At 70.4% G+C, this 54036-nt stretch carries 61 protein-coding genes, 1 tRNA gene and 4 pseudogenes (1 of these 66 only partly in view); 32 read left to right on the top strand and 34 right to left on the bottom strand.

Going from position 1 to position 54036, the window contains the following annotated elements; translation table 11 throughout:
* A protein-coding gene (locus NIE79_RS17845) for an alkaline phosphatase PhoX (protein WP_238679642.1) crosses the window boundary here: on the top strand, positions 1-466 show its end. It extends 989 nt beyond the left edge of the window; the window shows 466 of its 1455 coding nt (coding positions 990-1455); the start codon falls outside the window, past its left edge; the stop codon is at positions 464-466.
* A 61-nt stretch (positions 467-527) separates the two neighbouring features.
* Here the strand turns inward: NIE79_RS17845 and NIE79_RS17840 are convergent, their stop codons facing one another.
* From NIE79_RS17840 to NIE79_RS17830, 3 genes are all read right to left on the bottom strand, one after another.
* The gene (locus NIE79_RS17840; RefSeq protein ID WP_238679641.1) at positions 528-1025 is read right to left on the bottom strand and encodes a GNAT family N-acetyltransferase; all 498 of its coding nucleotides are present in this window, start codon (positions 1023-1025) and stop codon (positions 528-530) included.
* A 40-nt stretch (positions 1026-1065) separates the two neighbouring features.
* On the bottom strand, positions 1066-1482 hold the full coding sequence (locus NIE79_RS17835; RefSeq protein ID WP_238679640.1) for a VOC family protein: 417 nt from the start codon (positions 1480-1482) through the stop codon (positions 1066-1068).
* A gap of 77 nt (positions 1483-1559) precedes the next feature.
* Positions 1560-2081: a CGNR zinc finger domain-containing protein gene (locus tag NIE79_RS17830; RefSeq protein ID WP_238679639.1), complete on the bottom strand. Its 522-nt coding sequence runs from the start codon at positions 2079-2081 to the stop codon at positions 1560-1562.
* A gap of 155 nt (positions 2082-2236) precedes the next feature.
* On the opposite strand from NIE79_RS17830, the gene NIE79_RS17825 reads away from it, so the two are divergent.
* Positions 2237-2893, top strand: a complete 657-nt coding sequence (locus NIE79_RS17825; protein ID WP_238679638.1) for a pyridoxamine 5'-phosphate oxidase family protein — start codon at positions 2237-2239, stop codon at positions 2891-2893.
* Entirely contained in the window at positions 2890-3645 is a 756-nt protein-coding gene (locus tag NIE79_RS17820; protein ID WP_238679637.1) for an MBL fold metallo-hydrolase, read from the top strand. The genes NIE79_RS17825 and NIE79_RS17820 overlap by 4 nt, the downstream gene beginning before the upstream one ends.
* A 90-nt stretch (positions 3646-3735) precedes the next feature.
* On the opposite strand, the gene NIE79_RS17815 is transcribed toward NIE79_RS17820, so the two are convergent.
* From NIE79_RS17815 to NIE79_RS17805, 3 genes are all read right to left on the bottom strand, one after another.
* The gene (locus NIE79_RS17815; RefSeq protein ID WP_238679636.1) at positions 3736-3948 is read right to left on the bottom strand and encodes a DUF308 domain-containing protein; all 213 of its coding nucleotides are present in this window, start codon (positions 3946-3948) and stop codon (positions 3736-3738) included.
* Positions 3949-4029: 81 nt separating this feature from the next.
* Positions 4030-4404: a cupin domain-containing protein gene (locus NIE79_RS17810; RefSeq protein WP_238679635.1), complete on the bottom strand. Its 375-nt coding sequence runs from the start codon at positions 4402-4404 to the stop codon at positions 4030-4032.
* A gap of 180 nt (positions 4405-4584) precedes the next feature.
* The gene (locus tag NIE79_RS17805; protein WP_238679634.1) at positions 4585-5082 is read right to left on the bottom strand and encodes a YcxB family protein; all 498 of its coding nucleotides are present in this window, start codon (positions 5080-5082) and stop codon (positions 4585-4587) included.
* Between the two features lie 94 nt (positions 5083-5176).
* Here NIE79_RS17805 and NIE79_RS17800 point away from each other — a divergent pair, with 94 nt between their 5' ends.
* The 4 genes from NIE79_RS17800 (at position 5177) to NIE79_RS34040 (ending at position 9172) form a co-directional block, all read left to right on the top strand.
* Complete coding sequence (locus tag NIE79_RS17800) at positions 5177-6136, top strand: PaaX family transcriptional regulator (protein ID WP_238679633.1); 960 nt, start codon at positions 5177-5179, stop codon at positions 6134-6136.
* A 283-nt stretch (positions 6137-6419) separates the two neighbouring features.
* A complete protein-coding gene (locus NIE79_RS17795; protein ID WP_238679632.1) occupies positions 6420-7613 on the top strand; it encodes a cellulose binding domain-containing protein in 1194 nt (397 codons plus the stop codon).
* Between the two features lie 96 nt (positions 7614-7709).
* Entirely contained in the window at positions 7710-8300 is a 591-nt protein-coding gene (locus tag NIE79_RS17790) for a DinB family protein (RefSeq protein WP_238679631.1), read from the top strand.
* Positions 8301-8317: 17 nt separating this feature from the next.
* The gene (locus NIE79_RS34040) at positions 8318-9172 is read left to right on the top strand and encodes a DUF4253 domain-containing protein (RefSeq protein WP_238679630.1); all 855 of its coding nucleotides are present in this window, start codon (positions 8318-8320) and stop codon (positions 9170-9172) included.
* A 9-nt stretch (positions 9173-9181) separates the two neighbouring features.
* On the opposite strand, the gene NIE79_RS17780 is transcribed toward NIE79_RS34040, so the two are convergent.
* Positions 9182-10543 (bottom strand): serine hydrolase domain-containing protein, encoded by a 1362-nt coding sequence (locus NIE79_RS17780; protein ID WP_238679629.1) that lies wholly within the window; start codon positions 10541-10543, stop codon positions 9182-9184.
* A gap of 42 nt (positions 10544-10585) precedes the next feature.
* Positions 10586-11623, bottom strand: coding sequence for a serine hydrolase domain-containing protein (locus NIE79_RS17775; protein WP_238679628.1), 1038 nt, complete (start codon positions 11621-11623; stop codon positions 10586-10588).
* A gap of 100 nt (positions 11624-11723) precedes the next feature.
* On the opposite strand from NIE79_RS17775, the gene NIE79_RS17770 reads away from it, so the two are divergent.
* Together NIE79_RS17770 and NIE79_RS17765 are read left to right on the top strand one after the other, a co-directional pair.
* Positions 11724-12593 carry a fructosamine kinase family protein gene (locus NIE79_RS17770; protein ID WP_238679627.1) on the top strand — a complete coding sequence of 290 codons (870 nt, stop codon included), beginning with the start codon at positions 11724-11726 and terminating at the stop codon, positions 12591-12593.
* Positions 12594-12657: 64 nt separating this feature from the next.
* The gene (locus NIE79_RS17765) at positions 12658-13878 is read left to right on the top strand and encodes an MFS transporter (protein WP_238679626.1); all 1221 of its coding nucleotides are present in this window, start codon (positions 12658-12660) and stop codon (positions 13876-13878) included.
* On the opposite strand, the gene NIE79_RS17760 is transcribed toward NIE79_RS17765, so the two are convergent.
* Positions 13875-15098 (bottom strand): MFS transporter, encoded by a 1224-nt coding sequence (locus NIE79_RS17760; protein WP_238679625.1) that lies wholly within the window; start codon positions 15096-15098, stop codon positions 13875-13877. The genes NIE79_RS17765 and NIE79_RS17760 overlap by 4 nt on opposite strands.
* 72 nt (positions 15099-15170) lie before the next feature.
* Between NIE79_RS17760 and NIE79_RS17755 the strand changes: the two genes are divergently transcribed.
* Positions 15171-16013, top strand: coding sequence for a LysR family transcriptional regulator (locus NIE79_RS17755; RefSeq protein ID WP_238679624.1), 843 nt, complete (start codon positions 15171-15173; stop codon positions 16011-16013).
* 28 nt (positions 16014-16041) lie between these two features.
* On the opposite strand, the gene NIE79_RS17750 is transcribed toward NIE79_RS17755, so the two are convergent.
* Both NIE79_RS17750 and NIE79_RS17745 read right to left on the bottom strand, forming a co-directional pair.
* Positions 16042-16497 carry a hypothetical protein gene (locus NIE79_RS17750; RefSeq protein WP_238679623.1) on the bottom strand — a complete coding sequence of 152 codons (456 nt, stop codon included), beginning with the start codon at positions 16495-16497 and terminating at the stop codon, positions 16042-16044.
* Complete coding sequence (locus NIE79_RS17745; protein WP_238679622.1) at positions 16494-16895, bottom strand: DUF6069 family protein; 402 nt, start codon at positions 16893-16895, stop codon at positions 16494-16496. The genes NIE79_RS17750 and NIE79_RS17745 overlap by 4 nt, the downstream gene beginning before the upstream one ends.
* Positions 16896-17026: 131 nt before the next feature.
* On the opposite strand from NIE79_RS17745, the gene NIE79_RS17740 reads away from it, so the two are divergent.
* Positions 17027-18184 (top strand): sensor histidine kinase, encoded by a 1158-nt coding sequence (locus tag NIE79_RS17740; protein ID WP_238679621.1) that lies wholly within the window; start codon positions 17027-17029, stop codon positions 18182-18184.
* On the top strand, positions 18172-18834 hold the full coding sequence (locus NIE79_RS17735; RefSeq protein WP_308193189.1) for a response regulator: 663 nt from the start codon (positions 18172-18174) through the stop codon (positions 18832-18834). The genes NIE79_RS17740 and NIE79_RS17735 overlap by 13 nt, the downstream gene beginning before the upstream one ends.
* Before the next feature lie 13 nt (positions 18835-18847).
* Here the strand turns inward: NIE79_RS17735 and NIE79_RS17730 are convergent, their stop codons facing one another.
* Entirely contained in the window at positions 18848-19321 is a 474-nt protein-coding gene (locus tag NIE79_RS17730) for a VTT domain-containing protein (protein WP_238679620.1), read from the bottom strand.
* A complete protein-coding gene (locus NIE79_RS17725; protein ID WP_238679619.1) occupies positions 19318-19911 on the bottom strand; it encodes a CDP-alcohol phosphatidyltransferase family protein in 594 nt (197 codons plus the stop codon). The genes NIE79_RS17730 and NIE79_RS17725 overlap by 4 nt, the downstream gene beginning before the upstream one ends.
* A gap of 141 nt (positions 19912-20052) precedes the next feature.
* Between NIE79_RS17725 and NIE79_RS34035 the strand changes: the two genes are divergently transcribed.
* From NIE79_RS34035 to NIE79_RS17705, 4 genes are all read left to right on the top strand, one after another.
* Positions 20053-21156, top strand: a complete 1104-nt coding sequence (locus NIE79_RS34035; RefSeq protein WP_238679618.1) for a sensor histidine kinase — start codon at positions 20053-20055, stop codon at positions 21154-21156.
* Entirely contained in the window at positions 21153-21800 is a 648-nt protein-coding gene (locus tag NIE79_RS17715; RefSeq protein ID WP_238679617.1) for a response regulator transcription factor, read from the top strand. The genes NIE79_RS34035 and NIE79_RS17715 overlap by 4 nt, the downstream gene beginning before the upstream one ends.
* Before the next feature lie 105 nt (positions 21801-21905).
* A complete protein-coding gene (locus tag NIE79_RS17710; protein ID WP_238679616.1) occupies positions 21906-22304 on the top strand; it encodes a DUF2568 domain-containing protein in 399 nt (132 codons plus the stop codon).
* A 24-nt stretch (positions 22305-22328) separates the two neighbouring features.
* Positions 22329-23192, top strand: a complete 864-nt coding sequence (locus NIE79_RS17705; protein ID WP_238679615.1) for a TIGR03620 family F420-dependent LLM class oxidoreductase — start codon at positions 22329-22331, stop codon at positions 23190-23192.
* Between the two features lie 184 nt (positions 23193-23376).
* Here NIE79_RS17705 and NIE79_RS17700 read toward each other — a convergent pair whose 3' ends face one another.
* Positions 23377-24186, bottom strand: coding sequence for a DUF4352 domain-containing protein (locus NIE79_RS17700; RefSeq protein ID WP_238679614.1), 810 nt, complete (start codon positions 24184-24186; stop codon positions 23377-23379).
* Positions 24187-24730: 544 nt separating this feature from the next.
* Between NIE79_RS17700 and NIE79_RS17695 the strand changes: the two genes are divergently transcribed.
* The gene (locus tag NIE79_RS17695) at positions 24731-26026 is read left to right on the top strand and encodes a GAF domain-containing protein (protein ID WP_238679613.1); all 1296 of its coding nucleotides are present in this window, start codon (positions 24731-24733) and stop codon (positions 26024-26026) included.
* Between the two features lie 121 nt (positions 26027-26147).
* On the opposite strand, the gene NIE79_RS17690 is transcribed toward NIE79_RS17695, so the two are convergent.
* Together NIE79_RS17690 and NIE79_RS17685 are read right to left on the bottom strand one after the other, a co-directional pair.
* A complete protein-coding gene (locus NIE79_RS17690; protein WP_238679612.1) occupies positions 26148-27290 on the bottom strand; it encodes a glycoside hydrolase family 53 protein in 1143 nt (380 codons plus the stop codon).
* A 9-nt stretch (positions 27291-27299) separates the two neighbouring features.
* On the bottom strand, positions 27300-28493 hold the full coding sequence (locus tag NIE79_RS17685) for a cellulose binding domain-containing protein (RefSeq protein ID WP_238679611.1): 1194 nt from the start codon (positions 28491-28493) through the stop codon (positions 27300-27302).
* Positions 28494-28687: 194 nt separating this feature from the next.
* Here NIE79_RS17685 and NIE79_RS17680 point away from each other — a divergent pair, with 194 nt between their 5' ends.
* A complete protein-coding gene (locus NIE79_RS17680; RefSeq protein WP_238679610.1) occupies positions 28688-30448 on the top strand; it encodes a DUF1996 domain-containing protein in 1761 nt (586 codons plus the stop codon).
* Positions 30449-30650: 202 nt separating this feature from the next.
* Positions 30651-31478 (top strand): SAM-dependent methyltransferase, encoded by an 828-nt coding sequence (locus NIE79_RS17675; protein ID WP_238679609.1) that lies wholly within the window; start codon positions 30651-30653, stop codon positions 31476-31478.
* Positions 31479-31570: 92 nt separating this feature from the next.
* On the opposite strand, the gene NIE79_RS17670 is transcribed toward NIE79_RS17675, so the two are convergent.
* The 4 genes from NIE79_RS17670 to NIE79_RS17655 form a co-directional block, all read right to left on the bottom strand.
* Positions 31571-31978, bottom strand: coding sequence for a nitroreductase family deazaflavin-dependent oxidoreductase (locus NIE79_RS17670; RefSeq protein ID WP_238679608.1), 408 nt, complete (start codon positions 31976-31978; stop codon positions 31571-31573).
* A gap of 183 nt (positions 31979-32161) precedes the next feature.
* On the bottom strand, positions 32162-32890 hold the full coding sequence (locus tag NIE79_RS17665; protein WP_238679607.1) for a hypothetical protein: 729 nt from the start codon (positions 32888-32890) through the stop codon (positions 32162-32164).
* Between the two features lie 63 nt (positions 32891-32953).
* Positions 32954-33505, bottom strand: coding sequence for an RNA polymerase sigma factor (locus NIE79_RS17660; protein WP_238679606.1), 552 nt, complete (start codon positions 33503-33505; stop codon positions 32954-32956).
* Positions 33506-33675: 170 nt separating this feature from the next.
* Positions 33676-35622: an AfsR/SARP family transcriptional regulator gene (locus NIE79_RS17655; RefSeq protein ID WP_238679605.1), complete on the bottom strand. Its 1947-nt coding sequence runs from the start codon at positions 35620-35622 to the stop codon at positions 33676-33678.
* Positions 35623-35876: 254 nt separating this feature from the next.
* Here NIE79_RS17655 and NIE79_RS34030 point away from each other — a divergent pair, with 254 nt between their 5' ends.
* The 6 genes from NIE79_RS34030 (at position 35877) to NIE79_RS17625 (ending at position 39830) form a co-directional block, all read left to right on the top strand.
* Complete coding sequence (locus NIE79_RS34030) at positions 35877-36839, top strand: zinc-dependent metalloprotease family protein (protein WP_238679604.1); 963 nt, start codon at positions 35877-35879, stop codon at positions 36837-36839.
* Positions 36840-37449: 610 nt separating this feature from the next.
* Positions 37450-37842, top strand: coding sequence for a YbaB/EbfC family nucleoid-associated protein (locus tag NIE79_RS17645; RefSeq protein WP_238679603.1), 393 nt, complete (start codon positions 37450-37452; stop codon positions 37840-37842).
* Positions 37842-38156: a type VII secretion target gene (locus NIE79_RS17640; protein WP_238679602.1), complete on the top strand. Its 315-nt coding sequence runs from the start codon at positions 37842-37844 to the stop codon at positions 38154-38156. Before NIE79_RS17645 ends, NIE79_RS17640 begins: the two co-directional genes overlap by 1 nt.
* Before the next feature lie 19 nt (positions 38157-38175).
* A complete protein-coding gene (locus NIE79_RS17635) occupies positions 38176-38901 on the top strand; it encodes a WXG100 family type VII secretion target (protein ID WP_030488528.1) in 726 nt (241 codons plus the stop codon).
* Between the two features lie 10 nt (positions 38902-38911).
* Positions 38912-39550, top strand: a complete 639-nt coding sequence (locus NIE79_RS17630) for an EndoU domain-containing protein (protein ID WP_238679601.1) — start codon at positions 38912-38914, stop codon at positions 39548-39550.
* Between the two features lie 139 nt (positions 39551-39689).
* Positions 39690-39830 (top strand): hypothetical protein, encoded by a 141-nt coding sequence (locus NIE79_RS17625; RefSeq protein WP_238679661.1) that lies wholly within the window; start codon positions 39690-39692, stop codon positions 39828-39830.
* A gap of 48 nt (positions 39831-39878) precedes the next feature.
* Here the strand turns inward: NIE79_RS17625 and NIE79_RS17620 are convergent.
* Positions 39879-39992: pseudogene (locus tag NIE79_RS17620) on the bottom strand (IS3-like element IS1141 family transposase); the annotation flags it as partial.
* A gap of 70 nt (positions 39993-40062) precedes the next feature.
* Between NIE79_RS17620 and NIE79_RS17615 the strand changes: the two are divergent.
* Positions 40063-40213 (top strand): annotated as a pseudogene (locus NIE79_RS17615) (site-specific integrase); the annotation flags it as partial.
* An 88-nt stretch (positions 40214-40301) separates the two neighbouring features.
* Here the strand turns inward: NIE79_RS17615 and NIE79_RS17610 are convergent.
* Both NIE79_RS17610 and NIE79_RS17605 read right to left on the bottom strand, forming a co-directional pair.
* Positions 40302-40373: transfer RNA gene (locus NIE79_RS17610), tRNA-Val, on the bottom strand.
* A 50-nt stretch (positions 40374-40423) separates the two neighbouring features.
* Complete coding sequence (locus NIE79_RS17605) at positions 40424-41035, bottom strand: PGPGW domain-containing protein (RefSeq protein WP_372471630.1); 612 nt, start codon at positions 41033-41035, stop codon at positions 40424-40426.
* 294 nt (positions 41036-41329) lie between these two features.
* On the opposite strand from NIE79_RS17605, the gene NIE79_RS17600 reads away from it, so the two are divergent.
* Positions 41330-41761, top strand: coding sequence for an SsgA family sporulation/cell division regulator (locus tag NIE79_RS17600; protein ID WP_007457244.1), 432 nt, complete (start codon positions 41330-41332; stop codon positions 41759-41761).
* A gap of 114 nt (positions 41762-41875) precedes the next feature.
* Here NIE79_RS17600 and NIE79_RS17595 read toward each other — a convergent pair whose 3' ends face one another.
* Entirely contained in the window at positions 41876-42652 is a 777-nt protein-coding gene (locus tag NIE79_RS17595; RefSeq protein WP_238679599.1) for a glucose 1-dehydrogenase, read from the bottom strand.
* Between the two features lie 202 nt (positions 42653-42854).
* Between NIE79_RS17595 and NIE79_RS17590 the strand changes: the two genes are divergently transcribed.
* Together NIE79_RS17590 and NIE79_RS17585 are read left to right on the top strand one after the other, a co-directional pair.
* Positions 42855-43847: a helix-turn-helix transcriptional regulator gene (locus NIE79_RS17590; RefSeq protein WP_238679598.1), complete on the top strand. Its 993-nt coding sequence runs from the start codon at positions 42855-42857 to the stop codon at positions 43845-43847.
* 7 nt (positions 43848-43854) lie between these two features.
* Complete coding sequence (locus NIE79_RS17585) at positions 43855-44310, top strand: RrF2 family transcriptional regulator (RefSeq protein ID WP_030333674.1); 456 nt, start codon at positions 43855-43857, stop codon at positions 44308-44310.
* Between the two features lie 13 nt (positions 44311-44323).
* Here NIE79_RS17585 and NIE79_RS17580 read toward each other — a convergent pair whose 3' ends face one another.
* From NIE79_RS17580 to NIE79_RS34215, 7 genes are all read right to left on the bottom strand, one after another.
* Positions 44324-44938: a malonic semialdehyde reductase gene (locus NIE79_RS17580; RefSeq protein WP_238679597.1), complete on the bottom strand. Its 615-nt coding sequence runs from the start codon at positions 44936-44938 to the stop codon at positions 44324-44326.
* A 70-nt stretch (positions 44939-45008) separates the two neighbouring features.
* Complete coding sequence (locus NIE79_RS17575; RefSeq protein WP_238679596.1) at positions 45009-45569, bottom strand: flavin reductase family protein; 561 nt, start codon at positions 45567-45569, stop codon at positions 45009-45011.
* Positions 45566-46900 (bottom strand): LLM class flavin-dependent oxidoreductase, encoded by a 1335-nt coding sequence (locus tag NIE79_RS17570; protein WP_238679595.1) that lies wholly within the window; start codon positions 46898-46900, stop codon positions 45566-45568. The genes NIE79_RS17575 and NIE79_RS17570 overlap by 4 nt, the downstream gene beginning before the upstream one ends.
* A gap of 11 nt (positions 46901-46911) precedes the next feature.
* Positions 46912-47778, bottom strand: a complete 867-nt coding sequence (locus NIE79_RS17565) for an ABC transporter permease (protein ID WP_238679594.1) — start codon at positions 47776-47778, stop codon at positions 46912-46914.
* The gene (locus NIE79_RS17560) at positions 47771-48616 is read right to left on the bottom strand and encodes an ABC transporter ATP-binding protein (protein ID WP_238679593.1); all 846 of its coding nucleotides are present in this window, start codon (positions 48614-48616) and stop codon (positions 47771-47773) included. The genes NIE79_RS17565 and NIE79_RS17560 overlap by 8 nt, the downstream gene beginning before the upstream one ends.
* Positions 48613-49644, bottom strand: coding sequence for an ABC transporter substrate-binding protein (locus NIE79_RS17555; protein WP_238679592.1), 1032 nt, complete (start codon positions 49642-49644; stop codon positions 48613-48615). The genes NIE79_RS17560 and NIE79_RS17555 overlap by 4 nt, the downstream gene beginning before the upstream one ends.
* Positions 49645-49748: 104 nt before the next feature.
* Positions 49749-49826, bottom strand: coding sequence for a putative leader peptide (locus NIE79_RS34215; RefSeq protein WP_349881247.1), 78 nt, complete (start codon positions 49824-49826; stop codon positions 49749-49751).
* A gap of 248 nt (positions 49827-50074) precedes the next feature.
* Here NIE79_RS34215 and NIE79_RS17550 point away from each other — a divergent pair, with 248 nt between their 5' ends.
* Positions 50075-50254 (top strand): DUF4236 domain-containing protein, encoded by a 180-nt coding sequence (locus tag NIE79_RS17550; protein ID WP_030333600.1) that lies wholly within the window; start codon positions 50075-50077, stop codon positions 50252-50254.
* A gap of 217 nt (positions 50255-50471) precedes the next feature.
* On the opposite strand, the gene NIE79_RS17545 is transcribed toward NIE79_RS17550, so the two are convergent.
* Together NIE79_RS17545 and NIE79_RS17540 are read right to left on the bottom strand one after the other, a co-directional pair.
* Positions 50472-51356, bottom strand: a complete 885-nt coding sequence (locus NIE79_RS17545; protein WP_238679591.1) for a hypothetical protein — start codon at positions 51354-51356, stop codon at positions 50472-50474.
* Positions 51357-51380: 24 nt separating this feature from the next.
* Positions 51381-51902, bottom strand: coding sequence for a VOC family protein (locus tag NIE79_RS17540; RefSeq protein WP_238679590.1), 522 nt, complete (start codon positions 51900-51902; stop codon positions 51381-51383).
* Positions 51903-51951: 49 nt separating this feature from the next.
* Between NIE79_RS17540 and NIE79_RS17535 the strand changes: the two genes are divergently transcribed.
* The gene (locus NIE79_RS17535) at positions 51952-52413 is read left to right on the top strand and encodes a MarR family winged helix-turn-helix transcriptional regulator (RefSeq protein ID WP_238679589.1); all 462 of its coding nucleotides are present in this window, start codon (positions 51952-51954) and stop codon (positions 52411-52413) included.
* A 57-nt stretch (positions 52414-52470) separates the two neighbouring features.
* Positions 52471-53796: pseudogene (locus NIE79_RS17530) on the top strand (tetratricopeptide repeat protein); the annotation flags it as partial.
* A gap of 20 nt (positions 53797-53816) precedes the next feature.
* Here the strand turns inward: NIE79_RS17530 and NIE79_RS34210 are convergent.
* Positions 53817-53981 (bottom strand): annotated as a pseudogene (locus NIE79_RS34210) (hypothetical protein); the annotation flags it as partial.
* Positions 53982-54036: the final 55 nt, after the last annotated feature.

Genomic DNA, 54036 nt, shown 5'->3' with positions numbered 1-54036 from the left:
ACGCAAGTTCGAGGGCGTGTGGGCCACCGACGAGGGCGTGTACGTGGTCAACTCCTACGCCTGGGACGAGGGTGACCTGCCGGCGGACGCGGCGCCGCACGACGGAATGGTCTGGTTCTACAACTACAGGAACCAGACCATCCAGCTGGTGACGTACTTCCCGCACCAGACCGCCTCCGAGGAGGGTGGGCCGGTCAAGTACACCGACCTCACCTTCGACGGCCCGGACAACGTGACAGTCACCCCGTGGGGAAGCCTCGTGCTCGCCGAGGACGGCACTGGCGCCTCGCACGTGCTCAGCACGATTCCGGGCGGGCCCACCTACGCGATCGCCCGCAACCAGCTCAACGACTCGGAGTTCTGCGGGCCGACCTTCAGCGCTGACGGCAAGGTGCTCTTCGTCAACATGCAGGACCCGGGCCTCACCCTGGCCATCACCGGTCCGTGGGAGAAGTACCTGGGCTGAGCAAGCCCACACGTCGGGGGCCAGGCCGAACTCGCCTGGCCCCCGTCAGGTTCGGCCGCGCTCAGGAGACGCGCGGCAACGACAGCCAGTCCTGCCAGGCGATGTCGCGGCCCAGATAGCGGGGCTGGCGGAACGGCCAGTCCGCGGCGATCCACTGCGGCACCAGCGCGTCGACCGCAGCCTCCGCCTCGCTGCCCACCAGGCCGTCCACCACCCACCAGGAGACCTCGCCGTCGGAGCCGGTGCGCTCCGGCGGGTCGATGTAGACGCAGCCGAGGATCGCCGTCTCCCCCTCGTCCAGCAACGCGTAGTTGAACGACTGGTGCGCGGCTATCTCCTTCTCGTGCCGCAGCAGGTCGACGCGATCCTCTTCGTAGGTCATCGTCTCGCTGGGCCACGCCCAGGCCGGGCCAAAGATCTCCCACAGGCGCTCGCGGGAGCCCATCACGGCGGGGTAGTCGAGCGGGGTGTCCGCCTCGCGAATCGGCCGCAGATGCAGCGCGGTATCGGGCACCGGCACGTGGACGGGGTGGACGAACTCATCGGGCAGCCAGGTCATGAGGGCCGAGGCTAGCGCCATCCGGCCGGCGCCCGGCCACCTAGTCGAGACAGAACTCGTTGCCCTCGACGTCCTGCATGTTGAGGCACGACTCGTTCTCGCCGTCGGCGAGCAACAACTGCCCGCGTATCGCGCCGAGCGGGATCAGCCGCGCGCATTCGGCCTCAAGGGCGGCCAGGCGCTCCTCGCCCACGAGCCCGGTGCCGACCCGCACGTCGAGGTGCACCCGGTTCTTGACGACCTTGCCCTCGGGCACCCGCTGGAAGTACAGCCGCGGGCCCACCCCCGACGGGTCACTGCACGCGAACCACGAACCCTGCTCGGAACTGACATCGTCCCAGGAGGCGACCCCCTCCGGGGCCGGTGGCGGGACGTACCCCAACACCTCACACCAGAAACGACCGACGCGCACAGGCTCGGCGCAGTCGAATGTCACTTGGACCTGCTTGACCGACATCCGCTCACCTTATGAGTCGCGCTGCCGCCGCTGTCCTCGTACCCCGGGCGCTAGGGCCAGTTCTTATGAGACAGGCCCTAGGGGGTGACGCGCTGGCGGTGGTAGTGGCGGGCGGCCTTGGCGCGAGCGCCGCAGCCGTCCATCGAGCACCAGCGCCGGGTGCCGTTGCGCGACGTGTCGTAGAAGTACAGGACGCAGGCGGGGTTACCGCAGCGTCGGATGCGGTGGGGTTGCTGGCCCAGCAGGTCCAGGTAGTTGATGGCCGCTCGCCAGGAGGGGAGCCAGCCCGCGTCGACGTCGGGCTGCTCATGCGCGGCTCCCGCACGAAGCGTGTAGCGCGAGGCACCACGGGCGAGGATCGCGTTGACCCCCAGTTCGGCGGCCTCGTCGGGCTGTTCGAGGACGCGGCGCAGCGCCGAACGCGTCTCCCGCAGCGGGGTCTCCACCGCTGCGGGGTCACCCTCCAGGTGGTGTTCGGTGAGCCATCCCCGCAGCCCGTCCGGCTCGTCGAACAGGTCGACCAGGCGACCCCGCTCGACCCACTGGGTGTTGACCAGGTCCAGCGCGAGGGGTTCGCCCACCAGTGGCCGACGTGTCATGCCGCCAACCTTACCACCGTCTGTCGTTTGACAGGTTAGTCATTACGACGTATCTTCTTACCGGTAAAAGTCGTAACGATGGTTAGGTGGGACCCGTCCGCCTGCCGGAGCGCCGGCCCTCACCACCCGGCCCACCCCTGAAAGGGGCGCTCGTCATGCCACACCGCTACCTGCAGGAACTGACCACCGCGTCGGTGGTCGCCGCCCAACAGCGCTACGGCAGCCGGCCCGCCATGCAGCGCATGACCGCCGGGTGGGACACGGATGCGACATTCAGTGACGACGAGGCCGCTTTCATCACCGAACGCGACAGCTTCTACCTCGGCACCGTCGGCGAGAACGGCTGGCCGTACCTGCAACACCGCGGCGGCCCACCCGGCTTCCTGCACGTCCTCGACCCCACCGACGGGCACAGCGTCCTCGGCTGGGCCGACCTGCGCGGCAACCGGCAGTACCTGTCGGTCGGCAACCTCGCCACGTCACCCCGGGTCTCGCTGCTGCTCATGGACTACGCCCACCAACGCCGCCTCAAGATCATCGGCACGGCGCACGTCACCGACGTGCGAGACCCCGGGTTCGAGGAGCTGCTGGGAAGGCTGAGCGTGCCAGGGCCGTCGGGCCGGGTGGAACGGTTGATCACCGTCACGGTGCAGGGCTACGACTGGAACTGCCCCCAACACATCACGCCCCGCTTCACCGAGGCGGAACTCTCCGACGCGCTCGCGCCGGTGCGCGACGAACTCGCCCGCCTGCGCGCCGAAAACCAGGCCCTCCGCGAGCAGGCGAATCAACAACCAGGGAGAACACCATGAACAAGCTGACCGTACGCACCGTCGGCGGCCCCACTGCCGTCCTCGACTACGCGGGCCAACGCGTCGTGCTGGACCCGACCTTCGACGATCCGCGGACGTACCAGAACGGGCCGGTCACCGCCACCAAGTTCACCGGCCCGAGCGCGGCGCCCACGGACCTCGGCCCGGTCGACGTCGTGCTCGTGTCGCACGAACACCACATCGACAATCTCGACATCTCCGGGCGGGAGTACGCGCGCCGGGCCCGACGGGTGCTCACCACCGCGGCGGGGGCGCCGAATCTCGGGCCACTGGCGACCGGCCTGCGGCCCTTCGAGTACGCCGAGGTCGGCGACGTGCGCGTCACCGCGGTTCCGGCGCTGCACGGTTCGCCGGAGATCGGCGTGGTCAACGGCCCGGTGATCGGGTTCGTGCTGGAGGCGACCGGTTGGCCGACCGTCTACGTCAGCGGCGACAACGCCTCGCTGGATGTGGTGGCGGTCGTCGCGGAGCAGTTTCCGGCGATAGAGATCGCGATCCTCAACCTCGGCGCGGCCCAGATCGCGGCGCGCGGCGAGGCGTTCCTCACCCTGACCGCGGAACTGGCGGCGCGGGCGGCAACACTGCTCGGCGTTCGGGCGGTGATCCCGGTCCATCAGGACGGCTGGGCGCACTACACCCAGGGTGCCGACGACGTCGTGCGGGCCTTCGAGACCGCGGGCCTGACGGACGTGCTCGTCGACCTGCGGCCCGGCGACTCGGCGACCGTCTGACCAGAATGCGGACGGCCCGGTGCTGCCCTGGGGTCCGGTCGCCGTGGTCGAGCGCCGCGACGACCACGGCGACCATGAGCCCCGCAGACGTCAGTGCGTGCTGCGCGGCCTCGGTGTCGCCGCCGCGCCCGAGCGCTTGAGCAGGAACGCCCCGCCGACGATGAAGACGACGCCGAGGATGATCCCGACGAGGTTGCCCTGAGCAAGGCTGGAGACGATCCCCAGCACGCCCACGACGATCGCCAGCACACCGAGGATCCGCATCGTGTAGCCACCGACAGCCCTGACCCGTTCGTTCGTCATGGTGTGCCTTCTGCCCGAGGCGCCAATCGCGTAAACGGTGCGGCGTGGATCAGGCCGCTGCCGTCAGCGGCGGCGGTGGTCTCACTCCACCTTGGTGAGAAGTGGTTTCCCCTTCTCGACCACATACGTGGCCAGTTCGACAGCGATACCGTCGCCAACGTTGCGGGCCTGGTGGTGCACACCGTACGGGACCGTGAGCGCGTCGCCGGGATTGCACACCATTGGTGGCTGCCCCTCCAGCCGATATTCGAGTGTCCCCTGAAGGACGCAGATGATTTCCTCGCCGGGGTGGAAATGCTTGAACGGTGGCGAATCCGGCGTGAACTCCACCCGAGTCTGAATGACCTCTCGACCGGGGATGCTGAGGTCGTGCCGTTGCAGGTCGATCCGCCACAGGCCTGGCGCTGACTCCACCGCTGTGGGGCTGATCCCCTCGGGTCGATCCGTGCTGCTCATGACGGCCTCCTGTAAGCCGTCGGGCCGACGGCCACTACTCGGATTGGTGCATCCCCGTCGAGGATAGGTAGCCGCAGACGGTCAGGGGCGGGGATGCCGACACGGAGGGCTCGTCGGTGTTCCGTCGCGACCGACCCGCACGCGGTGGTCCGGTCCCCCGGCGGCCAGCGGCGGCCGACTTCAGTGACGGGGCAGCAGCCCTCGTTCGGTCATGTAGGCGCGCAACGTCTCGGCATCCTCGGCGGACATCAGCCAGCGCGGGATCACTGTCGCCGGCATTCGGCCGACGTACACGACCCAGAAATCTCCGGCATCCCGCACCTGGGCGACCCCGTCCCAGGCGATGCCGCCGGACTCCGAGCCGCTGCGCATCATGATGTTGTCATCGGTGATGTCGTAGGCGCCCTCGACGGCGTAGCTACCGGAGCGACGTCGGGCGCGCGCCAGGACCCACGGCCGGTACAGCATCGACAGCACGCCGGCCACGACCAGTGCGGTCCACAGCGGCGAACTCCGCTCGCCCCACCCGAACCCCCGCGAGACGACGAGACCGATGATCCCGACCGCCGCCAGGACCGCCCCGATGTAGCCGAATCTGCGGAGCCGGGCGTTGCCGAGCGCGGCGGCCACCCGGCCCGGGTAGGCGGGATCGGCGGGGACGTCAAAACGGATGTGCACGCCAGAACGATAGTGCCTCCACCCGCCCCTGACGGCGCCTTGCCCCCGCCCCACCTGACGAGCCGTGAACATCCTGGTGCGGCAGTCTGACGGGGTGAACGCCGACGACGTCCGAGTGCCCCGGGCCCAGGCGGGGTCCAGCCCGCAGCATCTGCTGACGACAGTCCTCGGCGAGTACCTCGACTCCTCGGACGCCGACCTGCCGTCGACGGCGGTCATCGCGATTCTGCGGGAGTTCGGGGTCAGCGAGTCCAGTGCCCGCGCGGCGCTGTCCCGGCTGGTCCGGCGGGGTCTCATCGCCATGCGGAGGAGGGGCCGATCGCCGGTCTACCACCTCACGCCGCAGGCGATCGCCAAGCATCGCTCCCGGATGCGGCACTTCCTGAACTTCGGCTCCCGCCCGGCGCCCTGGACCGGCGAATGGGTGCTGGCGTCCTTCTCCGTTCCGAACGCCGGCCAGGCCTCCCGTCATGCGCTCCGCAGGTCGTTGAGCGCGCTGGGGTTCGTGGGCCTGTACGACAGCGTGTGGATCCGGCCGGGATCCGACGCCGCGCCGGCGCGGGAGGCGCTGCGCGAGCTGCTGCACCACGTCGAGGGTGCCCGATGGTCGGTTCTGCATGCCCGGTTCGACGAGGAGACCGGGCCGCACGGTCCGGCCTCCGCGTACGACCTGACCGGGCTCGCCTCCGCGTACTCCAGCTTCGTCGAGCAGTACGCGGAGCTGCGGGCAGCCGCGCGCGACGGGGAGGTGGACGCGGCCCGGGCGCTGGTGGCTCGGACCTCCGCCATGGATTCCTGGCGGAAGTTCGCCGACCTCGACCCGGACCTCCCCCCGCACCTGCTACCGGAGACCTGGCCTCGCCAGGAGGCCAGGGAGACCTTCCTGGACATCCACACCCTGCTCGGTTCGCTCGCTAAGGCGCGTCTGGTCGAGGTGGCGACTCCGCACTGGCCGGATGCCGCCTCGTGGATCACCCACTTTCAGGCGTCGCGGGATCCCTCTCGGCCGGAGCCGACCGGCGGAAAGCACGGCGGCGGCCCACTCGCCGGCTGACGACGTCGCGGCCGGTCAGAGCCACCAAGACATTGACACTTTTCGTTGCCGCAGTGATAGTAACTGCATACAGCTTCCCATCGGAGCGCCTGTAGGGACCGCGGCCGGGCGGTCGCCGGCGCCGAATGAGCGGGCAGTGGCGACCGAGGGCACGGCCGCCACCCAGACCGCGGCGCGCCCACGTCGACCAGACCCGTGGCCAGCGCTGACCACTCTCGTCGGGGCGCGAGTGACACCACCGCCACCGCAGGGAGCGCCACCGCGACAGTTCCTGGAGGATCCAATGAGAAGGCGAGCAAAGATCTACGCGGGGCTGGTGGCCGCCATCGTCCCGGTCACCTCCGTGATCATGGCGCTCGGCGGGACACCGGCGTCCGCCGCCATCGGCGGTTCCGGCCCCTACCCCGCCGACTACGAAACCTCGGCCACCCTGGCCAACCACACCATCTTCCGGCCGCAGACCCTCCCGTCCGAACGCCTGCCCATCGTCGTGTGGGGCAACGGCGGCTGCTCGGCCAACGGCCTCTCCCAGGGCAACTTCCTCCGCGAGATCGCCTCCCACGGCTTCCTCGCCATCGCCAACGGCGCCCCGAACGGCTCCGGCTCCACCACCTCCCAGATGCTCACCCAGTCCATCGACTGGGCGATCGCCGAGAACTCCCGGCAGGGCAGCAAGTACTTCAACAAGATCGACACGAGCAAGGTCGCCGTCGCGGGCTTCTCCTGCGGAGGTCTGGAGGCGTACGCCGTCTCGAACGACCCGCGCGTCACCACGACCGGCATCTTCAGCAGCGGTCTGCTCAACGACGCTGACGACTACCAGCTCAGGAGGCTGACCAAGCCGATCGCCTACTTCGTCGGCGGGCCCAGCGACATCGCCTACCCGAACGCCATGGACGACTGGGGCAAGCTTCCCGCCGGCCTGCCCGCCTTCATGGGCAACCTGAACGTCGGGCATGGCGGCACCTACGACCAGGCCAACGGCGGCGAGTTCGGCAGGGTGGCGACTCTCTACTTCACGTGGCGCCTGAAGGGCGACACCACCGCCGGTCGCAATTTCGTCGGCGCGGACTGCGGTCTGTGCCGCAGCCAGTGGAGCGTCCAGCAGAAGAACCTGACGCTCGACGACGGCACACCACCTCCCACCACCCCGCCGCCGACGACGCCGCCGCCGACCGGGACCACCGGCTGCACCGCTGTCTACTCCGTCCAGGACCAGTGGAGCGGCGGATTCGTCGCCAACGTCAGCGTCACCGCGGGGACCACGGCGCTGACCGGCTGGCGGGTCACCCTCACCCTGCCGAGCGGCGCGTCGGTCAGCTCGCTCTGGAACGGGGTCAGCAGCGGCAGCAGCGGGACCATCACCGTCGCGAACCAGAGCTACAACGGGCGACTGGCAGCAGGTCAGGCCACCAGTTTCGGCTTCCAGGGCGCCGGTAGCGGCACCGGCGCCACAGCGAGTTGCACCGGAAGCTGACACCCCGGGCAGATCGAGTCGTTCGGCGGGCCGGTGCCCCGGCACCGGCCCGCCGAGGGTGCGCGTGGGCCCGGCGGATAGGGAAGACTGGCGGGCATGGCTGATCCGAGCGATGCGAAGGCCGCGCTGCACGACTACCTCCGGGAGAACCGCGAAGACCTCATCTGGAAGCTCGACGGGCTCAGCGAACGGGAGGTCCGGCTGCCCCGCACGGCGACCGGCAACAACCTGCTGGGTGCGCTCAAGCATTGCCTCAATGTCGAAGCCGGCTACTTCGGGCCCACCTTCGGCCGCGAGTTCCCGACGCCTGACGAGCTGGTCCCCATGGCGGCGTTCGACGAGGACCCGCAGGCAGACTGGTACGCCAGCGAGGACGAGACAAAGGACGGGCTGATCGACCTGTATCGCCGGGTCGGCGCGTTCGCCGACCAGACGATCGACCAGCTACCGCTCGACGCGCCGGGGCAGGTGCCGTGGTGGCGGCCAGGTCGGCAGGACGTGACGCTACAGCGGATCATCATCCACGTGACCTGCGATCTCGCCCGGCACGCCGGGCACGCCGACATCATGCGTGAACAGCACGACACGGCGGTCGGCCTCCGGCGGACCAACAGCAACATCCCCGACGACTACGACTGGCCTGCCTACGTCAGCAAGCTGACGAAGCTGGCCGACCACTTCGGGTGAACGGCAAAGCTGTCGGCGTGCGAGACGACCTCAACCAGATCGAAGCGGCTCTCCTGGGCACGCCACTGGCTGGCCTGCCGATCGGGCACGGCCCATCGGGCACCATCCTCGTCGCCGACGTCGACCCCGACCGTCTGCATGAGGTCTGGCAGGCCGCCGAGGCGCTGGTGCCGGTCATCGGGCGCCGGCCCGTCATGGTCACCGACGACTTCGACGACGCACTGACGATCCGGTCCGAGCCCGAGCAGGGTCCGTCGGAGTCGGAGCTGCGCGCGTTCGTCGAGGCCGCGGCGTCGTCCGACCCCTGGCTGACCTACCGGGACTACAGCGAGGACCAACAGGTCGACGAGGACGAAATCGAGTTCTACGCGCGTGGCACGACCGGCGTCGACCTGACCGCCCTGGTGCCGGACGTGGCGCTGCCGACGCCACTCCCGGTGCTGGAGCGGGCGCTGTACGACAGGCTGCTCGCCGACACCGACCTGCACGCCCAGGTGCTTGGCAACGTGCGGCTCGTGACGCAGACCGACTACTGGTATGCGCCGGACAGCGTCCTGCTCATGTTGCTGCCCACCGGCGACGTCCGCAGCTCGGCATACTGGGTGGACTTCTACGGTGCGCTCACCGAGGAGGATCGGCAGCGGCTCGCCGAGGTGCTGGCGCAGTGGCGGCACCGGTGGGACGCCTGCCTGGTCGCGTCCTGGGGCACCATGCTCCAGTTCCAGGTGGGTCGTCGTCCGACGCCGGGTGACGAGGCGTGGGCCGTTGCCGGCCAGCTCAAGGCGCTCGCCCCGGACCTCGAACTGAGCCAGTGGGAGGTCGCCGTCGCCCTACCGGCGGGTGACGCGTGGTTCGTCCACAACCGACCCTGACGGACCTGACTACTCCGGTTGCCCGGTTGCTGGCCTCGCGGTCTGCGTGACCCCTTCCTGACGCAGTTCGAGGACGTGGGGCTGATCATCGGTCCGGACGAACCGGACCTCCAGATCGAGGTCCGGGTGTCGGTAGCTACCGTCCGGGTCCGCCAGGAGGACGACCGGTTGCTGGGTCGCCGCGGTGAAGGTCAGCTGGCCGTCGGTGACCGCGATGTCGATCGGGTAGTCGTCGCGCAGCACGTAGCGGCCCCTGACGTCGGCAATCGGCACGGCGGTGACTCTGGTGCTGGCGTACCGACGGTCCGCGGCGGCACGGATGCTGACCAGCAGCTCCCAGCCATCCTCGGAGTTGGTCATCGCCGCTACGGCTACGCCGCTGTCGGGCCACACGTAGGAGAAGCAGGTGTAGCCGACGTTCAACCCGGTGTGTCCGAAACGCCGACCTCCGGGACGGTCGTCGAGTTCGGTGCCGAGCCCGTAGCCGCCGCCAGGAATCTGCGGTGTGCGCATCTGGGTGGCCAGGTCGCCGTCGAGCAGCTTCGAACGTCCCGAGACGGCTCGGGCGATGTCGAGGTCGAGCCGGAGCAGGTCGCTCGGGGTGCTCCACAGTCCAGCCGCAGCCAGCTCCGGTTGCGTCCGCCAGCCGCCGGGAATCCGGGTGCCGCCGCCGTGGTGGCCATGTGCCACCCGATCCGGCCGCTGATGCGGAAACCGCTGGTCGAAGCTGCTGTCGGCCATGGCCAGCGGTTCCAGCACCAGAGTTCGCAGGAGGTCCTCGAACGGCGTTCCGGTCGCGTCCACCATCAGCTGCTGGAGCACCGAGTAGTGGCTGCCCGAATACCGGAAGCGGCTACCCGGCAACACTGTCGGCCGGACCGGTGGCGTGGTCGTCGCGCCGCTGCCTTCCAGGACCTGCACCAGCGACGGGGCGCGATCCGCGGCGTAGCCGCGGTACCAGGTGTCGGAGAGCCCGGCAGTGTGCGCCAGCAGCTGTCGTACCGTGATGTCCTGGTGGTCTTCGCGGCCGGGTAGGTGCCATGTGGTGAGGTACTCGCCGATGTCGGCGTCGAGGTCCAGGACACCGGCCTGGACCAGCAGCAGGGCTCCGAACGCCGCGACATGCTTACTGATCGAACAGGCCGCGAAGGCGGTGCTCGCGGTCACCGGAGTCGACGTCCCGCCCGCCGTTACGCCGAACCCCGTCGCCCACACCTGCCCGCTCACGTCGCCGACGGCGAGGCTGACCCCCGGCACGTCGTAGCTGCTCATCAGCTCGGGCAACGCCGCGGTGTCCGGTGATAGCCGCCCGGACGACACCTGCCGGTCAAGCTCGCCCAACAGCGAGACCCAGTCCTGAGACAAATCCACGACGTCGATTCTCGACAGCGCCTACCGGTGGATCAACTCTGGTCAACCGGTGAGGCTCGTGACGGTACGAGAAACCTCCCGGATCAGGTCGAGCGGTTCCTCGGTCCAGTGGGAGGCGAGGACGAGCTCCCGGGCCGGGTCGACCCACAGCAGGTGTCGTCCGCCGTTGCCCCGGGCGCTGCGGCCGGTCACCGGGGCTCCGGGCCACGGCACCTGCTCATCGTTGAGCCACCACAGATAGCCGTACTCCCGTTTGACCGGGCACGGGGCCCAGGACTGGTCGACCCATTCGGCGCTGAGCAGCCGCGTCCCCGCATGGATCCCCCGGTCCAGGAAGAGCTGCCCGATCAGGGCCAGGTCCCGGGCCGGGACGATCAGTCCCCCGCCCCAGTGCGCGCCGCCGGAGACCACCTCGACCCGGCGGCCGTCGAGGTCGACGACGCTCGTCCGGTACCCGTGCCACGACCACCGGTCGGAGGCACCCAGCGGGTCCATGACCCGCTCCCGCAGCAGCTCCGGCAGCGACCGGCGAAACAGCAGCGTCAGCGCGTACGCGAGCAGGTTCATCCGCACGTCGTTGTACGCCCACCCCTGGCCCGGGGGCGTGCCGTGCACCTCGGTCCGTTCCCGGAAGCTCTGCGCGTCGACGCTCGTCGGCTTGCCCCACAGCTCGCCCTCCCACTGGCTCGACTGCTGCAACAGATGACGCCAGGTGATCTGCTCGTTGTGCGGCCCCCGGAACTCGGGGACGTCGACGGCCTGGTGCACCGGTTGGTCCGGCACCAACAACCCGTCGTCGAAGGCCAGGCCGGCCACCACCGCCACGACCGACTTGGTGACGCTGAACGCCATCTCCGGGACGTCCGGGTCGCCCCAGGCCGCTACCTCCCGACCTCCGACCCGGACAACACCACTGGCCCCACTGGCGGCGAGCAGCGGGCCGACCACCTCACGGTGGCTCACGTCGGAGACCTGGGCGGCCAGGTAGGTCTCGATGTCGGCGGCGTCTCTGGTCCACCGGGCACCGAACTCCCGGACGGTCCGCTCCAGCCGCTGCTGATCCACCGACACGTGACCCATGCCCAGCAGTGTCCAACACCCCGCCACCGGCAGGGCAGGAAGTGATCGGCCACATAGGATCTCCGCGGCCCTCGTACGCCGGACCTGAGGAGCGTCCCGGATGACCCTGCTGGAGCGTCTGCACCTGGCCGGCATGCGTGAGGTCGTCGCGGTGCAGCCGGTGACCGGCGGGCTCGCGGCGCTGGCGGGCATCGCCACCCGCCGGGATGCCCCAGCGCTGTTCGTCAAGGGCTTCGCCGACCCGCCGGCCGACGACGTCTTCGTCGCCGAGGCCGCAGGGCTGGCCGCCCTGCGCGAGCTCGGCGGTGTGGCGACACCCGAGGTGATCCTGGCGGATCGGGACGTCCTGGTGCTGTCGGTGTTGCGGGAGAGGCCGCGCAGCGAGGCCTTCTGGGAGCAGTTCGCACACCTGCTGGCCCGCCTGCACCTGGGCACCACCCATCCCCGCTTCGGCTGGCACCACGACAACTGGCTGGGCCGCCGCCGCCAGGTCAACACGTGGAACGACGACGGCTTCGCCTTCTTCGCGGAGCACCGGCTGCTGCGTTGGCTGCACGAACCCCGCGTCGAGGCGGCGCTCGACGCGGACGACCGTTCGGCGTTGGAACGGCTCTGCGACCGGCTGCCCGAGCTGCTGCCGGAGCGTCCGGCGTGTCTGACGCACGGCGACCTGTGGGCACAGAACATCCTGGCCACCGCGGACGGAGCGCCGGCGCTGATCGACCCGGCCGTGTCGTACGTGTGGGCCGAGGTCGACCTCGCGCACGTCTGGTCCACCTCGCCCCCACCCGAGGCACGACGGATGTTCGAGGTCTATGCGGAGCTGACCTCGCTCGACGCCGGCTGGGAGGCCCGGATGCCGGTCATCCAGCTGCGACAACACCTCGCCGTGCTGGCCCAGTTCGACGACGACTGGGGCGCAGCCGATCAGATTCGCGCCGTCCTGGCCCCGTTCCGGACGCGATCCTGACCACAAGCGTGGAGTGGGGGTCGGGCCCTCCATTACGGTGACCCCCTGGAATGGGGGGTGGGCCATGGCACCGGAGGTGTCGCCGCGAAGGGCCAGGGCCGTGCTCGTCACGCTCTCCCTCGCCGCTTTCGCGTTCATCACGACCGAGTTGCTGCCAGTCGGTCTGCTGACCCGCATCGCACCGGATCTGGACCGGTCCCGCTCACAGGTGGGCCTCCTGGTCAGTGGGTACGCCGTGGTGGTGGTGGTGGCGTCCGTGCCGCTGACCCGACTGACCCAGCGGGTCCCCCGGCGGCACCTGCTCGGCGTCACGATGCTCCTGTTCGCCGCAGCGAACGCCGCCGCCGCGCTCGCGCAGACGTACGCCGTGCTGGCCGGCACCCGCCTGGTGACCGCCCTCGCCCAGGCGCTGTTCTGGTCCGTCGCCACGGCGACGGTGATCGGGCCGTTCCCGGTCGCCGTGCGCGGCCGGGCGGTGGCGCTGTTCGGGACCGGGGCGACGCTCGCCCCGGTGCTCGGCGTACCCCTCGGCACCTGGCTCGGGCAGCAGGCCGGCTGGCGCGCGGCGTTCGCGGTGCTGGCCGGAATCGGTGTGGCGATCGCCGCCGCGGTGCTCCTCCTCCTCCCCTCCTATCCCCCGGCCGCCGGCGGCGCCGCCCGGGGCAGCGCACCGGACGGGCGGCGCTTCGCCGTCCTGCTGATCGCCACCGCCCTCGGCATCGGCGGCTTCATGACCCTGCAGACCTACGTGACACCGTTCCTGCTCGACGTCAGCGGCTTCGCCGACGCGGTGCTGGCGCCGCTGCTGTTCGTCTCCGGCGCGGCGGGCGTCGTCGGGACCCTGGTCGCGGCCCGGACTCTGGACACCCGACCGATCGCCTCGCTGCTGACGCCGCTGGCCATCGGCACAGGCTCGCTGCTCGGGCTGTACGCGCTCGGCGCGCTCAAACCGGGTGTGGTCGCGCTTCTCGCCGGGATCGGCCTCGCGTACGCGGCGTTCGGCTCCGCCGTGCAGAACCGGATGCTGCACCTCGCCCCGGGCAGCACCGACATCGCGTCGGCCGGGGTCAGCACCGCCTTCAACGCCGGCATCGCCGGCGGATCACTGCTCGGCGGCGCCCTCCTGCCCTCCTCGGGGGCGCGCCCGCTGGCGCTCGCGGGCGGGCTGCTGATGCTGGCCGCGCTCACGCTGCTCGCGGTTGACGCGCGTCGCGGCCGCGCCGTCGGGCCGGAGCCGACCGCCGCTCGTCCCTCCACCAGTTCGGCAGCCACCCCGGCCGCCTAGGGCCGTTTCGAAAGTGTTGGCCGGCCTGCGCCGGGCTCAGGCATCGTCCGGCGGCGCTGTCGCGCGGGCGAGCGGCGGGACAGCAGGTATCCGGTCCCCGCGGCGGTGAGGCCGGCAAGGCCCGCCGCCACGAAACCGCCCGCCGGTACGGAGAGGTCGATCGCCACACCGACGAGCGGGGATCCGAGCGCGAAACCGGCGCTCTGCGCGGACGATTGCAGACCCGTCACCTCGCCGCGCACACCGGGCGGCGCCAGGCGGCTCACCGCATCGGCCACGGTGCCGAGGGTCGGCGCGGTAAGTAGTCCGCTGCCGACGATGGCCACACACAACCACCGCCAGTCGTGGGCCAGCCCGGCGGGAATCGTCACGAGCCCGAGGAGGGCGAGCAGCAGCCAGGTGGGCAGTGGCCGAGTCAGCGCGCCGTAGACCAGCCCGCCGATGACCGACGACACGCCGAACACCACGACGACCACGGCGGCCCAGGACACCTGACCTGCCTCCCGCAGTGTGGCGACGATGGCGAGGTCGACGCCGCTGAGCAGCGTCGTCGTCCCGAACGCCATCGTCAGCGCGGCGATCATCCTGGCGTCCAGCCACTGCCGGCGTGGGGGTCGTTCGGCCGCGACGGCGTCCGTCTCGTCCTGGGCGTGCATCGGTGGGTTGAGCAGGGCGATTCCGACGCCGCCGGCCAGGATCGCGGCGCCGACCCCCCATGCCACCACGTCGGGGGACACCGTCGAGGCGCCCAGGATCACCACCGCCGGCCCCACGATGTACGACAGTTCGCCCTGCACCGATTCCAGCGCGAACGCGGCCCGGCGCTGCTGCGCCGTCGTCATCGCGGCGATCGCCTGTCTGCTCACCGCCTGGGCCGGCACCATCAGCAGGCCCGCGACGAAGCTGGCGACCAGCAGCAACCCGTACGGCAGGACCGGCACGCCCAGCCAGAACACGACCTGCGCGGTGACTGTCACCAGCAGGACGAGACGCAGGCCCCGCGAGTCGATCATGCGGCCGAGCAGCGGGCCGCCCAGCGCCACTCCGGCGGTCAGGGCCGCCGCCACCCCACCGGCTGCCGCATAGCTCAGCTCCAGGCCGAGGACGACGAAGAGGGTCAGCGCCATCACATCGGCCGTTATCGCGGTGCGGGCGAGCAACGAGACGCCCAGCAGCGGTGCCATCCCTGGCACGGCGAGCACCTGCCGGTAGCTGGTCACCCGGTTGACGCTAGTTCCGCTCGCATGCCATAAGAAGACGTCATCTTGTTGAGGTTGGCATAATGACTGCTTATGGCCAGGGACCTGGAGAGCACCCTGCTGCGGTCGTTCGTCGCCGCCGTGCGAGAGGGCAGCATCAGCCGTGCCGCCACCGCGCTCGGGCAGACCCAGCCCGGTCTCAGCCAGCAGCTACGCAGGCTCGAAAGCGTCGTCGGCCGCCCGCTGCTGCACCGGTCGTCGTCCGGTGTCTCGCCGACGCGGGCGGGCGAAGAACTCCTGCCCTACGCCGAACGCATCCTCTCGCTCTCCGCACAGGCGCTCGCCGAAACCGGACGCGCGCTCACCGGCCACTGTGGCGTCGGGCTGCTCGAAGACCTCGCCGCGGCCCATCTTCCGCAGGCACTCGCCGACCTCGCCCGGCTGCATCCCGGCGCGACGCTGGAGGTGCTCAGCTGCTCCAACGCCGCCATGCGGGAGGCCTACGACGCGGGCCGTGTCCAACTCGTGCTCGACGCGGTACCGGACATTCCCGGGCCGCCGCGCTGGACGGTGCGTGCCCCGCTGGTCTGGGCGACCGGGCAGGGTGTGGATGTGAGCGCCGACCCGCTGCCGGTGGTGCTCTTCTCCAACCCCTGCTCCTGGCGTACGTCGGTGCTGGACGCGCTGGAGCGTGCCGGTCGGCGTTGGCGGGTGGCCTTCGAGAGCAACAGCCTCGTAGGGGTGCTCGCTGCGGTTCGGGCCGGGCTCGGTGTCGCGGCGCTCATGCCCGCGAACCTCGAGCCGGTCATGATCTGCCGCGACACGGATGCCCTGCCCGTCCTGCCGGACGTCGAGTTCGGTCTTGCCCGGCACCCCCGGACCGATGGTGATCCGCTGATCGACGCCGTGGAGACGGTGCTCCGTCGCATCGTCTGAGCACGCGCCCTCGCCGCCCGGCCGGCGGTCACCCACTCGCCGCGCTGACGACCGCCATCATGATGAGGGTGCGTCGCCGCCGCTGACTCATCAGCGCGAAACAGGCGGTGAGCACCACCAACTCCAGCTCGGCCCACTCGCCGGTGACGTCGACACGGATCGGACCGCCGCGTCGGCCGGGAAGGCGCACCGCGAGGCGGTGTCCGTCGCGTACCAGCTCACCGCCGCAGCGACCGGGCGCCCAGCGGGCGACCCCGCCAGGCCCCGGCACGTGCGACCGGCCCGGGTCGAGCCGCACCGGCACGCCGTGCTCGCCTCTGGAGGTGAACCCGATGCGTCGACGGTCGGTCGGTGCGACAGTCCAGCGGCCGGTGCCAGTGCGGATCTCGCCGCACCGCCAGGTCCAGCCGGTCCGCAGCGAAGCGCGCGCCCCGGACTCGAGGACGAATGCTCCGTCCTGCTTGCGAACTGTCAGCGTGGTCATCGGCTCGCCCCTGCCGGGCGCGACCGGGGCAGGCCGAGGATGAGGATGACGCCGACGCTCAGGTGCAACAGCGCGAGGGTCGCCTTCGCTCCCCCGCCGACGCCACTCGGTGGCCCGAGCACCAGCGACAGCAGCAGGACGGCCACAGCGATCGAGGTCCACCAGACGCGGGAGCGGTCGGTGCGGCGTTCCAGCACCGCGAGCAGCGCCCAGCCGGCCAGTGCCGCGACCGCGGTGGCCACGATGACCGATGCCACAGTGACCTGGCGGGTCGAGTTTGCCGACCTGACCGCCAGGTCGACGCCGGCCGCCGAGTGCAGGAGCGCGAACTCGGTCACCGCCACCACAATCGCGCCGGCCGTCACCGCGGCCCGTCCCAGGAGAAGGTTGTTCGTCATGGCCTGAGTCTGTGGACCGGGCCGGGCCGGGCGCGTCGGTCCAGACGCCGCGGCGGGTACGTCCGCTGGCTGCTCGGCGTACTACCAAAGGAGGTGGTCCGGCCGGCCGCGAGCCCAGTAGCGTGCGCGGTGTGAATGCGGCGACGTGCGAGGTCGAGCCGCCGCGGACGTGGCGTTCCGTGGTGGTCGTGACGACAGTGGCGATCGGCGTCCTCGTCGCGACCATGCTGTGGTCGGCCACCCGGTCCAGCTCCGCCGGCCTGGTCGGCGTCGATGTCGCACTGGCGGTGGCGGCCCTGGCCCTCGTTCCGGTGGCCATCCGCCGTCCGCGGATCGGTGGCGTGCTGGCCGGCGTGCTCGTCGCGCTGTCTCCGGTGGCCACGCCGGTGGCCAGCTTCGCGGTGCTGTTCATCGCCCGCAACCGACCGTTTCGGCAGGCGGCGGCGGTGGCGGTGGTCGGCGTGGCGGGTGAGGCGGTGCAGGCGTTCTGGCGGCCGGTGCCCAGCCTGCCGTACGGGTGGCGGCTGGTGTTGATGACGGTCGCCTACGCGGCCCTGCTCGGCTGGGGCACCTGGGCGCAGGCCCGGAGCGCCCTGCTGGCGGCGCTGCGGGACCGGGCCCGGCGGGCCGAGCAGGAGCAGGAACGACGGGTCGACGAGGCGCGGGCGGCGGAGCGCAACCGGATCGCGCGGGAGATGCACGACGTGCTGGCCCACCGGCTGTCCCTGCTGGCGGCGGCCGCCGGGGCGATGGAGTACCGGCCGGACGCGCCGCCCGAGCGGCTCAGCGCCGCCGCCGGGGTGATCCGGGCCAGCGCCCACCACGCCCTCGACGAGCTGCGCGAGGTCATCACCCTGCTGCGCAGCGCCGACGCCGAGTCGCCGACCGACGCACCCCCCGGGCAGACCCTCGCCGACCTGCCGCGCCTGGTCGACGAGGCGCGGGCCGCCGGGCAACAGATCGAGGTCGACGACCCACTCGGCCCGCCGGTCGAAATTCCCCCGACGGTCGGCCGCACCGCGTACCGGATCGCGCAGGAGGCGCTGACCAACGCCCGCAAACACGCCGCCGGCCAGCCGGTCCGGCTGGTGCTCGGCGGCGCGCCCGGCTCCGGCCTGAGCATCGCTGTGAGCAACCCGACCACGCCCGACAGCGGTGCCACAGGTAACGCCGGTACCGGCCTGATCGGCCTCGCCGAACGGGCTGCGCTCACCGGCGGTCGGGTCGCCCACCACGTCGACGCCGCGGGCCGGTTCCACCTCACCGCGTGGCTGCCGTGGCCGACGTGACGGGTCCGATCCGGGTCGTCATCGTCGACGACGATCCCCTCGTACGGGGAATGCTCACGCTGATGCTCGACGGCGCCGACGGGATCGTCGTGGTGGGCGAGGCCGCCGACGGCGCCGCAGCGATCACGGCGGTGGACCGGCACCTGCCGGACGTGGTGCTGATGGACATCAGGATGCCCGGGGTCAACGGCATCACCGCGACCGAGCGCCTGCGCCGCCGCCACCGGCCACCCGAGATCATCGTGCTCACCACGTTCGACACCGACGAGCACGTGGTGCGAGCGCTCCGCGCCGGTGCGAACGGCTTCCTGCTCAAGGACACCCCGCCCGAGCAGATCAGCCAGGCGGTCCGCGCTGTCGCGGCCGGCAACCCGATGCTGTCTCCGGGCGTGACGCGCCGCCTGATGCAGCGGGTCGCGTCGGGGGCCGAGTCCTACGAGCAGGCGCACGAGCGGCTGGCAGTGCTCACGCCCCGGGAACGCGACGTCGTGCTGGCCATCGCGCAGGGCCGCTCCAACGCCGAGATCGCCAGCGAGCTGCTGATGAGCGTGACGACGGTGAAGGCCCACGTCTCGCACATCCTGACCAAGCTGGATCTCGACAACCGTACCCAGGTCGCCCTGCTCGCCCACGACGGCCGGCTCCTCTGACGGAGAGCCGGGGTCAGGCCAGCACCGCTGGCAGGACGAGGAGTGCGAAACGGATCACCCTCCCGGACAGGCAGGCGACGGCGAACTCCCAGCGTCGAAGGCCCGCGGTGCCGGCGGCGAGACTGACGACTGCCAACGGTGGAACCCCGACCGCGGCGGAGGCCAGCACTGTCGGTAGGGCGGTGCGGCGGCGGGAGAGCCAGCGTCGGATCGGCTCGGTCCACCGTGCGGCCCGAGCCGCCGCGCGACCTGACTTTCCCCGTTTCGCGACCTTCCGGGCCAGTCGCCCCGATCCGCGACGCGCCGACTCGAACAGCAGCAGCTTGCCGGCTGTCTGCCCGAGTGCCAGGGCGACCACGACGGCGACGAGGGCGTGGCCGCCGCGATGCCCGGCGACCACCGCGAAGGCCTCGGCGTTGACGATCGGGACGAGCGCCGAGGCGACACCGTAGCCGAGCGCCACCGCTGCCTCGGCGAGGCTGCTCACGCCCGACCGTCCCGTTCGAGCAGCCGGACCACAGCTGCGACCGACCACAGCTTGACGGCGACGACGGCGACGGCGACGCCCAGCGCGAGCAGGTACTGCCCGAAGGCGATGGCGCCGATGACGCCGGCGGTGTTGGCGACCTTGGCCACTGGCGACCAGTTCCACGCCCACACCCGCCGGTCGACCAGGTGGAAGTAGTTGGGACTGAGCACCGGCCAGCACAGGAACGCCAGCGACAGCATGGTGTCCAGCACCAGGAACGAGAGCAGGAAGACCACTGCCACGACCGCGACGTCCGGCACGAGGGAGACCAGGCCCACGCAGAGTACGGCGGTGCACGCGCGGTCGCTCACGATGTCGAAGACGGCCCCGGCCCGGGTTTCCTGTCCGAGCCGGCGGGCGGCCCAGCCGTCGAGCACGTCACCGAGCCAGTAGATACCGTACGATACCGCCATCAATGCCACCGAACCGGAGACGAGGGCCACGATACCGACGGTCACAGCGGCGACCGTGCGAACGGCGGTGATGTAGTTGGGAACCGTACGAAGCGGGCCGACGGTGATGGCGGCGCGGGAGTCGACGAGAGTCACCTCCGCAGAGTCGTCCGGTGAGCGTTTTCACGGAACGTGCCGCGGTGCCGATCTGGTCCCGAGGGCGGTACCGGGGTGCCGTGCCATCCGGTACCTGGGTACTGGCCGGTCTTCCGGCTGGTCACGGAGACTGTGCAGGTGATGACTGGAATCCGCGAACGGTTGCGCGACCCCGAGCGGGTGCGCCGGCTCACGTACGGTGTCGCTGGCTTGATCATCGCCGCCGTGGTCACGACCGTCGAGGACGGCGTGTCCGTGCCGGCGGGCTGGGCGTGGCTGGTGCTGCCGGTCGGCCTCGGGGCCACGGCGCTGCGCCCCCGCTACCGAACCCTGGTCTTCGCGGTCTGCGCCGGGTTCGTGGCGATCGTGAGCACCGGGGAGTCGGTGCAGTTGGGCCTCGCGGCCGCCGGCCTGGTGTTCGTCTCGGTCTGCGAAGACCCGGCCCGACACCCCTGGCTGGGATGGGTAGGTGGGTTGATCGGCGCGGCCGGCGCCCTCACCACCGCGCTGGTCAACGAGCGAGGGGTGTACGAACAGCCGTTCTTCTTCGTGACGGCCGGCTACCTCCTCGCGATCCTGATGCGATCGTGGTCACGCGGCTACGCCCTGACCTTGGAGACGGACGACCTTCGCGGCCAGGCCGCCTGGCTCGAACAGCGCACCAACCTGGCCCGCGAGCTGCATGACGTGGTCGGCCACCACGTCACCGCGATGGTGGTGCAGGCCGAGGCGGGCCAGCTCAGTGCCGACCCGGGGGCAGCGCTGCGGGCGATCGCGGGCAGTGGCCGCACCGCACTGAGCGAGTTGGACACGCTCGTCGTGCACCTGCGCGATCCGGACGCGTCGATCGCGGTGAGTGCTCCACCGCGCCTGTCCGACATCGACGAACTGCTCGCCCAGCCGCTGCGCCAGCAGGGCGTGACGGTGCGGGTCCAACTGGACCCCGAGCCGGGCCTGGACGAGATCGGCGTGTTGACCGCCTACCGCATCGCCCAGGAGGCCCTCACCAACATCGCCCGTCACGCGAAGGCCACGGTGGCCTGGGTCGAGCTGGCCCGTGTCGGCGACCACGCCCGCCTGCGGATCAGCGACGACGGCGTCGGGCCGCCCCGCGCACCCACGAGCGGCTCGGGCCTGCTCGGCATCGGGGAGCGCGTCGCCGCGCGCGGCGGAAGCTGGGAGCTGAGCCAGCGCCCCGGCGGTGGCACCGTGGTCCAGGCCAACCTGCCGGTGGCGAACAAGTGATCCGCGTCGCGATCGCCGACGACCAGGAGCTGGTCCGGGACGGCTTCAGCCTGATCCTGCGGTCCCAACCCGACATCCAGGTCGCGGCCGAGGCGGCCGACGGCCGACAGTTCCTCGACGCCGTACGTCGCGACTCCCGCATCGACGTCGCCCTCGTCGACATCCGCATGCCGGTGCTCGACGGCCTGCAAGCCACCCGCGAGCTGGCCACGATCCCGCACGCCCCGGCCGTCATCGTCGTCACCACCTTCGACGACGACGCCTACGTCCTGGACGCCATCGCCGCCGGCGCGCGCGGGTTCCTGCTCAAGCGGTCCAGCGCCCGCGACCTGATCGCCGCGGTGCGCACCGTCGCGGCCGGCGAGGCGGTCCTGTCCGCCGAGGTCACCGGCGCCGTCCTCGACCGGGTCCGCGCGACCGGCCCGGCCTCCCGCCTGGAGTTGGCGGCCTACCAGCTGACCGCTCGGGAGACCGACGTGCTTGCCCTGATCGGCGCCGGACTCAACAACAACGAGATCGCCGAACGCCTCTACCTGTCCATGAGCACCGTCAAGACCCACGTGACAAACGTGCTGGCCAAGACCGGCAGCCGCGACCGCGTACGAGCCGCCATCCTGGCGATCCAGGCCGGCCTCGCGCCGTGACGGTCTTCGCCGACCACCCCGTCAGACGTGTTCCGCCGTGCGCTTCACCGCGTGGATCTTCCCAACAGCTTGACGACGCTGGCTAAGTGCCTTAGCTTTTAGGCTATGAAGGCTAGCCAGATCGAGCACCATGGTGGACAGATCACCGACGAGGTCCAAGCTGGGGCGGCGACCATGATTCGCGGGGTCGGGCTTCTGCTGATCTTCCTGCTTGAACTCGCCGTGCTCGCGGTCGGCGCACGCTGGGGCTGGGCCCTGGACGCGCCCATCGTCGTCAGAGTGGTCGCTGCCGTCGCCGTGCCGCTGCTGCTTGCCGGGCTCTGGGGTGCGCTCGGTTCGCCACGGGCCCGGGTGCCGCTTCACCCATCGGCCAAGCGGGCATTCCAGGCCGGCTGGTTCGTGCTCGGCGGCGGGATGCTCGCCCTGCTCGGGCAGCCGTGGCTCGGCCTCGCCCTGGTCGTCGTCTGGGTGGCCGTCACCATCCTGCTTCGCCGCGACGCCTGACCCCACGGGTCGTAGGGTTGCGCTATGGCACAACGACTCGTCAGCGTGTGGCAACCGTTCTTCCTTGCTAGCGAGAGTCAGGGCGCGGCCATCGACGCCGCGACCGAGTTGGAGAATCTCGGCTACTCACGAATCTGGTTCTCCGGTGGTTTCGGCGAGAACGTCGCCCCCCGCTTCCGGGAGATCCTGGACGGGACCACGCGCATCGGGGTCGCAACCGGGATCGTGAGCATCTGGCACTCGTCGCCACCCGAAGCGGCGGCGTTCGCCAAGGACGCGGAGCAGGCACACCCCGGCCGTTTCCTGCTCGGCCTCGGCGCCAGCCACGCGGTGGTGGTGGAGAGTGGCGGCACCGACTATCGCAAGCCGTACTCACGGATGGTGCAGTACCTCGACGGCCTCGACGCGGCCGGGCTTCCGCCCGAGCGGCGCATCCTGGCCGCACTGGGCCCGCGGATGCTCGAACTCTCCCGCGACCGCTCCGCCGGGGCGCACCCGTACTTCGTCCCTGCCGAGCACACCGCCGAAGCCCGGGCGGCAATCGGACCCGATCGGCTGCTCGCCCCCGAGGTAGCGGTGGTCCTCGACGCGGACGCCACCACCGCGCGCGCCACCGCCCGCCAGTACGCGAGCGGCTATCTCGCACTGCCGAACTACACAAACAACCTACGGCGGTTCGGTTGGACCGACGAGGACTTCGTCGACGGGGGCAGTGACCGCCTCATCGACGCCCTGATCCCCTGGGGCACCGTCGAGACGGTGGTGGCGGGGCTGGAGAAGCACTACCAGGCCGGCGCGGACGAGGTGGCTATCCAGGTGCTCAACAACGGTGACGCCACGACGTTCCCCGCCGACGCGTTCCGCGCCCTCGCCGCAGCCCTGATCTGACTCCCAAAGACCAGCCCGATGGGGACTTCCCGTCGAATGCGCCGACGCGGATCCAGCAGCTCATCACTCAACGATCCGACCAGGTCGCCCGTCGCGCCGCCCCTGGCGGCAACGGCGGGCGACCACCCAGCCTTGGCGAACGTAGTCCACAAGACAAGCAACGTCGTGGAACATTCCTCGGCGGTCAGAGGGTGACGACGGCGTCCTCCGCGAGAGTGAACAGGCCGGCGTCGAATGTGATGGTCTTCAGTTTCGTGCCCTTCGGTACATCGAAGTAGACGTTGGCCTTCACCGAGTTACCCGGGTTGATCTTGTCGAGGAAGCCCTGCCCGTCGGTGTTGCCGTAGATGGCGGCCTCACCATCGGCCTCGTACTCCCGGCCAGAGCCGTCCTGGGCGGTTATGGTGCCATCAGCGTGGAAGGTATGCGCGCTTTTGGTGACGTTCTTGACGGTCACGATGGCCCTGCAGAAGGTGCCCTGCGCCTTTTTGTTCAGGAAGTCGCTGCCGACTTGGGAAATCCCGCACTTCACGCTATTAACGGTGAATTCGAAGTCGCCGCCCCGCACTTTGTCGCCAGTGCCGAAGGTCTTGGGCTTGTCTGGGACAGCGGGTTTCGTCGCTGGAGCAGGCTTCGCCGACGGGGGCGCTGGCGCCGCCGTGGTAGGTGCGGCCGCAGCAGGTGTAGAGGTGCTGGTGCCGGCGGCGGGGAGGTCGGCACTGGTGGAGACCTCGGACTTCTTGTCGTCGCTCGTCAGGCCGATCGCAAGCCCTCCACCACAGCAGAGCACCACGACGACAGCAACCCCGATGAGGGTGGGGACTAGCCAGGGGCGCTTGCGCGTGGGCGGCGGCACGGCAGACGGCGGATACTGCCCGGCCGGCGGCGGCGGATATTGGCCAGCGGGTACCTGAGGGAACTGGGCGGTTGGCGGTGCCGGCTGCTGATTGCCCGAGGACGGCTGGTTCTGGGCAGGGTCGTAGGGGGCGGTCATTGGCGCGAAGGTCTCCAAGTTCTGCAGGTGATGCTGCCCGGTTCGGAGCAATGCGTTCAAGGTGTCACGACGATGCAGCAGGTACAGTCCCCCGGCTGTCTCGTCGCACCGGCCGATTAGCTGAAGAAACACCAAACTTGTTCATGCGACTCTCGGACGTTGAGACATTCGGCGTCATAGCAATCGATGTTCCACAGTCGGCACCAGCCCCGAAAATGATTCGGAGCCACGTCCAGCAGCTCCGTTCAATTGGGATGGTGCAGGCATCGCGGAAGCTAGATGCTCCGCTTCAGCGGACAGCGAGCACCTAACGGGATGACGGCCACTGTCGCTTAAGTACGTGGTTGTGCGTCGCCAACTGTCGTGGCTGTTCGGGCGACGGGTTGCGGTGAGTGGTTGGTGGGTAAGACCTGAATGTCGGGCACATGGGTACGCTGCACCGGCGGCGACCTCAGCCAACTCCCGCCGCACCGGTGCCACCCGCACCGACGGGTGGCACCGTCGGTCGTTGCCCGTATCCGCAGACGAGAGGCGAACCCACACCATGACGGCGGTACCAGGCCAACGGTCTCCTGCTGCTGCGGGTCCGGCGGCTGCCGAGCAGGCAGCGGAGGAGGACCTGCGGGCGTTGTTCGGGCAGTCCATCGCCGTCTTCGCGTCTCTGGCGGGGCCATCGCACCTGGTGGAGACGGCGAACCCGGCGTTCCTCGCCACCATCGGCGAAGAACGGGCCCGGGTCGGGGTGGCGATCGCCGAGCTGATGCCCGAACTGGCCGGTCAGGGATTCATCGCTCTCCTGGACCAGGTCTTCCGCACGGGTGAGCCGTACACCGGCCGTGACGTCCGGGTCGTGCTGGGCAGCGGCCCGCAGGCGCGGGAGGCGTTCTTCGACTTCACCTACGAGCCGCGTCGAGACCCCGACGGCAACGTGACCGGGATCCGTGTGCTCGGCGTGGAGACCACGCAGGTCAAGCATGCCCAACGGCTGATGGCCGAACACCGTGCCCTGCTGGAGCAGATCGCCCGCCAGGCACCCCTGACCGAGGTGCTCGACGGGATGGCCCGCTGTATCGAGAACCTCGCACCGCAGGAGGTGCTCGTCTCCGTCCTGCTCGCCGATCCCGACGCCCGGCACCTGCGCCACGGCGCCGCGCCGAGCCTGCCCGACTTCTACAACCAGGCCATTGACGGCATCGCGACCGGCGAAGGTGTCGGCTCGTGCGGCACCGCCGCCCACCGGCGGGAACCAGTCATCGTCACCGACATCGCCACCGATCCGTTCTGGGACGACTTCCGGGATCTGGCCGACCAGGCCGGCCTGGCGGCCTGCTGGTCCACGCCGATCCTGGGCCGCGACGGCGGCCTGTTGGGCACCTTCGCGATGTATCACCGCACCCCGCGCGTCCCGCAGGACACCGACCTCGCCCTCACCCGGCTCTTCGCCGGCACGGCGGCCCTGGCCATCGAACGCCACCACATCGAGCAGGCGAAACTCGCCGCCGAGGCACGCGCCAAGTCGGCAAATGACGAGCTGGCCAAGGTGCTGCGCATGGAGCGCGAACTACGCGCCGAGGCTGAGCAGCGCGCCGCCGTCGCCGCCGAACTCGCCACCCAGATGCGTGCCGCCGCAGCCGCGCAGGCCGCCACGCCGCACCCCGAGCACTGTCAGCTCGGCGGCGCCGCCGGCTGCACCGCGCGAGCCGAGATCAAGATCGCCGATTCGTGGGGCGACGCCGCGTGGGGCTGCCCGGCCCACGTCGAGGAGGCCATCCTCAACGTGCGGTCGGTGTTCATCGCCAGCGAGGAACTCGGCGGCCTGACCGCCTACCTCAACCGCTGATGGCTCGCGGGCGCCTGCTGGCCCGCTAGGGACGCCACTGCTTGCGGTAGTCGTCCCCAGGGGACGCTCTGCATCTGGCCCAACTGGGACCAGGAACCGTCGCCGCGCGTCCGGCGCAGGGTCAGGGCGTCCACCGTACGCCCGGGTTCACCCGCCCGGACCAGTCGAAGACGGCCATGTTGTCCCACTGGTTTCCGGTGCCGTTGATGTTGGCCGGGTCCCAGCCGTTGCCGCGGACGGCGTACCAGGTCGGTTCCCAGTAGAAGACGCCGATGGCACCCGCGTTGCGGGCGGTGTTCTGCACCCAGTCGAACTCCTGTGCCTGCCCGGACCAGGTCGCGCTGATGCCGTCACAGGTCGCGTCGCCGATGGCGTTCGGCTCGCTGTCCGCGTTGTTGCGGGTGAAGGGGTACGCGGTCTCCACGATCACCACCGGCTTGCCGTAGCGCCCGCGCAGGTCGACGATGTTGTTGTAGAGGTTCGCCAGGGTGCCGTGCCACACGCAGTAGTACGACTGGGCGGTGATGTCCCACTGCACGCCCTGGGCGCGGATGCCGTCGTAGAACCATCGGGCGTTGGCGTTGCTGTCGGCGTTTGCGGTATGGATCATCACCGGGATGCCGCTACCGCACGCCTTTGTCGCGTTGTAGCCCTGCTTCAGCAGGCCAGCCAGCGGGGCGAAGTCGTTGTTGACGACCCTGCCCTCGTTCCACAGCATCCCGACGTTGATCTCGTTGCCGATCTGCACGCTGTCCGGTGGGGTGCCCTGCCCCCGGAGGCTGGAGCAGACGTCGTAGGTGAAGGTGTAGACGTCGGTACGCAGTTGGCTCAGGCTGTGGCCGGCCCAGACGGCCGGCTTGTACTGCTTGCCAGGATCGGCCCAGGTGTCGGAGTAGTGGAAGTCGACGAGCACCTTGAGGCCCTTCGCCCTGGCCGTCCTCGCCTGGCCCAACACCGCGCTCTTGTTGTTGTAGCCACTGATCGGGTTGTTCCACACGCGCAGTCGGACGTAGTTGACGCCGGCCGACTTCAAGATGTCCAGCGGGTCGCGGGCGACTCCACCAGCGTCGTAGTACCTGGCACCGAGATCCAGACTGCGCTGCAACGAGGAGACGTCGGCGCCTCGCATGGTGAGCGTGTTCGCTGCGGAGACGGGCGCGGGCGCGGCGCCGAGCGTGGTGGCGACGACGAGGAGGCCAGCCGCGACAGCCCCGGTCAGGGCCCTGGCGCGGCGGTGGTGGGGTGTGGCCGTAGGTGTGCTCACGAGGCTCCTTCAGCCCACTGTGCAGGGAGCGCCGTTCAGCGAGAAGCCGGTCGGCGGTGCGTCGCTGACGCCCCACCGCCCCTGGACGCCGAAGGTCGCAGAGCTGTTCGGCGCGAGGACACGGTTCCAGTCGACGTTACGAGCGGTCACTGTGGTCCCGGTCTGGCCGATCGTGGCGTTCCACCCCGAGGTGACCTGCTGGTCTCCCGGGAAGGTGAAGGTGACGGCCCAGCCGTCGATCGGTGCCGCCCCGGCGTTGTGGACCGTCGCCGTGGCCACGAAACCGCCCTGCCACTCGGACTGGTTGCGGTAGGTCACCCGGCAGGTCGAGGGCGGCGGGGGCGTCGGAGTGGTGGTCGTCGTGGGCAGAGTGACGGTGTTCGACGCTATCGACACGTTGCCCACCGCGTCCCGGGCCCGCACGTAGTACAGGTTCCGCAGCGGCGTCGACGCAGGTAGCGGCGTCGTGTACGTCGTACCCGACACGGTGGCGACCAGTTGCGAGGTGAACCAGCCGTCGAACCGGTAGACGTTGTACCCGAGCACGCCGACGTTGTCCGTCGACGGCGACCAGGACAACGTGCCGGTCGAGGCGGTCACCTCGCCGACGGTCAGGTTCTGCGGCGCGCTCGGCGGGGTGGTGTCCGGGCCGGTGTCCGTCACGGGGGTGACCACTGTCAACGCGTCCGACCAGTTCGAGCGTTGCCCGAGGCTGTCCCGGGCGATCAATCGGAAAGTGTACTGCTGGCCCGACCCAAGGGAGTTGGTGATAGTGGTGCTGGTGACGGCCCCGACGCTGGCACTGAAGACGATGTCACCGAACTCCTGGTAATACGTGATGTCGTACCCGGCGATGGCGCAGCAGCCCGACGTGGCGGCCGTCCAGGTGAGGGTGACCGACGCGCTGCGGACCTCGCTGGCGGTCAGATTCGTGGGCGCACTCGGCGGGACGGGCGAGGTGCTCGGCGTACTGGACGGCGTTGGCGACGTTGGCGGCGCGGTTCCGGCCGGCGCTGCGACGGACACCGCGGCCCCAGCGGGCGCCGGGGCGACCCTCGGGTACGCGGCGGGCGTCCCGGTGCCCGCGTCGGCCGCCGGTGCGACGCTCAAAGCGGTGCCGAGCACCGCAGTCGACAGCACGACGGCGGTCAGCAGACCCGGCCGCAGATGGCGGAACAGCGAGGACGAGCGAACGCCTGTCATACGTCGACGATGCCGCAGGAGATCGATGATCGCCAACGTGTCTCACGCCTCGGCCAGTGATCGGCGCGGCTCATGCCCGACTTCTTACCGAACCATGACGTGCCCGGTGACCGCTGACCGTTGACAGCCCGTTGGCCCGTACCGAAGGGAGACAGCACATCACCGGAGCCCTTTCCGGCTTTGAGGAGATTCCGATGAACCGCAGAAAGAACGGGACCCCACTGGTCCACACCCGGCCGGCCCGAATCGCCATGGCCGCGCTCGTGCTGGCGGCCACCGGCGCGCTCACCGCCACCTTCGTCTCCGGTGGCGGCAAGGGCACAGCGGATGCCGCCACCAGCCTGGACCAGTTCGTGTCGATCGAGAACGTGCCGCCGAACGTGCAGAACCCGAGGCCGGCCGCCGGTGCGTCGACCGGCCGGTTCACCGTCGACTGCGGCACGAACGGCAACGGCAAGTTCAGCCCGGACAATCCGGTGGCGCAGCCCGGCATCCGCAACGGCGCCGAACACGTCCACGACTTCGTCGGCAACCTGGCCATCACCGCGAACTCCTCCGACGCCGATCTGGACGCCTCCGGCACCACCTGCCGCAACGGCGACAAGTCGTCCTACTTCTGGCCGGTGGTGCGCATCGACAAGACCGTCCGCAGCGGCAGGCAGGTCCAGCAGGCCCTCGCCCAGACCCAGCCGATGGTCGTCTGCCCCTCGGTCGGCAAACGGCTGCGGGCAGTCCCCACCGAGGCCCGCGGCACCGTCGACCGCCTGTTGGCGGAGCTGGATCGCCAGCAGGCAGCCGCGAACCAGCGGATGACCGCCAGCCGGGGCCGCATCGACGCCGCCTTCAACCGGGAGGTCATCGACTCTCTCCGGGCCCGCCGCGCCGCGATGATCAAGCAGATCAGCACCACGATCACCACCGCCGGAGGTAACCAGCCTGGCCTGGTCTCGCTTGTCGACTGTGACGTCAGCTACGACGACATGCACGCCCGGATGCCCGGCAGCGCCCACCGGGCGAGCGTCAAGGCGGCCCAGGCCGCGAATCCGCGGATCCAGTGCCCGGCCGTGCGCGACAGGTTGCCCGGCGTACCCGATCGGGCCCTCGCCGAGGTGAACCGCAACCTCGACGACCTCGACCGGCAGATCTCCGAAGCGAACGAACGCCTGATCACCAGCCGTGGCCAGGACGGCCCCGCCTTCGTCGACAACGCCATCCTCGGACCGCTGCGCGCCAAGCGGGTCGCCGTGCTCGACCGGATCGCCACCGCGATCGGGCGGCAGGCCCCCCGCCCGCAGGGTCTCGAAGCGCTCGCCGGCTGCACGCTGGACCAGGCCCCGAGCACCACGGCGGCACCGAGCAGCGCGCCCACCACCGCTGCCGCGCTCCCCGATCCGCAGGGACCCAACCTCGAACTGCCCGGCAACACCGGCGGCATCGTCCGCCCTGCGCAGGTGCTGATCGAGTACCGCGGCAACCCCGTCAGCACCGTGGTGCCGATGCCGAAGTTCCTCCGGGCCCTCACCGGCGACGCCAAGCCCACCAGCCGTGGCCCGGCCAACGCCCGTGCCACCTGGACCTGCTCGGGCTTCACCGACCGTCTCTCCGACAAGTACCCGATCTGCCCCGCCGGCAGCCAGGTGCAGCGCGTCCACGATTTCCCCGGGTGCTGGGACGGCAGGAACGTCGACAGCGACAACCACCGCAACCACGTCGCGTTCGCCGACAAGGCCACCGGCGCCTGCCCGCAGGGCTTCCGGGCGATCCCGCAACTGCGGATCACAGTGGCCTACGACATCCCCCGGAGTGTGCAGGTCAAGGGCCAGTACGCCCTCGACTCCTTCCCCGAGGAGAACCACAACCCCTTCTCCGACCACAACGACTTCGTCAACGTCAACTCCGCCCAGACGATGCAGCGCATCGCCACCTGCATCAACAAGGGCAAGAACTGCTCCTGAGACCGGGGTCGCGTCGCTCGGGCGGGGCGGGTCGCGGCCGGCTGCCGGCCGCGACCCGGTGTGTCGCCAATACCGAGGCGACGATTCACTGGGAGCGATACCAGTGGGGCAAAATTCAACCCTCCTGATCGTTACACTCGCCGGAACGCCGGCACCGCCGCAGACCTCGACCTGCGCCAATCCCCATCGAATGGAGACGCCTGTGACCCGCGACAAGGCGGCACCCCCCGGTATCGACCCCAACGTTCCCAGCGTGGCTCGGGTCTATGACTTCTTCCTGGGCGGCAAGGACAACTTCGAGGTCGACCGGAAGGTCGCCGAGCACGCCCTGCGGATCACACCGGACGGGCCGGCAGCCGGCCAGGCCAACCGGGCCTTCCTGCGTCGGGTGATTCGCTTCCTCGTCAGCGAGGCGGGCATCGACCAGTTCCTCGACATCGGATCGGGGCTGCCCACCCAGGGCAACGTGCACGAGGTCGCCACCGAGCAGAACCCGAAGGCTCAGGTGGTCTATGTGGACAATGACCCGATAGTTCTGACGCACGGGCGGGCCCTGCTCGCCGCGGAGGGCACGGCCACGGTGATCCAGGCGGACATCCGTGAGCCGGAGGCGATCCTCAACCACCAGGACGTACGCCGGTTCCTCGACTTCGACCGGCCGATCGGGTTGCTGCTCTTCGCGATCCTGCACCACCTCGGCGATGACGAGGACCCGAAGGCGGTGGCGGCGGCGTTGATCGACGCGCTGCCCTCCGGCAGCTACGTGGCGATCTCGCACTTCCGCGACCCGGGCGAGCGAGACCCCGAAGGCTCCCGCAAGGCCCGCGAGGTCGAGCGGGTCTTCAACGAGTCGCTGGGCACCGGCCGCTGGCGCACCGACGAGGAGATCCTCTCGTTCGCCGATGGGCTGACAGTGCTGGAGCCGGGGCTGGTGCCGCTGGCCGAGTGGCGCCCAGAGCCGGACGCTCCGCCTACGGTGCAGACCGACACCTATCACACCTTCGTCGGGCTTCTCGCCCGCAAACCGTAGGCTCCGTCTGCCGTTGAGGTCCGTCGGCGGGAGCGCGCGCCCCGCCGACGGATCAACGCGTCAAGTCTGAACCCAGGCTGTACCGTCTCTGCCTACTGCGCAGGCTCCAGTACGACGACTGGGATCTGACGGGTGGTCTTCCGCTCATAGTCGGCGAAGCCTGGATACGCGGCCTTCTGCGCGCCCCAGATCCGTTCCCGTTCGTCCCCGACGGCAACTCTGGCGACCAGGTCGACCTTGCTCGTACCGATCTCCGCTTGGGCCTTCGAATCAGCGAGCAGGTTGTAGTACCAGTCGGGATTGCTGGGCGCACCGCCCTTGGAGGCGAACACGGCATAACCGCCGTCCACCTTCTGGTACATCATCGGGCTCACGCGAGGCTGGCCGCTCTTGGCGCCGACCGTGTGCAACAGCAGCAGCGGCGCACCAGCGAACTGACCGCCGACCTGCCCGGCGTTGGCGCGAAACTCCGCGATGATCCTGTCGTTGAAGTCGCTCATGCTTCTCCCCGCCTCCGCGCACCGGTTCCGTCGACACATTCTGACAGTCCCATCGGTGCACGGCACTGCGACCGCGCGCCAACAAGCCCGGCGGCGCAATGCGTACCGCCCGGCCGCGCGGCTGCGAATGGCACCCACTACTGCTCACGAAGGCTGCAGGCGCCAGGTGTGCCTCTACGTCCGTCAGCGGAATGCCTGTTCCCAGACGTTCGCATCAGCCTGCGTGTACCAGCGGGTGAAGCCACATGGCCACGCGATCGGATCGCTCAGCTGTGCGTTGCCCCAGCGGTCCGCGCCCGAGACGAGGAGCCGAGAGCCGATCCGATAGCTGGAATTGCCCACCGAGGTGTGCGCTTCGGGCGGGAACATCGCCACGGTGACCCGGTCGCCGTGACCACCGCGGAACCAGCGGGTCACGGCGAAGGTGACAGGCACGTAGGGATCCGCCCCCTCGGTCGCGGACGGCCGCTCGGCGATGCTGAGCACGGTGCCGTCGAAGGCGAGCGCGCGACCTGCCAGCGTCTGCGGGCTGTACTGCTCTGGGCAGGACGCCTCAACCCCGGTCCCGAAGGCGTCACCCTGCTGTGGGGATGCTTGCGTCTGCTCGCTCGTCTGGGTCGGGTTGGACGCCGTCGGCGGTGGCTGGCTGCGCCAACCGAGCAGGCCGGTCGAGGCGAGCACCGTCATGGCGGTGACGACGATCCCCGCCGCGACGGCCACCAACTGGACGCGGCGGCGGGCAGGCAGGCGGCGAGGTTCCGGCTGGTCGTTGGTGTGCATGCGACTGATCTCCTCGAACAGGGCATGCTTGGCGGTGGGATCGGCGAGCGTCGCGGCACCGTCGTCGTCGAGCTGGGTCACCTGTCGCACGTATTCGTCCAGGCGATCACGTTTGCGGATCATCGAAGTCATCTCCCTAACCGGCCGCGGATTCGTTGCGCTCGGCACCTGTTCATGTCCGGCCGCGCCGCTGCGTTACACCTCATGGCCCTCGGCGGCCAGTTCACGGGCGAACCGCGCACGGGCCCGGTGCAGGCGTACCCGCACCGTGGCGGCGGTGCCGCCGATCACCTTTGCGACCTCGCTCGCGCTGAGACCTTCCGCCGCAACCAGCGCCAGCAGGTCGCGGTCGTCGACCTTCAACCGGCCGAACGCTCGGGCGATGGTGATACGTGCCTCGCTGATCGCAGCGGCCGGCCGGGCACTGTGATCGGTGCTGACCACGCCGGCGCGCAGTCGCGCCCCGAGCCGCTCGTGGCGGCGTGCGCCGCGCAGATGGTTGGCGAGGACCTTGCGGGCGATGCCGTACAGCCAAAGCCGCACAACGGGTCCGTCAGGTGCCTGGTCAAGGCGGCGCCAGGCGATGAGGAAGGTCTCGGCCACCACGTCCGTGGCATCATCGCGTGACTGAGTGCGGCGTAGCGCGTAAGCCAGGATCAGCTCGTAGTGTGTGGCGTATACACCTTCGAAACGAACGCGATCGTTGTCGCGATCTCTGCGCTTGACCGGATCATCTGCTGCTTGCATACCCCGCCTCGCTACCCGCCGGATGCACCCGCTGTGACATGTCCGGTCCTACCGGCAGCGTTACAGGCGGCCGACGAAACGGTCCGGGGGCAGTAGTTCTCGTGTGGCGATTCGGACAACGAACCATTCTGTTCATTATCGATGCTTTTGTAGTAGTCCGAAGGACCATTTCAGATGCTTGACGGCATCGTCGTGGCGGTCAGGTAGGAATCTGCCCGGTCAGGACAGTGGTGCACGCCGATCCGACCGTTGAGGCCTGCCGCGGCCTCGGCGGTGGCGGAGCTGGTGCGGGCGCTGGAAAGCAGGTCGGCGAGGTTGCCGTCCACAGCACTAGCGTTGTCACTGGCCACGGCGTGTTCTCTGGCGTAGTGACGGAGCAGGTCGTGGAAGGTGAACCGATCCGCTGCATGCTCGTCGATCAGGTGAGCTGCGGCCAGTTCATCCAACAATGGCGCCACCTCGGCCGGCGTGATGTCGGTGAGCGCTGCGGCCGCGGCCGCGGTGACGTCGACGCCGGGCACGAGTCCCAGCAACCGGAACAGGCGTTGGGCTTCGGCAGACACCGACTGGTACGACAGGTCGAACGCGACGCGTACCGCCGCCTCTTCGTCACCGTCATTCGACAGAGCAGCGAGCCGGTTGCCGCCGCGCAGCTGGGTCACGTACTCGGAAATGGTGCGGTACGGGCGGCCGGTCAGGTTGGCGGCGGCGATTCGCAACGCCAGCGGTAGGTAGGCGCAGACGGCGGCCAAGTCGGCGGCGGCCTGGGATTCGGCGCGTATCCGCTCCTGGCCAATCAGCCGCTCCAGCAGGACGCGGGCCTCCCCTGGGGTGAGCATGTCCAGGGTGATGCGGAGGGCACCGTCGCGTGCGACGAGCCCGCCGAGCCGATCGCGGCTGGTGACCAGCACGAGGCAACCGGAGCTGCCGGGCAGCAGCGGTCTGACCTGGTCGGCTGTTCGGGCGTTGTCCAGCAGCACCAGGACACGCCTGCCGGCGAGCATGGAGCGGTACAGGGCGGTGGCCTCCGACAGCTCGACCGGTACCCGGTCCGGACGAACGCCCAGGGAACGCAGCAGCACGCCAAGCGCATCGATCGGGCGTACCGGCTGACCGACGGCGTAGCCACGCAGATTCACGTGTAGCTGCCCGTCGGGGAACCGGCCAACCATCCTGTGCGCCCAGTGCACGACGAGCGCCGTCTTGCCGACCCCGGCGGTGCCGACAACAGCGATCACCGTGGGGGTCACCGCCTCGCCGCCCGTGGGCACCATCGTGTCCAGCACGTTGAGGCTTTCCGTCTGACCGGAGAAGGCCGCGACCGCTGGCGGGATCTGGGCCGGCCTGGTGCCGGGAACGGTTGTGTCGATTGCGGCAGGACGTTCCCGCAGGATGCGCAGGTGCACGGCCTGGAGTTCAGGGCCTGGCTCCGCACCGAGTTCTTCGAGCATCCGCCGGCGGATCCTGGCGTAACAGTCCAGGGCTTCCGCGCTGCGCCCGGCGGCGTGCAGAGAACGTACAAGTGCCGCCAGCAAGGGCTCGTCGAGGGGATGCTGAGCAACCATGTCGGTCAGCGGGCCGACCACGGCGGTGCCAGAGTCGAGCCGCAGTTCGACATTCGCCCACGCCACCGTTGCTTCCAGATGCTCCTGACACCAGCCCGCCCGCATCCGTACCGCCCACTCACCGGGAACGTCGACCAGCGGCACCCCCCGCCACAGCTCCAACGCTTCCCGCAGCAGCGCCGCCCGCTCCACATCGCGAGATGCGCCGTTCAGGCCGGTGGCGACCAACCGGCGAAAACGATGCACGTCCACCCGATCAGGATTCATCTCTAGCACGTAGCCGCCCGAGCGGCGGACCAGCAGCGCCGGCTCCTCGCCAGCGGCAATTGCCCGCTCCAGCACCCGCCGCAGCCGACTCACATAGGTATACAAGGCATTACGGGCATCGGTCGGCGCCTCATCGCCCCAGACCCGCTCGGCCAGATCCGCCATCGCGACCGTGCGTCCTGCCTCAGCCAGCAGAACTGCCAGCACGATCCGCTGCTTCGCCGGCCCTAGATCCACCGCGCCTTCTGCCACCTGCAGGCCCAATGGGCCCAGCAATCGGAACATGCCCACCCCCGTGGCCGCATCAACCGTGGGCAATACTGCCACGCCCGTACAAGCCACAGGCATAGCGAAATTTGCTGACCTCCGTTCTGCTGGGGCTCCGCCCCAGCAAGCGATCAAGGTCCATGCAAGGTCACTGCAAGCCCTCACGTCCAACATTGGCCGGGATCCATTCGGTGGAACTCTCAGCTTCTGCGAAACGGGGACAAAGCATGCACATGGAACGCAGCTCCAATCGGTTACGACGGGTGTTTGGCGTGGCGGCGGCCGCTGCCCTGCTGGTGTCGCTTCCCGTCACAGGCACCGCCAACGCGAGCACGGGCGCGGCTCAGACACTCGGGGCCATCGTTGACCCGGAGAAGCAGTACGCGGATTACCTGGCGACCAGGCGGCCGGACGGCAGCTGGTCGGGTGCGGCCGATCCGGGCTACAAGGCGAAGAGCCCGGCCACCTCGCTGGACACCCATCCCAAGTTCACGGAGCAGCAGCTCGCCGAGCTACGCGCTCGGACGGCCGGGGACGTGAAGGCCGACGCCTCCGCGCAGGCCACCGTGCAGAACGTACGGACCGTGGCGGAGGGCACGATCGTGCAGACCTACCTGCCGGCGCCGGGCGTCACGCCAGAGCAGTTGGCGGCCAGCCTGCGCGCACAGGGACAGCGGGATGTGCAGGTGGTCCGGCCATCCGAGTTCTCGACGATGGCGGCGAACGACTGCGCCTACGGTAGCGCCCGGACTGTCACCTGCCCGGTGTCATTCTGGCGGAACAACGGACACGAGGATCCGATCGTTCGGTTCAACGACCACTCCGGCTCCGGCTGGCCGGTGAGCAACGCGGTACCCAAGTGGAACCAGGTGGCGAACATCGACAGCTGGTACTACTTCAACAACTGCCCATCCCTTGCGGGTGCCCGGTGCGTCGACGTCTTCTCCGGCAACTACGGTGCCAACGGCTGGGTAGGGCTAGCGACGCGGGCCTACCCGTCGGGTCGCACCAGCGGTGCCTTCGCCGAGTCCGGCCACCGGATCCAGCTCAACGACCATTACTCGCCGACCACCTTCACCCGGAACAACGTGGCCACTCATGAGGTCGGGCACACCCTCGGCCTCGGCCACAACGTATTCAGCAACGACGTGCTTTATTACGTCGCCAACAAGCGCGAGGACATCGGCGGCGAAAATCCGGCGCTCCTCTCCGGCCTCTACTCGGTCGCCCGCTGACCCGCAGGGTGCGGGCCGGCACAACGCCGGCCCGCACCCTGCGCATCGACCACAAACACCGGATGCCCCCACCCAAGTGCTGCCGAGCCGGCGAGATTCCACGGATCACCCGACTGGGTCGACACGTAGCGCGAGGCTGCACGTCGTCGGATGCTTACGACGGTGCCCGGCCCGCGCACCCGAACGAAGCCGGTCGAGCGATCGAATCACCATCGGACTGCCTAGTCGCCGCCCTGGCCCCCGGCCCTCTGCCCGGCTCCTAATCTGCTCCCAGATACAGCGACACATACGGCGAAGCCCGTTACCGACTACTCCGGGACACCGGAGCATCCGCATACTCCGCCCGCAGCTCGCGCTTCCTGGTCTGACAGGCCAGGGCAGGCCGCAGCCACCGCAGCTCCAGATCGGCATGACCGGGCCGTGGGCGCTCACCGCACACCCACCAGGAAGCGAGCGGATCGCCTTCTGCTGCCCGCTGCTCACCTACTGCTGTACTGCTGGCGTCAGACGAGGCGTTGGATGCGGGCCCTCGCACGGCAATCCTGGTGTGCGGGCCGCGGCTACACTGGCGCCTCCGAATCCCCTGCTCGGCAACCGAAACGGAGGCGCGATGGGTAATCCGCTGTTGGACGCCGAGGATGCGCGGGAACGCCTTGAGGCATGGCAGGCCAATGCCTCGCGCCGGGCCGCCGACACGCAGGCCGCCAGTGCCGGCTTGCGCGCGCTGCGGGTCACGGCCAGCGACGCCCACGGGATCGTCGAGGTCACCGTCGACTCCACGGGGGCGATGGCCGACGTCCGGCTCTCCGCGCGTGTGCAGCGCGTGAGTCTGGAGCAGACGCAGCAGGCGATCATGGGCGCCTATCGCAACGCGCGGGTCAAGCTCGCCGAGGCCGCCGCCGAGGTCGTGCGGGAGACGGTCGGCACCGACTCGGCGACCGGCCGGGCCCTGCTGGCCGGATTCCGGACCGCCGACACCGAGGACGAAGAGGGGCGTTACTGATGCACGGAGGGTTCGAGGTCGACGTCGAGGCCCTGCGCGCGCACGCCACGGCCATGTTGGCCATTCACGACCGCTTCGCCGCCGTCAAGGCCGCGAGCGGCACCATCTTCCAGGCGAACGATGCCTACGGGCAGCTCTGCCAGTTCCTGCCGCCCATCCTTGAGGGACGCCACCGGGACCAGGACAAGGGCGTGGGGATGCTCGCCGAGAACATCGCGCTGCTCGCCGCGGGAATCAAGAAGACCGCCGACGCCTACGAGCGGACCGAGGAGTCGACCACCGACGGCTTCAACTCCTTCCACTCCGCGACCTGAGCCGGCCCGGCGTCCTCTCATGAGCAACCCACTGGTCGCCACGACCTCCGACATCCCTTCGACCAGCGCCGCGCACCGCGACGGCTGGACCGGCCTGCCGCTTGCCGACGACTACATGGGCATCAAGGACGCCATCGACTCCGGCAGCTGGATCGACGGCTCAATCGCGGGCTTGGGCGCCGCTCTCGACGGGGCGGCCATCGCCATCGACCCGTTCAGCACGCTCCTGTCGATGGGCATCGAGTGGGCCATCGAGCAGGTCGAGCCACTGAAGCAGGCCCTCGACTGGCTCGCCGGTGATCCCGAGACCATCGAGACGCACGCCATGACCTGGGACAACATGGCCAGTGAGCTGTTCTCCATCGCCGAGGACCTCAAGGCGCGGCTGGTCGGCGACCTCGACGGATGGCAGGGCGCCGCCGCCGACGCCTACCGCGACATCCTCACCATCAACATCGACGTCGCCGGGATCTTCGCGGGCACGGCCGCCGGCATGGGTGCCGCGACCCGTGGCGCGGGAACAGTGGTGCAGATAGTGCGGGAGGTCGTGCGCGCCTTCATCGCCGACTGCATCGCCAAGGTCGTGGTGTGGCTGGCTGAGGTGGTCTTCTCTCTCGGCTTCGCCACACCGCTTGTCGCCTCCCAGCTCGCGGTCGCCGTCGTCCGCTGGACCGGCCGCATCTTCGGCTGGCTGATGGGCCTGATCGCCAGCCTCTCCGCCCTTCGCGCACTCCTCGACGTCTAGGCGGCCCTCGATGCGACAGCTCATGGCGGCTCTGCGGACCACCGCCGTCCTGGTGGTCCTGTTCGCTGTGGCGGGTCTCCACAAGCGCCCCTCAGGCCCCACCCCACCGCACGGCGGTGGCGACGATGGCCCCAAGCCTAAAAAGTTCAACCCCGCAATGATGCCCAAGCGCGTGGGAGCAGCCCAGCAGCACGGCCTCGATCGCGTCCGGGAGGGCCGCCCGAAGGACGCCGACACATCCGAGCCCGAGGCGCCCAAGAGGACCAACCCCTGGGACGACCCCGAGTTCACCGACGCGAAGTACGACATGCACCGCTTCGGTCAGATGGGCGACGGGGCGATGGACAAGATCTGGGACGGCGACGGCCTGGGCAGTGGCAACCACAAGCCTTCGTCCACCGAGCCCAACAAGACGCTCTTCCCGCCCGGCACCACCAAGGAGCAGGTCGAGGGCTGGTTCAAGAGCATCGCCACCAACCCCGACAGCCCCCCTGAGGCGCGCCTCGGCGGCGACGGCTGGCGCGTCACCGGCACCCGCGACGGCATCACCATGATGGTTACCCTGGACAAGGACGGCAGCATCTCCGGCGGCTACCCGCTCAGCGGCGAGGGCGTCACCACCAACCCGCCGGCCAACCGGCCGACCTAGCCACCGCACCTACGGGAGACCCATGGACCTCAACGGTTTTCACTGGTTCAGCCGCCAGATCACCGACCAACTCGCACCTAAGATCAGCCCGAGGTACCGGCCGATGGTTCTGCAAGACGGCGGCGCCGGGGAATGGCCCATGGCGCTCGAGACGCTCGTCGGCGCCCTGTCGGAGGAGAACGTCGTGATCACCACGGCGGAGAAGGACGCGCTGCGGGAGCTGCTGGAGTTCTGCCGGAAGCCTCTGACCTACCTGGAGCAGATCCGGACCTCGGACTGATGGCCGAAGCGTAGATCGGGCCCCTCGAACCCTGCACCGTGCCGACCAGCAGAAGGTTCGGGCCTGTTCGATGTTGTCGAAGCGGTCGGGGCAGCCGGGCCGGTACTCCAGTGTCTTGAAGTGCGCTTCGCTGTGCGGGTTGTCGTTGCTGGTGTGCGGCCGCGGGCAGCGGCGCCACGACGGCCGACCACCGTCAAGGCAGCCTTGACGGCCAACCGATCGCCTACGCCGGACTGCGCCCGCTGACCTCGACGTCCACCCCAGAGCCGCCATGCAGGTGCTGAGGCACGCCCACTTCGCCGTGACGATGGAGATCTATACAGGTATCCAACAAGGCGACCAGAGACGTCCTCAAACGCCTTCGCGATTCACTGGGCCAATGACGCCGTTGCTGTACTTAGCTGTTGTACGACAGCAGAAAGGCCACCTCCCGAAATCGGGAAGCGGCCTCTGACCTGTGCGAACTGAGAGTGGGCGATGCTGGTATCGAACCAGCGACCTCTTCGGTGTGAACGAAGCGCTCTCCCACTGAGCTAATCGCCCTCAGCGCCACTGACTCTACCCGATCGTGGAACCGGACCGGAAATCCGGGGTCAGTGGGTCGCGAGGTAGTGCATTGCCTCGGCCACCACGTCGATGCCGAGGCTGTACTTGAGGGACAGCCAGACCACCGTGGCCACGAAGACCAGGCCGACGGACCCGAGCACGATTCGGACCAGAAGCGACTGCCTGGTTACCCAGCGTGTCCATCCGTGGACGTGGCGGCGGGTGAAGCCGAGCAGCCGGCGCGCCCAGTGGTATTCGACGGCCCAGATGCCCAGGCCGGCGATCACCAGCAGCCAGCCTGGCCCGGGAAGCGGGATGAGGGCGATGCCGATGGTCACCACCAAAGCTCCGGCGATGGCGATGAAAATCTTGAGTGCGATCCGGCCGGTGGGGTTGGCGCGGATGAGGTCGAGGGTCAGCGAGATCCGCTCGCGCCAGCGGGGACGGTGTGGCCGATCCTGCACGGCGACTCCGCCGCCACCAGCACCACGACCAGCATCGGTGCCGGCATCGGTGCCGCCACCATCACCGCTCGGACGACCGGCGTCGGACGCCGGCCGACCGGCCCGCTCGGGCTGCTCCATCGGCACTCCGTACCCCCGCTTTTCGGCTGCTCGGACCGCGACTTTCGGCGGGCCGGGCGCCGCCGCCGGATCCACTGAGGATTGCTTCGTCACCATTTCACCCCCCAGTGTCGCTCGGGCCCGTCACTGCAACGGCCGACTGGACGTTACCGGAGTAAGTCGACGACTGAGCCACCCGATACCGGGCGGGATCACGCACTGGGCAGAACCGGAAATCCTACATGAATGCTCACATTCACGCGGCCTTTCCGTCCCCCTTCCCACCACTGGGTGAAGTCAGCGTATGGCGGAGCGTAGCCAGGAGTAGCACCTGAGTATGGGAAAAGCGGGACACGCGCGTTCCGCAGCGGTGCCGGGGGGAGAACGTCCATGAGTGTCATCCGACCGACGACCGTAGAGGTCGAGACGTCGCTAAGGCTCGTCGCACCTGACGCCACCGCCTTGCCGGTGCGTGCCAGTCTGCGTTACGACCCTGCTGACCCGTATGCGGTCCATGTCCTGTTCCATGCCGAATCGGCAGGGGGCGAGGCGGTGAGTTGGTCGTTCGCTCGCGAACTTCTGGTCACCGGCCTGGACGAGCCGGCCGGCATCGGGGATGTGCGGGTCTGGCCCTGGGCCACACCGCGTGGCGACTTCGTCGCGCTGGCCCTCTCGTCACCGGACGGCAACGCCCTCTTCGAGGTGCCGCGCAGCGTCCTGGTGCGTTTCCTTCGACGGACCTACGTCGTCGTCCCGCGCGGCCGTGAGGCCGAGCACCTGGACGTCGACACGGCGGTGAACCGGCTGCTCGCCGGTCGCTGACCGCCCGAACGGGCAACATCGGCCACACCGGGGCCGCGCGGATCTGCCGAGTCCGCGCGGCCCCGGCACACACCCAGGGAGTACGCGGACAGTGCTCCCCGGGTCGGCCGGTGCTCAGCCGTGCGTGGTGATGCCGCCGTCGACGGGAATGACAGCTCCGGTCAGGTATGCGCCGGCGCGCGACGAGAGGTAGATGGCGGTGCCGGCCATGTCGTCGGGGCGCCCGATGCGGCCCAGCGGCACCTGCTGCTCGATGGCGGCCCTGCTCGCCGGGTCGTCGAGCGCGAACGCCATCATCTTGCTCTCGAACGGGCCGGGCGCTATCGCGTTGACGGTGATCTGCTCACCGGCGAGTTGGTGGGCGAGGCTGCGGGTGAGCATGTGCACGGCCGCCTTGGTGGCCGAGTACGCGTACACCTCCATCATCGGCACCCGGATGCCGTCGATCGACCCGATGTTGATCACGCGGGCCGGGTCGTCCGCGCTGGCGGCGGCGCGCAGCGCCGGCAGCAGCGCTGTGGTGAGCCGGAAGACGGCCTTGACGTTGACGGCCCAGAGCTTGTCGAACGCGGCCTCGGGGTAGTCCTCCAGCGGTGCGCCCCAGGTCGCGCCGGCGTTGTTGACCAGCACGTCGAGGCGGTCGAAGCGCTCGCGGACGGCGGCGGCCAGCGTCTCGGCGCCGGCGTCGTCGCCGAGGTCGGCGGGGATGGCCTCGCAGCGGCCCTCGGCGGACAGGGTGGTGGCGACCGCCTCGCACACATCCGCCTTGCGCGACGAGATGATCACGTGTGCGCCGGCCCGGACGAAGCCCTGGGCGATCATCAGCCCAATCCCCCGCGAGCCGCCGGTGACCAGGACCGTCTTACCTTCGACCGAAAACAGCTGCGTCATGCCCATCCCATCGCGAGTCGGCGGGGGCCGCCGGCCGGTCGAGTGGCCGGCGGATGCCGGGTGGACCGCGGACCGACGGCGCTACCGCCGGGTAACGTAGCCCGCCCGCCAGGACCGGGACAAGCCCGTGGCGCGCCGCGGATTCCGCTACGAACGTCGATCGGGATGCGGTGACCTGCGGTTCGGGCTACCGTCGCAGGCGATGGTCTCCACCGATCCCTCCCCCGCGCCATCGATCGGAACGGCGTCTCCCGTCACCGACGAGATAGCCACGTTCGCGCTGGCTGATCTTGCCGGTGACCCGGGCTGGCGTCGTCCGGTGATCGTCGAGCGGGAGCTGTTGATTCTCACCACGCGTGGGCACGGCGACGCGGAACTCGACTTTCATCTGCTGCCGTGCCGGCCCGGCACGCTGCTGCGGGTCCGCCCCGGTCAGGTGCTGCGCTGCGCCGGCCCCCAGTTCGACGCCACGGTTGTCGCCTGGGATCCCGAGGCGCTGCGCGGCTTCGACGTCGACCTGACCACCACCGCGACCTGGCGGCAGCTGGCCGGCGAGGACGAGGACGCGGTGATCAGCGAGGTGAGCCAGTTGGCGGTGGACTGCCGACGGCACCCCGACGGCCCCACCGCCCGCGCGCTGCTCCGGCACCAACTGGCAGTGCTGCTGCTGCGGCTGGCCGTGGCCCACACCGACCGGTCGCCGTCCCGACCCGAGGACGAGACGTTCCACAGGTTCCGCCGCGAGGTGGAGCACGGCTACCCGCACACCCGGCGCGTGGAGGACTATGCGGCCGCGCTCGGCTGCTCGGTGCGCACCCTGACCCGGGCCTGCCTGGCCGTCACCGGTCGCAGCGCCAAACAGGTCATCGACGAGCGGGTCGCGTTGCAGGCCGGCCGGTTGCTGGCCGCGACGGATCAGCCGATCGCCCAGATAGGCCGGCGCCTCGGCTTCTCCGAACCCACGAACTTCGGCCGCTTCTTCACCCGCGAAGTCGGGGTCAGCCCCGGCGCGTTCCGGGCCGCCCGAGACCAACCGGCTGCCGGCCGGGTCGTCCGACCTCGACCGCCCGCCGAGTCGACGGGCGCCAACGGCGGCCGGTTCCGCACCGGCACACCTGGCGAACCCACAAATGGCGGGCACGCCACGAGACCTGGGCCGCCCGCCGGAGGGCTGGGCGGCACCGGGCGGGCATGATGGCAGGGTGCAAATCTCCGCGCGCGGCGACTACGCGGTACGAGCGGCGTTGAGCCTCGCCACCGCGTACCCCTCGCTGCTGTCCACCCAGGCCATCGCCGCGGAGCAGGACATGCCCCGCAAGTTCCTGGAGGCGGTCCTGGCGGATCTTCGCCGGGCCGGCATCGTCCGCGCCCAACGCGGCGCCGAGGGCGGCTACACCCTCGCGCGCCCACCACGCGAGGTGACCGTCGGCGCGGTGCTGCGCGCCGTCGAAGGCCCGCTGGCCGGAGTACGCGGGCTGCGCCCCGAGGAGACCAGGTACGAGGGCTCGGCGGAGAACCTGCCCGGCCTGTGGGTGGCGGTCCGCGCCGCCGTGCGGCGGGTCGTCGACGAGGTGAGCCTCGCCGAGATCGTCAGCGGTCGACTGCCCGCGCACGTCCGCAAGCTCACCGCGCTGCCCGACGCGTGGGAGCCCCGCTGACAGTGGGCCCGGCTCACAGCGTCCACACCACCTCCTCGGTGCTGAGTCGGGGCAGCCGCCGCTCCGCCCAGGCGTCCGGGCCGGGGTGGCCCAGGTTGAGCAGCAGCAGCGCCTCGTGCCGGCCGTCGGGGAAGAACTCGCGGGTCACCCCTGCCGCGTCGAACCCGGCCATCGGGCCGGCGGCCAGCCCGGCGGCGCGTACGCCCACCAGCAGGTAACCGATCTGGAGGGTCGCGCTGAAGCGGGCCTGCTCGGCGCGGGACGGGCGGTCGCTCAGCCAGTCGCGGGCCTGCGGCCGGTGCGGGTACAGCTCGGGTAGCCGGTCGTGGAAGTCCACGTCGGCGGCGAGCACCGCCACCAGTGGCGCGCTGGCCGTCTTCGCCCGGTTGCTCGACGAGACGTACGGCAGCAGCCGCGCCCGCGCCGCCGCCGAGCGGAGCAGCAGCACCCGCAACGGCTGACCGTTGTACGCGGTCGGCCCGTACCGGATCAGGTCGTGGATCGCCGCGACCTGGGCGTCGGTGACCGGCTCGTCGGTGAACGTGTTGGCCGTGCGGGCCGCCCGGAACAGCAGGTCCTGGGCGGCCCGGTCCAACGCGAGCAGGTCGGCCGTGGTCGGTGCGGTCACGTCGGCACTCCGCTTCGCTGGGTGCCGCCGTGACCTGCCACGTGCCCGACGGTTCGTTCGCTGCGCTCGCTCACGGCGAGACGGCGGTCGTGTAGCCGCCCCGGTGGTGGACCAGTGGCGCGCCGTCGCCGCCGTCGCCGAGCGCCAGCGGCTCGGCGATCACCAGTGTGTGGTCGCCGGCCGGGACCCGGTGCACCACCCGGCAGAGCAGCCGGGCCAGCACCCCGTCGAGCATCGGCACCCCGAACGGTCCGGACGTCCAGTCCGGGTACGCGGCGAACCGGTCGATGCCGCTGGTCGCGAAGACCGTGGCGGCCTCCCGCTGGCCTGCGCTCAGCAGATGCACCGCGACGTGCTCGGCGCGGGCGAGCACCGGCCAGCTCGACGACGCCACTCCGAGGCAGAACGAGACCAGCGGTGGGTCCAGCGACACCGAGGTGAACGAGGTCGCGGTGAAGCCCGCCCGGATCGGCGCGCCGATTCCACCGAGGCAGGCGGGTTCGGTGGCGCGGGCGACAGCGGTGACCACTGTGACGCTGCTGGCCTGCCGCCGCAGCAGAGCGCGGAACAGGTCCGCGTTCACCGGTCGCAGCCCGGCGATGTCCGCCGAGGGGCGCTCCACGGTGGTCACGCCGGCACCAGGGCCGACGCCGCGTACGCGCTGGCCGGTCGGGGCAGGCCGTAGTGCTCGCGCAGCGTCCGACCGGTGTACTCGGTGCGGAACAGCCCACGGGAGCGCAGCACCGGCACCACGTGGTCGACGAAGTCGGCGAGCCCGCCGGGCAGGTGCGGCGGCATGATGTTGAACCCGTCGGCGGCGCCCTGGGTGAACCACAGCTCGATCTGGTCGGCGACCTGCTCGGGCGTACCCGCGACGACCCGGTGACCCCGGCCGCCGCCGAGCCGGCCGATCAGCTGGCGGATGGTGAGCTGTTCCCGGCGGGCCAGCTCGGTGACGAGCTGGTAGCGGCTCTGGTGCGCCTGCACGGTGCCGGCGGCCGGCAGCTCCGGCAGCGGCCCGTCCAGCGGCAGGCCGGTCAGGTCGATGCCGAGCATCCCGGAGAGCTGGGCCAGGGCGTAGTCCGGGACGATCAGCTCCTCCAGCTCGGCGGCGAGCGCCTGCGCCTCGGCCTCGGTGCCGCCGAGCACCGGCGCGATGCCGGGCAGGACCTTCACCAGGTTCGGGTCCCGGCCGGCGGCGGTGACCTGCCGGCGCAGCTCGGCGTAGAAGCTCTGCCCGTCGGCGAGGGTCTGCTGCGCGGTGAAGACCGCCTCGGCGTAGCGGGCGGCGAAGGCGACCCCGTCCGGCGACGAGCCGGCCTGCACCAGCAGCGGTCGGCCCTGCGGCCCCCGGGGGATGTTCAACGGGCCACGGACCTGGAACTCGGGCCCGCGGTGCGCCACCTCGTGCACCCGGTCGGTGTCGGCGAACACCCCGGCCGTGGTGTCGAAGACCAGCGCGTCGTCCTCCCAGCTGTCCCAGAGCTTGATCGCCACGTCGACGAACTCGGCGGCCCGCCGGTACCGGTCGGCGTGTTCGGGGTGGCTGTCCCGGTTGAAGTTGACCGCCTCCCGCTCCTGGGCGGAGGTGACGATGTTCCAGCCGGCCCGGCCGCCGCTGAGGTGGTCCAGCGAGGCGAACTTGCGGGCGACGTGGAACGGCTCGTTGTAGGTGGTGGAGACCGTCGCGATGAGACCGATGTGTTCGGTCACCGCGGCGAGCGACGCGAGCAGGGTCAGCGGCTCGAAGACGGCCTGGATGTTGTGTCGGGGGTTCGGCCCGACCGAGAGGCCGTCGGCGAGGAAGAGCGAGTCGAGGGTGCCGCGTTCGGCGATCCGGGCCAACTCCTGGAAGTGCCGTACGTCGGTGACCCGACGCGGGTCGGTGCGGGGGTGCCGCCAGGCGGCCTCGTGGTGGCCGACGCCCATCAGGAACGCGTTGAGGTGCAGGGTGCGGGTCATTGGTGTCCGTCCTATCCGGCAGAGACGTCGACGCGCCAGGTGGAGAAGCGACGTTCGAGGGCGACGAGGAGCTGGTTGACGACCAGGCCGATGGCGGAGATCGTGATGATCCCGGAGTACATGTCGGCGATCGCGAAGTTGTACTGCGCGTAGTTGATGAGGTAGCCGAGCCCGGCCTTCGCGCCGACCATCTCGGCCGCGACCAGCACCAGGATCGAGTACGCCCCGGCCAGCCGGACGCCGGTGAAGATGGTCGGCACCGCCGCCGGCAGGATCACCTTCTGGAACAGCCGCAGGTGGTTGAGCCCCATCGAGCGGGCCGATCGGATCAGCAGCGGGTCGACGCCCTTCACCCCGGCGATGGTGTTCAGCAGGATCGGCCAGGAGCACGCGTACAGCACCAGGGCGATCTTGGAGGTCTCTCCCAGGCCGAGGATGAGCACGAACACCGGCAACAGGGCCAGCGCGGCGGTGTTGCGGAACACCTCCAGCAGTGGGCTGAGCAACTCGGCGAGCGGCCGGTACCAGCCGATCAGCAGCCCGAGCGGTATGGCGGTGAGCACCGCCAGGCCGAGCCCGGCCAACGACCGGGTGAGGCTCGCGCCCACGTGCTCGGCGAGCTGCCCGCTGCGCAGCAACTCCCACCAGGCCACCAGTACCTCCGACAGCGGGGGCAGGAAGACCCGGTCCACCAGCCCGAGCCGGGGTGCGCCCTCCCAGATCGCGGCCAGCGCGGCGATGGCGACGGTGCGGTGCAGCACCTTCGCGCCGATGCCGAGCAGACGACCGGCGCGACCGGGAACGGCACTGTCGGCCGACAGGCGGGGCACTGTGGGTGGGCCGGCGAGTCGGGTGGGACGTTCGGCGATGTCAACCAACGCGGGCCTCCTCGGTGTGGCGGACGCCGGTGCCCTCGGCCGCCTGGGCGGCCCGCACCTCGTCGCGCAGCAGGGTCCAGATCTGGTGGCGGTGGTGGCGGAACGCGTCGGTGGAGCGCACGTCCTCGACCGCGTCCCGGTCGCCGAGGTCGATGTCGATGACCTGCTTGAGCCGCCCGGGCCGGGACGTCAGCACCGCCACCCGCTGCCCCAGGTAGACGGCCTCGTCGATGCCGTGGGTGATGAACACGATGGTCTTGCCGGTACGGGCCCAGATCCGCACCAGCTCGTCCTGCAACGAGTCGCGGGTCTGCGCGTCCAGGGCGGCGAACGGCTCGTCCATCAGCAGCACGTCCGGGTCGTACGCGAGGCTGCGGGCGATGGCCACCCGCTGCTTCATCCCGCCGGACAGCTCGTGCGGGTAGCGGTCGGCGAACCCGCGCAGGCCCACCAGACCCAGGTGGTGCTCGATCAGCGCGGCGCGCTCGGCGCGGGGCACCCCCTTCGCCTCCAGACCGAACGCGACGTTGCCGGCAGCGGTGCGCCAGGGCAGCAGCGCGTACTGCTGGAAGACGATGCCCCGGTCCAGGCCGGGGCCGGTGACCTGCCGACCGTCGACGAGCACCTGCCCCGAGGTCGGCTCGGTGAGCCCGCCGAGCAGGTCGAGCAGCGTGGACTTGCCGCAACCGCTGGGGCCGACGACGACCAGGAACTCGCCGGGGCGTACCCCGAGGGTGACAGCGTCCAGCGCGGTCACCGCGCCGGCGCCGCCACGCCGGCTGGCGCGGACCGGGAAGGTCTTGCTCACCCGATCAAAGAGGATCTTGTCGGTGCTCACGCGTTCCCCCCGTCCACGAAGGGGTTGAACCGGTTGGTGTAGACGTTGCCGGGCTTCGGCCGGTCGCCCTTGAGCTCGCCCTCGCTGGCGAGCCAGTCGATCCAGGTGCCGAACTCCTTCTCGTCGATCACCCCGCCGCGGCCGGCGACACCACTGCTCTTCCAGTACGCGACAAGCGACGGGTCCTCGTTGCGACCGCGCTTGCCGATGATGTCCCGCATCCGGGCGACCACTGTCTCCCGGGGTTGGGTGCGGGCCCACTCGATGGCCTTGCCGACCCCGGTGACGAACGCCTTGACGGTCTCCGGGTTGCGCTTGATGAAGTCGTCGCGGAAGACGTAGGTGCCGCCGCTGAAGGCACCGAGCAGCTCGTAGTCGGTGAAGATGGTGCGGATGCCGCCGGTGGCGACCGCCTTGTCGCGGATCACCCCGCCGAGCACCGCGACGTCGATCTGCCGCTGCCATAGCGACTGCTCGGTGTTGACCGGTGGCAGGGCGACCAGTTCGACCTGCTTGATCTCGGTGGGGGTGAGACCGCCGCGGGCGAGCCAGGTCTTGAGCACTGCCTCGGCGTGCGCGCCGAGGGTGTTCATGCCGACCTTCTTGCCGATCAGGTCACGAGGGCCGCGGATCGGGCTGTCGTCGAGCACGTAGTAGCCCTGGAACGTCTGCGCGTCCGAGCCGTAGTAGCTGACCACTGCGGTGATCGGGGCGTTGGCGGCGGCGAGCTTGACGATGGCGCCGTTGAACGCGCCGCCGAAGTCGCTCTGCCCGGTGGCGGTGGCCTGGATGTCCTGCGGACCACCTGTGACGTTCCCGATCCACTTGAGCTTGACGTCGCCGAGGTAGCCGAGGTCGGCGGCGAGTTCGGGGAGGGTGACCTGGCCGACCGAGCCCTGGTAGCGCAGCTCGCTGGCCTGGGCGCCGTCGGCTGCCGCGTCGCCGCCGCAGCCGGCGGTGGCGGTGAGCACGACCACTGCGGTAACGGCGGCGAGCGTACGCAGAACGGCACGACGGGGCTGGGACATGAGGAGTCTCCTGATCTGTCCACGATGGGAGCGGGGACGCCCGGATGAGGGCGTGCGGGCGGTGAGAATGCGGCGCTGGAGCCGAGCCGGATGGACCGGTCAGCTCAACAGAGCGCGCTCGCGTGCCGGACCAGGTCGACGTGCACACGAGCGGTGAGGAGAAGCTCATCCCGCTGCGACATGACCCCATGCTGCCCGGGATCGGAACGAGCGGTCAACGACCTTCCAGAAGATGAGACTTCTATCGCTGCCGATGTTACGGAGCGCCCCGACCTGCGTTTACCGTGCCGCAACACCTATCTGTTGAATAGACATTGTGGCGCCCGGTGAGCGACCGTCCAGGGCGGACAGCGAGAGGGTTTCAAAAGTTGTCGGTTCGGGCATGTTCGATCTCGACACGGCAGGGAACGGTGACGAGGGGAGACCTCCGATGGGCCTCATGTTTCGCAAGCGCAAGAAGTACGGTCCGATCATCCTGAACTTCACCGAGAACGGCTTCTCCTCGTGGAGCATCAAGATCGGTCGCTGGTCCTGGAACTCCAAGGCCCGTGCGCACCGGGTCGACCTGCCGGGTCCGCTGAGCTGGAAGCAGGACAAGTCCCGGTCGTAAGCATCCCGGGAGTCGAGCGGGGTGCCGGTGATTCACCGGCACCCCGCTCGGCGTCTACCCCCGGCCCGCCCCGCCCCGCCCCAGCCCGCCCCAGCCCGCCCCGCGATCTTGCACTTTCTGTCGCCGTTTTGCGTGGAATAACCTTTACGCCGGAGCAGAAAGTGCAAGATCGCCGGGGCCGGGGCCGGGGCGGGGCCGGGGCGGGGCCGGGGGGCGCTCAGCGGGCCAGGGTGATGATCTCGTCGCCGGCCAGCCGCCCGGATTCGCGATCGCGTCGCAGGGCGCCGGCGTCGATCAGGTCGACGAGCGCCTGGTTGGCGTCGGCGGCCCGATAGACGGTCGCGGTGAGGGTGTGCCGGCGTAGCTCGGTGACCGGCCGTGGCCCGCCCGCCCGCAACTCGGCCAGCAGTTCGTGGGCCAGCGGTTCGAGATCGGGATCGTCGACCACGTCGACAGTCGTGCCGGTCGGGTCGAGCGGATCGCGGTAGCGCACGTCGAGGTCCGCGCCGACCGCCCAGAGCGCGTCACGGATCGCCTCCAGGCTCCGGTCGGAGCGGCTGCCGAACGCGATCACCCCGGCGGACTCGCCGCCGGGCAGCACCGGTGCCACCTCGGCCACCAGGGGGAACCCGGCCGAGACGAGCACGTCTCGGACGCTGTCGGCGGTGTGCAGCAGCAGCTCCCCGGTCCGGCCGTTGGTAGCGGCGCTGAGCAGCTTCGGCGTCACCGCGCCGGGGAGGTCCACGAAGGAGAACAGCGGCGCGCCGGCCGCCCCGGCGGCCTTCACCGCGACCGGCAGCCGGTACGGCTCGCCGGGCAGCAGGTGCACTGTGACCTCGGCGGGCAACTCCGCCTCGATCGGGCCGAGTCGGGCCGGCAGGTCGGCGGCGGCGTCGGCCAGCACCAGCACCGTCACCTGCCGGCCGCGGACCTGGTCGCCGTGCGTGGCGACCAGGCGCAGCGCGGCCTCCGCGCTGCCCGCGTCGGCGCCCGCGAGGGCGATGGTGGCCCGCCGGGAGCGGTGCAGGGCCGCGGGCAGCCAGGTCGTCAACTGGCGGACCAGCAGCTCGCGGAGGAAATCAGTGGTCCGGTCGGTCGGCATCGGTCCGTTCTACCGTACGGGCGGTCAGGCCGGGACGGAGATCCCCACCCCGCCCCGGGTCTGCCCGCCGTAACGCTGCCGCTCGGCGTCCAGGTCGAGCCGACCGATCTGCTTGCGGGCGGCCAGTGCGGTGTCGTCGAGCAGGTCGGCCGGGATCAGCCAAACCACCTCGAACTCCAGGCCGTCCGGGTCCCTGCCGTAGAGGCTCTTGGTCGTGCCGTGGTCGGAGGTGCCGACCAGTGCGCCGGCCGCGACGAGCCGCTCGGCGGTGGCGGCCAGCTCGTCGAGCGTGTCCACCTCCCAGGCGAGGTGGTAGAGGCCGACGGTGGACCGACCTGCTGTCGACCGACCGGCGCCCGCGCCGACCTCGAAGAGGCCGAGGTCGTGGTCGTTGGTGGAGTCGGGGGCCTGGAGGAAGGTGGCGCCCCGGAAGCCGTCCGGGGTCATCGCCACCGGGCGGAAGCCCAGCACGTCGCTGTAGAACGCGACGCTGCGGGCGAGGTCACTGACGTAGAGGACCGCGTGGTTGAGCCGGTGGATACCCATGACCCGAGGCTAGCGCGGTTTAGTTGAACATTCAACCACCGGGAGTATGATGGCGGCCATGACCCGCTGGTTGGACCCCGACGAGCAGCGCACGTGGCGCGCGTACCTCACCGCCTCCCGGGTGCTGATGGACACTCTCGACCGCGAGCTGCAACGCGAAGCGGGCATGCCGCACGCGTACTACGAGATCCTGGTCCAGCTCTCCGAGGCCCCCGGTCGTCAACTGCGGATGAGCCAGTTGGCCCAGGCCGCCGGGTCGTCGCGCAGCCGGCTCTCGCACGCCGTGGCCCGGCTGGAGGCCGCCGGCTGGGTGCGCCGCGAGGACTGCCCCACCGACCGGCGCGGGCAGATCGCGCTGCTCACCGACGAGGGTTTCGCCACCCTCGCGGCCGCCGCACCCGGCCACGTCGAGGGGGTACGCCGACACCTGTTCGACGCGTTGAGCCCCGCCCAGGTCGACCAGCTACGCCGAATCAGCGAGACCCTGGCCGACCACCTGACCGGATCCTGACCAATCGACACCGGCGCGGGTCTTGTACTTACCGTCGTCGGATGAGCACGATGGGGCGTGTCTTCCGGCTTCGGTGAACTGACTGATCAGGCGCACCACCTCGTGTCCTCCGGCGATCTGGCCGGCGCACAGCAACTGCTGTCCGACGCGCTCACCGACGCCGACCCCCACCCGGCCAACGCCACCCCCGAGCTGGCCGAGGCGGCCAGCCTCCAGGCGCGGGTCCTGATCGCCCTCGGTGAGCCGCACTCGGCCCGGGGGTGGGCCGCCTTCGCGTACGCGGCCACCACCCGCCTGCACGGCCGCGCCGACCCGCGCACGGTGGCTGCGGCGGCGACCCTGGCCGCAGTGCTGCACCGGGTCGGCAGCCACTCCCGGGCGGCGCGGCTCTACCAGGAAGTCATCATCGAGCTGACCGCGCAGGACGGCCCGGAGTCGCTGCGGGTCCTCGCCGCGCACGCCGACCTGGCCACCGTCGAGTACGCGCGCGGCCAGTGCGCGGTGGCCCGCGACCGCCTCCAGGATGCCTGGGAGCTGCACCGCGAGGTGTACGGCGACGGGCACCCCAGCGGCATCAAGATGCTGGCGCGGCTCGGGGCGATGCAGCGCGACTGCGGGCAGTTCACCGAGGGACACGACAACCTGGCGCTCGCCCGTGAGCTGTGCCGGCAGCACCTGCCCGCCGACGACCCGCTGGCCACCCAGGTGGCGGCCCTGGCCCGGGCGGCGGCCAATCCCAACCACGCCTGCGCGGACAACCCGCCCACGGCTCGCGACACGCCCGTCGTGCCGGCCGCCCGCGTCCCACCGCACGGCGACGGGCCGGCCGAATCCGGTTTCCACCCGTCGGCGGCCGCGACCCACCAGGCCGGGGCGGTGCCGAACCCCCGGCTGCCCTCGGACGAAGGAGTCGGCGCGACGGGCAGCAGATGGTCGACCGAACCGGTGGACGAGCCCTCGCCGCACCCCGCCGACCCTCCGGTGCCCCCGTCGGTGGTCGGGCTGGCCGGCGGCACGGAGGAGCAGCCCGGGGTGTACCGGCTGCACCGACCCGCCGACCCGTACGCGTCGCCCGACCCGCACCAATCGTCCGACCCGTACGCCCGGCCGGACCCGTTCGCCCGCCCGGATCCGTACGCGCAGGTGGAGCCGTACACGCCCTCGCGGCTGCTGCCGGTGCCCGTGCACCGCGCGCCGCCGGAGCAGCGCAACCGGCTGGTGCCGGTGCTGGTGGCCGGCGTGGTCGTGGTGCTCCTCGGCGCGGCAGCGGTGATCGCCGGGGTGGCCCGGGTCGACGGCGACGACGAGCCGACCCCACCGCCGGCCAGCGCCTCCCCCACCGCCGGCGCGCCGGCCAGCACCGCGCCGGTTGCCGCCGCCCCGCGGAGCAGCCGCCGCCACGGCTGTGGGTCCGCCCCGGCCAGCACCGACACGAGGCTGGGCCGCACCGCCGCCCCCCGCCCAGGGCCGAGGGCCGGCCCGCTGGTCAACCCCCCTCGGGCACGCCGCCCCAGCCACCCCGCGCCGATCGCCCCCGCCGCAGCCGGCCCGGTGTACGCCTCCCACACTCTCACCCCCCCCACCGCCAGCAGCACCCCGCCACCGAGCACCCCGCTGCCCGCC

It is taken from the genome of Micromonospora trifolii (genome assembly GCF_022229005.1).
GTDB classification, from domain to species: domain Bacteria; phylum Actinomycetota; class Actinomycetes; order Mycobacteriales; family Micromonosporaceae; genus Micromonospora; species Micromonospora trifolii.
This window is presented reverse-complemented; position numbering and strand designations above follow the sequence as displayed.

Bases quoted from the DNA above. Each gene is read 5' to 3' on its own strand.
- NIE79_RS17555 (WP_238679592.1), bottom strand. From the start codon at position 49,644: ATGTCCCAGCCCCGTCGTGCCGTTCTGCGTACGCTCGCCGCCGTTACC.
- NIE79_RS17630 (WP_238679601.1), top strand. From the start codon at position 38,912: ATGCGACAGCTCATGGCGGCTCTGCGGACCACCGCCGTCCTGGTGGTC.
- NIE79_RS17550 (WP_030333600.1), top strand. From the start codon at position 50,075: ATGGGCCTCATGTTTCGCAAGCGCAAGAAGTACGGTCCGATCATCCTG.
- NIE79_RS34035 (WP_238679618.1), top strand. From the start codon at position 20,053: ATGACTGGAATCCGCGAACGGTTGCGCGACCCCGAGCGGGTGCGCCGG.
- NIE79_RS17755 (WP_238679624.1), top strand. From the start codon at position 15,171: ATGGCCAGGGACCTGGAGAGCACCCTGCTGCGGTCGTTCGTCGCCGCC.
- NIE79_RS17655 (WP_238679605.1), bottom strand. From the start codon at position 35,622: ATGTTCCGATTGCTGGGCCCATTGGGCCTGCAGGTGGCAGAAGGCGCG.
- NIE79_RS17815 (WP_238679636.1), bottom strand. From the start codon at position 3,948: ATGACGAACGAACGGGTCAGGGCTGTCGGTGGCTACACGATGCGGATC.
- NIE79_RS17670 (WP_238679608.1), bottom strand. From the start codon at position 31,978: ATGAGCGACTTCAACGACAGGATCATCGCGGAGTTTCGCGCCAACGCC.
- NIE79_RS17835 (WP_238679640.1), bottom strand. From the start codon at position 1,482: ATGTCGGTCAAGCAGGTCCAAGTGACATTCGACTGCGCCGAGCCTGTG.
- NIE79_RS17545 (WP_238679591.1), bottom strand. From the start codon at position 51,356: ATGCCGACCGACCGGACCACTGATTTCCTCCGCGAGCTGCTGGTCCGC.
- NIE79_RS17660 (WP_238679606.1), bottom strand. From the start codon at position 33,505: ATGCAAGCAGCAGATGATCCGGTCAAGCGCAGAGATCGCGACAACGAT.
- NIE79_RS17595 (WP_238679599.1), bottom strand. From the start codon at position 42,652: ATGACGCAGCTGTTTTCGGTCGAAGGTAAGACGGTCCTGGTCACCGGC.
- NIE79_RS34215 (WP_349881247.1), bottom strand. From the start codon at position 49,826: ATGTCGCAGCGGGATGAGCTTCTCCTCACCGCTCGTGTGCACGTCGAC.
- NIE79_RS17825 (WP_238679638.1), top strand. From the start codon at position 2,237: ATGCCACACCGCTACCTGCAGGAACTGACCACCGCGTCGGTGGTCGCC.
- NIE79_RS17570 (WP_238679595.1), bottom strand. From the start codon at position 46,900: ATGACCCGCACCCTGCACCTCAACGCGTTCCTGATGGGCGTCGGCCAC.
- NIE79_RS17830 (WP_238679639.1), bottom strand. From the start codon at position 2,081: ATGACACGTCGGCCACTGGTGGGCGAACCCCTCGCGCTGGACCTGGTC.
- NIE79_RS17745 (WP_238679622.1), bottom strand. From the start codon at position 16,895: ATGACGAACAACCTTCTCCTGGGACGGGCCGCGGTGACGGCCGGCGCG.
- NIE79_RS17750 (WP_238679623.1), bottom strand. From the start codon at position 16,497: ATGACCACGCTGACAGTTCGCAAGCAGGACGGAGCATTCGTCCTCGAG.
- NIE79_RS17635 (WP_030488528.1), top strand. From the start codon at position 38,176: ATGAGCAACCCACTGGTCGCCACGACCTCCGACATCCCTTCGACCAGC.
- NIE79_RS17710 (WP_238679616.1), top strand. From the start codon at position 21,906: ATGAAGGCTAGCCAGATCGAGCACCATGGTGGACAGATCACCGACGAG.
- NIE79_RS17795 (WP_238679632.1), top strand. From the start codon at position 6,420: ATGAGAAGGCGAGCAAAGATCTACGCGGGGCTGGTGGCCGCCATCGTC.
- NIE79_RS17695 (WP_238679613.1), top strand. From the start codon at position 24,731: ATGACGGCGGTACCAGGCCAACGGTCTCCTGCTGCTGCGGGTCCGGCG.
- NIE79_RS17770 (WP_238679627.1), top strand. From the start codon at position 11,724: ATGACCCTGCTGGAGCGTCTGCACCTGGCCGGCATGCGTGAGGTCGTC.
- NIE79_RS17820 (WP_238679637.1), top strand. From the start codon at position 2,890: ATGAACAAGCTGACCGTACGCACCGTCGGCGGCCCCACTGCCGTCCTC.
- NIE79_RS17645 (WP_238679603.1), top strand. From the start codon at position 37,450: ATGGGTAATCCGCTGTTGGACGCCGAGGATGCGCGGGAACGCCTTGAG.
- NIE79_RS17705 (WP_238679615.1), top strand. From the start codon at position 22,329: ATGGCACAACGACTCGTCAGCGTGTGGCAACCGTTCTTCCTTGCTAGC.
- NIE79_RS17600 (WP_007457244.1), top strand. From the start codon at position 41,330: ATGAGTGTCATCCGACCGACGACCGTAGAGGTCGAGACGTCGCTAAGG.
- NIE79_RS17625 (WP_238679661.1), top strand. From the start codon at position 39,690: ATGGCGCTCGAGACGCTCGTCGGCGCCCTGTCGGAGGAGAACGTCGTG.
- NIE79_RS17540 (WP_238679590.1), bottom strand. From the start codon at position 51,902: ATGGGTATCCACCGGCTCAACCACGCGGTCCTCTACGTCAGTGACCTC.
- NIE79_RS17640 (WP_238679602.1), top strand. From the start codon at position 37,842: ATGCACGGAGGGTTCGAGGTCGACGTCGAGGCCCTGCGCGCGCACGCC.
- NIE79_RS17810 (WP_238679635.1), bottom strand. From the start codon at position 4,404: ATGAGCAGCACGGATCGACCCGAGGGGATCAGCCCCACAGCGGTGGAG.
- NIE79_RS17680 (WP_238679610.1), top strand. From the start codon at position 28,688: ATGAACCGCAGAAAGAACGGGACCCCACTGGTCCACACCCGGCCGGCC.
- NIE79_RS17590 (WP_238679598.1), top strand. From the start codon at position 42,855: ATGGTCTCCACCGATCCCTCCCCCGCGCCATCGATCGGAACGGCGTCT.
- NIE79_RS17775 (WP_238679628.1), bottom strand. From the start codon at position 11,623: ATGGGTCACGTGTCGGTGGATCAGCAGCGGCTGGAGCGGACCGTCCGG.
- NIE79_RS17665 (WP_238679607.1), bottom strand. From the start codon at position 32,890: ATGACTTCGATGATCCGCAAACGTGATCGCCTGGACGAATACGTGCGA.
- NIE79_RS17700 (WP_238679614.1), bottom strand. From the start codon at position 24,186: ATGACCGCCCCCTACGACCCTGCCCAGAACCAGCCGTCCTCGGGCAAT.
- NIE79_RS17685 (WP_238679611.1), bottom strand. From the start codon at position 28,493: ATGACAGGCGTTCGCTCGTCCTCGCTGTTCCGCCATCTGCGGCCGGGT.
- NIE79_RS17790 (WP_238679631.1), top strand. From the start codon at position 7,710: ATGGCTGATCCGAGCGATGCGAAGGCCGCGCTGCACGACTACCTCCGG.
- NIE79_RS17840 (WP_238679641.1), bottom strand. From the start codon at position 1,025: ATGACCTGGCTGCCCGATGAGTTCGTCCACCCCGTCCACGTGCCGGTG.
- NIE79_RS17765 (WP_238679626.1), top strand. From the start codon at position 12,658: ATGGCACCGGAGGTGTCGCCGCGAAGGGCCAGGGCCGTGCTCGTCACG.
- NIE79_RS17535 (WP_238679589.1), top strand. From the start codon at position 51,952: ATGGCGGCCATGACCCGCTGGTTGGACCCCGACGAGCAGCGCACGTGG.